56 protein-coding genes (1 of these 56 cut by a window edge) are annotated in these 57,671 nt (G+C 39.0%); 16 read left to right on the forward strand and 40 right to left on the reverse strand.

Annotated elements, in window-relative coordinates; all coding sequences use genetic code 11:
* The 34 genes from SFU91_06060 to rfbB form a co-directional block, all read right to left on the reverse strand.
* On the reverse strand, nucleotides 1-267 hold the 5' end (the start) of the coding sequence (locus SFU91_06060; protein MDX2128582.1) for a glycosyltransferase family 2 protein. 564 nt of this gene lie to the left of the window's left edge; the window shows 267 of its 831 coding nt (coding positions 1-267); the start codon lies at nucleotides 265-267; the stop codon falls past the left edge of the window.
* A 3-nt stretch (nucleotides 268-270) separates the two neighbouring features.
* Nucleotides 271-1,209, reverse strand: a complete 939-nt coding sequence (locus tag SFU91_06065) for a GDP-L-fucose synthase (GenBank protein MDX2128583.1) — start codon at nucleotides 1,207-1,209, stop codon at nucleotides 271-273.
* A 2-nt stretch (nucleotides 1,210-1,211) separates the two neighbouring features.
* The gene (locus tag SFU91_06070; GenBank protein MDX2128584.1) at nucleotides 1,212-2,078 is read right to left on the reverse strand and encodes an FkbM family methyltransferase; all 867 of its coding nucleotides are present in this window, start codon (nucleotides 2,076-2,078) and stop codon (nucleotides 1,212-1,214) included.
* 1 nt (nucleotide 2,079) lies between these two features.
* Nucleotides 2,080-3,138, reverse strand: coding sequence for an NAD-dependent epimerase/dehydratase family protein (locus tag SFU91_06075; protein ID MDX2128585.1), 1,059 nt, complete (start codon nucleotides 3,136-3,138; stop codon nucleotides 2,080-2,082).
* Nucleotides 3,139-3,162: 24 nt separating this feature from the next.
* Nucleotides 3,163-4,263 carry a glycosyltransferase family 1 protein gene (locus tag SFU91_06080; protein ID MDX2128586.1) on the reverse strand — a complete coding sequence of 367 codons (1,101 nt, stop codon included), beginning with the start codon at nucleotides 4,261-4,263 and terminating at the stop codon, nucleotides 3,163-3,165.
* An 11-nt stretch (nucleotides 4,264-4,274) separates the two neighbouring features.
* A complete protein-coding gene (locus tag SFU91_06085; protein ID MDX2128587.1) occupies nucleotides 4,275-5,177 on the reverse strand; it encodes a hypothetical protein in 903 nt (300 codons plus the stop codon).
* Entirely contained in the window at nucleotides 5,174-6,058 is an 885-nt protein-coding gene (locus tag SFU91_06090) for a hypothetical protein (GenBank protein ID MDX2128588.1), read from the reverse strand. Before SFU91_06090 ends, SFU91_06085 begins: the two co-directional genes overlap by 4 nt.
* 1 nt (nucleotide 6,059) lies before the next feature.
* Nucleotides 6,060-6,998, reverse strand: coding sequence for a hypothetical protein (locus tag SFU91_06095; protein ID MDX2128589.1), 939 nt, complete (start codon nucleotides 6,996-6,998; stop codon nucleotides 6,060-6,062).
* 85 nt (nucleotides 6,999-7,083) lie between these two features.
* On the reverse strand, nucleotides 7,084-8,274 hold the full coding sequence (gene kdsA, locus SFU91_06100) for a 3-deoxy-8-phosphooctulonate synthase (protein ID MDX2128590.1): 1,191 nt from the start codon (nucleotides 8,272-8,274) through the stop codon (nucleotides 7,084-7,086).
* A 28-nt stretch (nucleotides 8,275-8,302) separates the two neighbouring features.
* Entirely contained in the window at nucleotides 8,303-8,605 is a 303-nt protein-coding gene (locus tag SFU91_06105) for a GIY-YIG nuclease family protein (protein ID MDX2128591.1), read from the reverse strand.
* Nucleotides 8,606-8,720: 115 nt separating this feature from the next.
* On the reverse strand, nucleotides 8,721-9,014 hold the full coding sequence (locus SFU91_06110; protein MDX2128592.1) for a hypothetical protein: 294 nt from the start codon (nucleotides 9,012-9,014) through the stop codon (nucleotides 8,721-8,723).
* Between the two features lie 44 nt (nucleotides 9,015-9,058).
* Complete coding sequence (locus SFU91_06115) at nucleotides 9,059-10,033, reverse strand: KpsF/GutQ family sugar-phosphate isomerase (protein MDX2128593.1); 975 nt, start codon at nucleotides 10,031-10,033, stop codon at nucleotides 9,059-9,061.
* A gap of 5 nt (nucleotides 10,034-10,038) precedes the next feature.
* Nucleotides 10,039-11,031 carry a glycosyltransferase gene (locus tag SFU91_06120; protein ID MDX2128594.1) on the reverse strand — a complete coding sequence of 331 codons (993 nt, stop codon included), beginning with the start codon at nucleotides 11,029-11,031 and terminating at the stop codon, nucleotides 10,039-10,041.
* 4 nt (nucleotides 11,032-11,035) lie between these two features.
* A complete protein-coding gene (locus SFU91_06125) occupies nucleotides 11,036-12,160 on the reverse strand; it encodes a glycosyltransferase (protein MDX2128595.1) in 1,125 nt (374 codons plus the stop codon).
* Between the two features lie 3 nt (nucleotides 12,161-12,163).
* Nucleotides 12,164-13,126, reverse strand: coding sequence for a class I SAM-dependent methyltransferase (locus SFU91_06130; GenBank protein ID MDX2128596.1), 963 nt, complete (start codon nucleotides 13,124-13,126; stop codon nucleotides 12,164-12,166).
* A gap of 6 nt (nucleotides 13,127-13,132) precedes the next feature.
* Nucleotides 13,133-14,353, reverse strand: a complete 1,221-nt coding sequence (locus SFU91_06135; protein MDX2128597.1) for an ABC transporter ATP-binding protein — start codon at nucleotides 14,351-14,353, stop codon at nucleotides 13,133-13,135.
* A gap of 4 nt (nucleotides 14,354-14,357) precedes the next feature.
* Complete coding sequence (locus SFU91_06140) at nucleotides 14,358-15,056, reverse strand: 6-hydroxymethylpterin diphosphokinase MptE-like protein (protein ID MDX2128598.1); 699 nt, start codon at nucleotides 15,054-15,056, stop codon at nucleotides 14,358-14,360.
* Between the two features lie 111 nt (nucleotides 15,057-15,167).
* Nucleotides 15,168-16,307: a glycosyltransferase gene (locus tag SFU91_06145; GenBank protein MDX2128599.1), complete on the reverse strand. Its 1,140-nt coding sequence runs from the start codon at nucleotides 16,305-16,307 to the stop codon at nucleotides 15,168-15,170.
* Between the two features lie 61 nt (nucleotides 16,308-16,368).
* Nucleotides 16,369-17,652 carry a glycosyltransferase family 4 protein gene (locus SFU91_06150; GenBank protein ID MDX2128600.1) on the reverse strand — a complete coding sequence of 428 codons (1,284 nt, stop codon included), beginning with the start codon at nucleotides 17,650-17,652 and terminating at the stop codon, nucleotides 16,369-16,371.
* Nucleotides 17,653-17,663: 11 nt separating this feature from the next.
* Nucleotides 17,664-18,839 carry a hypothetical protein gene (locus SFU91_06155; GenBank protein MDX2128601.1) on the reverse strand — a complete coding sequence of 392 codons (1,176 nt, stop codon included), beginning with the start codon at nucleotides 18,837-18,839 and terminating at the stop codon, nucleotides 17,664-17,666.
* Complete coding sequence (locus SFU91_06160) at nucleotides 18,832-19,524, reverse strand: hypothetical protein (GenBank protein ID MDX2128602.1); 693 nt, start codon at nucleotides 19,522-19,524, stop codon at nucleotides 18,832-18,834. Before SFU91_06160 ends, SFU91_06155 begins: the two co-directional genes overlap by 8 nt.
* A 192-nt stretch (nucleotides 19,525-19,716) precedes the next feature.
* Nucleotides 19,717-20,673 carry an NAD(P)-dependent oxidoreductase gene (locus SFU91_06165; protein ID MDX2128603.1) on the reverse strand — a complete coding sequence of 319 codons (957 nt, stop codon included), beginning with the start codon at nucleotides 20,671-20,673 and terminating at the stop codon, nucleotides 19,717-19,719.
* A complete protein-coding gene (locus SFU91_06170) occupies nucleotides 20,670-21,464 on the reverse strand; it encodes a 6-hydroxymethylpterin diphosphokinase MptE-like protein (GenBank protein MDX2128604.1) in 795 nt (264 codons plus the stop codon). The genes SFU91_06165 and SFU91_06170 overlap by 4 nt, the downstream gene beginning before the upstream one ends.
* 52 nt (nucleotides 21,465-21,516) lie before the next feature.
* On the reverse strand, nucleotides 21,517-22,284 hold the full coding sequence (locus SFU91_06175; GenBank protein ID MDX2128605.1) for an aldolase/citrate lyase family protein: 768 nt from the start codon (nucleotides 22,282-22,284) through the stop codon (nucleotides 21,517-21,519).
* Between the two features lies 1 nt (nucleotide 22,285).
* Nucleotides 22,286-23,029 (reverse strand): hypothetical protein, encoded by a 744-nt coding sequence (locus SFU91_06180; GenBank protein ID MDX2128606.1) that lies wholly within the window; start codon nucleotides 23,027-23,029, stop codon nucleotides 22,286-22,288.
* 13 nt (nucleotides 23,030-23,042) lie between these two features.
* Nucleotides 23,043-24,092 (reverse strand): glyceraldehyde 3-phosphate dehydrogenase NAD-binding domain-containing protein, encoded by a 1,050-nt coding sequence (locus SFU91_06185; protein MDX2128607.1) that lies wholly within the window; start codon nucleotides 24,090-24,092, stop codon nucleotides 23,043-23,045.
* Complete coding sequence (locus SFU91_06190) at nucleotides 24,093-25,334, reverse strand: ABC transporter ATP-binding protein (protein MDX2128608.1); 1,242 nt, start codon at nucleotides 25,332-25,334, stop codon at nucleotides 24,093-24,095.
* Complete coding sequence (locus tag SFU91_06195) at nucleotides 25,324-25,953, reverse strand: hypothetical protein (GenBank protein MDX2128609.1); 630 nt, start codon at nucleotides 25,951-25,953, stop codon at nucleotides 25,324-25,326. The genes SFU91_06190 and SFU91_06195 overlap by 11 nt, the downstream gene beginning before the upstream one ends.
* Complete coding sequence (locus SFU91_06200) at nucleotides 25,950-26,765, reverse strand: ABC transporter permease (GenBank protein ID MDX2128610.1); 816 nt, start codon at nucleotides 26,763-26,765, stop codon at nucleotides 25,950-25,952. Before SFU91_06200 ends, SFU91_06195 begins: the two co-directional genes overlap by 4 nt.
* Before the next feature lie 2 nt (nucleotides 26,766-26,767).
* Complete coding sequence (locus SFU91_06205; GenBank protein ID MDX2128611.1) at nucleotides 26,768-27,223, reverse strand: winged helix-turn-helix domain-containing protein; 456 nt, start codon at nucleotides 27,221-27,223, stop codon at nucleotides 26,768-26,770.
* A 111-nt stretch (nucleotides 27,224-27,334) separates the two neighbouring features.
* A complete protein-coding gene (locus SFU91_06210; GenBank protein ID MDX2128612.1) occupies nucleotides 27,335-28,150 on the reverse strand; it encodes an ABC transporter permease in 816 nt (271 codons plus the stop codon).
* Between the two features lie 87 nt (nucleotides 28,151-28,237).
* Nucleotides 28,238-29,485, reverse strand: a complete 1,248-nt coding sequence (gene lysA / locus SFU91_06215; protein MDX2128613.1) for a diaminopimelate decarboxylase — start codon at nucleotides 29,483-29,485, stop codon at nucleotides 28,238-28,240.
* Nucleotides 29,486-29,488: 3 nt separating this feature from the next.
* Nucleotides 29,489-30,259, reverse strand: coding sequence for a hypothetical protein (locus tag SFU91_06220; GenBank protein MDX2128614.1), 771 nt, complete (start codon nucleotides 30,257-30,259; stop codon nucleotides 29,489-29,491).
* Between the two features lie 17 nt (nucleotides 30,260-30,276).
* Nucleotides 30,277-31,290, reverse strand: coding sequence for a dTDP-glucose 4,6-dehydratase (gene rfbB, locus SFU91_06225; protein ID MDX2128615.1), 1,014 nt, complete (start codon nucleotides 31,288-31,290; stop codon nucleotides 30,277-30,279).
* Between the two features lie 449 nt (nucleotides 31,291-31,739).
* On the opposite strand from rfbB, the gene SFU91_06230 reads away from it, so the two are divergent.
* The 5 genes from SFU91_06230 to SFU91_06250 all read left to right on the forward strand — a co-directional run bounded on the left by SFU91_06230 (nucleotide 31,740) and on the right by SFU91_06250 (nucleotide 43,507).
* Nucleotides 31,740-33,965 carry a HAMP domain-containing sensor histidine kinase gene (locus SFU91_06230; protein MDX2128616.1) on the forward strand — a complete coding sequence of 742 codons (2,226 nt, stop codon included), beginning with the start codon at nucleotides 31,740-31,742 and terminating at the stop codon, nucleotides 33,963-33,965.
* A 19-nt stretch (nucleotides 33,966-33,984) separates the two neighbouring features.
* Nucleotides 33,985-35,817 carry a FecR domain-containing protein gene (locus tag SFU91_06235; protein MDX2128617.1) on the forward strand — a complete coding sequence of 611 codons (1,833 nt, stop codon included), beginning with the start codon at nucleotides 33,985-33,987 and terminating at the stop codon, nucleotides 35,815-35,817.
* A gap of 112 nt (nucleotides 35,818-35,929) precedes the next feature.
* Complete coding sequence (locus SFU91_06240) at nucleotides 35,930-40,750, forward strand: PKD domain-containing protein (protein ID MDX2128618.1); 4,821 nt, start codon at nucleotides 35,930-35,932, stop codon at nucleotides 40,748-40,750.
* A gap of 87 nt (nucleotides 40,751-40,837) precedes the next feature.
* The gene (locus tag SFU91_06245) at nucleotides 40,838-41,302 is read left to right on the forward strand and encodes a nuclear transport factor 2 family protein (GenBank protein MDX2128619.1); all 465 of its coding nucleotides are present in this window, start codon (nucleotides 40,838-40,840) and stop codon (nucleotides 41,300-41,302) included.
* Nucleotides 41,303-41,350: 48 nt separating this feature from the next.
* Nucleotides 41,351-43,507, forward strand: a complete 2,157-nt coding sequence (locus SFU91_06250) for a CDC48 family AAA ATPase (GenBank protein ID MDX2128620.1) — start codon at nucleotides 41,351-41,353, stop codon at nucleotides 43,505-43,507.
* Between the two features lie 316 nt (nucleotides 43,508-43,823).
* Here the strand turns inward: SFU91_06250 and SFU91_06255 are convergent, their stop codons facing one another.
* Nucleotides 43,824-43,997, reverse strand: coding sequence for a hypothetical protein (locus SFU91_06255; GenBank protein MDX2128621.1), 174 nt, complete (start codon nucleotides 43,995-43,997; stop codon nucleotides 43,824-43,826).
* Between the two features lie 213 nt (nucleotides 43,998-44,210).
* Here SFU91_06255 and SFU91_06260 point away from each other — a divergent pair, with 213 nt between their 5' ends.
* The gene (locus tag SFU91_06260) at nucleotides 44,211-44,411 is read left to right on the forward strand and encodes a hypothetical protein (GenBank protein MDX2128622.1); all 201 of its coding nucleotides are present in this window, start codon (nucleotides 44,211-44,213) and stop codon (nucleotides 44,409-44,411) included.
* Nucleotides 44,412-44,575: 164 nt separating this feature from the next.
* Here SFU91_06260 and SFU91_06265 read toward each other — a convergent pair whose 3' ends face one another.
* The gene (locus SFU91_06265; protein ID MDX2128623.1) at nucleotides 44,576-44,701 is read right to left on the reverse strand and encodes a hypothetical protein; all 126 of its coding nucleotides are present in this window, start codon (nucleotides 44,699-44,701) and stop codon (nucleotides 44,576-44,578) included.
* A 102-nt stretch (nucleotides 44,702-44,803) separates the two neighbouring features.
* Between SFU91_06265 and SFU91_06270 the strand changes: the two genes are divergently transcribed.
* Nucleotides 44,804-45,274, forward strand: coding sequence for a hypothetical protein (locus tag SFU91_06270; protein ID MDX2128624.1), 471 nt, complete (start codon nucleotides 44,804-44,806; stop codon nucleotides 45,272-45,274).
* A 90-nt stretch (nucleotides 45,275-45,364) separates the two neighbouring features.
* Here the strand turns inward: SFU91_06270 and SFU91_06275 are convergent, their stop codons facing one another.
* The 4 genes from SFU91_06275 to SFU91_06290 all read right to left on the reverse strand — a co-directional run bounded on the left by SFU91_06275 (nucleotide 45,365) and on the right by SFU91_06290 (nucleotide 48,539).
* Entirely contained in the window at nucleotides 45,365-45,730 is a 366-nt protein-coding gene (locus SFU91_06275) for a hypothetical protein (protein ID MDX2128625.1), read from the reverse strand.
* Between the two features lie 583 nt (nucleotides 45,731-46,313).
* Nucleotides 46,314-47,993: a DNA methyltransferase gene (locus SFU91_06280; protein ID MDX2128626.1), complete on the reverse strand. Its 1,680-nt coding sequence runs from the start codon at nucleotides 47,991-47,993 to the stop codon at nucleotides 46,314-46,316.
* Nucleotides 47,994-47,997: 4 nt separating this feature from the next.
* Nucleotides 47,998-48,285 (reverse strand): hypothetical protein, encoded by a 288-nt coding sequence (locus SFU91_06285; protein MDX2128627.1) that lies wholly within the window; start codon nucleotides 48,283-48,285, stop codon nucleotides 47,998-48,000.
* Nucleotides 48,286-48,377: 92 nt separating this feature from the next.
* Entirely contained in the window at nucleotides 48,378-48,539 is a 162-nt protein-coding gene (locus SFU91_06290; protein ID MDX2128628.1) for a hypothetical protein, read from the reverse strand.
* Nucleotides 48,540-48,659: 120 nt separating this feature from the next.
* On the opposite strand from SFU91_06290, the gene SFU91_06295 reads away from it, so the two are divergent.
* The 9 genes from SFU91_06295 to SFU91_06335 all read left to right on the forward strand — a co-directional run bounded on the left by SFU91_06295 (nucleotide 48,660) and on the right by SFU91_06335 (nucleotide 57,533).
* Nucleotides 48,660-48,839, forward strand: a complete 180-nt coding sequence (locus SFU91_06295; protein ID MDX2128629.1) for a hypothetical protein — start codon at nucleotides 48,660-48,662, stop codon at nucleotides 48,837-48,839.
* Nucleotides 48,836-49,078, forward strand: a complete 243-nt coding sequence (locus SFU91_06300) for a hypothetical protein (GenBank protein ID MDX2128630.1) — start codon at nucleotides 48,836-48,838, stop codon at nucleotides 49,076-49,078. Before SFU91_06295 ends, SFU91_06300 begins: the two co-directional genes overlap by 4 nt.
* A 184-nt stretch (nucleotides 49,079-49,262) precedes the next feature.
* On the forward strand, nucleotides 49,263-50,642 hold the full coding sequence (locus SFU91_06305) for a GAF domain-containing sensor histidine kinase (protein MDX2128631.1): 1,380 nt from the start codon (nucleotides 49,263-49,265) through the stop codon (nucleotides 50,640-50,642).
* Nucleotides 50,643-50,861: 219 nt separating this feature from the next.
* Nucleotides 50,862-51,941 (forward strand): glycosyltransferase family 1 protein, encoded by a 1,080-nt coding sequence (locus SFU91_06310; protein MDX2128632.1) that lies wholly within the window; start codon nucleotides 50,862-50,864, stop codon nucleotides 51,939-51,941.
* Between the two features lie 6 nt (nucleotides 51,942-51,947).
* Nucleotides 51,948-52,865, forward strand: a complete 918-nt coding sequence (locus SFU91_06315; protein MDX2128633.1) for a diguanylate cyclase — start codon at nucleotides 51,948-51,950, stop codon at nucleotides 52,863-52,865.
* A complete protein-coding gene (locus SFU91_06320) occupies nucleotides 52,866-54,050 on the forward strand; it encodes a glycosyltransferase family 1 protein (protein MDX2128634.1) in 1,185 nt (394 codons plus the stop codon).
* A gap of 14 nt (nucleotides 54,051-54,064) precedes the next feature.
* The gene (locus tag SFU91_06325; protein ID MDX2128635.1) at nucleotides 54,065-55,414 is read left to right on the forward strand and encodes a hypothetical protein; all 1,350 of its coding nucleotides are present in this window, start codon (nucleotides 54,065-54,067) and stop codon (nucleotides 55,412-55,414) included.
* Complete coding sequence (locus tag SFU91_06330) at nucleotides 55,414-56,316, forward strand: glycosyltransferase family A protein (protein ID MDX2128636.1); 903 nt, start codon at nucleotides 55,414-55,416, stop codon at nucleotides 56,314-56,316. Before SFU91_06325 ends, SFU91_06330 begins: the two co-directional genes overlap by 1 nt.
* Nucleotides 56,313-57,533, forward strand: coding sequence for a glycosyltransferase (locus SFU91_06335; protein ID MDX2128637.1), 1,221 nt, complete (start codon nucleotides 56,313-56,315; stop codon nucleotides 57,531-57,533). The genes SFU91_06330 and SFU91_06335 overlap by 4 nt, the downstream gene beginning before the upstream one ends.
* Nucleotides 57,534-57,671: the final 138 nt, after the last annotated feature.

Here is a 57,671-nt window from a genome sequence, read left to right on the forward strand (position 1 = left end):
CACATTCAAAAAACTAATCACCTCGCCCGATGCCATTTGCAAGGTTTTATTCATTGCATCGCTTTGGCCTTTATCTTTTTCTGAGATCCATTTGATATGCGGATACTTTTCAGAAAAGCTCTTGATAATTTCAACCGTGCGATCTTTTGAGCCGCCATCGGCGATGATATGCTCGATATTTCGGCAGCTTTGGGCAATCACATTTTCAAGGCACCCTTGAATGTATTTTTCAGCGTTATAAGTAACGGTTAGTACAGATATTTTCATCGCTCAAGCTTTTTTCAAAACGGTTTCTTCATACCACTTCACCGTTCGCGATATTCCGTCACGCAAACTAACTTTCGGGCTCCATCCCAAACTTTTCAATTTCCCAACATCCAAAAGTTTACGCGGCGTACCATCGGGTTTGGTGGTATCAAATACCAATTCGCCTTGATAACCGGTGATTTCTTTAATAAGCTCCGCCACTTCTTTAATCGAAATATCTTCACCTGTACCAATGTTGATGAATTGATTGCCTGAATAACCTTTCATTAAAAAGACACACGCCTCGGCCATATCATCGACATACAAAAACTCCCGCCGAGGCGAACCCGTGCCCCACACGGTTACATTGGGTTTCTTTTCTTCGCGGGCTTCAATGAATTTTCGAATGAGCGCCGGTAGCACATGCGCATTTTGCAAATCGAAATTGTCATTGACGCCATAAAGATTTGTGGGCATCACCGAGATAAAATCCGTTCCGAATTGGCGATTATACGACTGCGCCATAATGATGCCCGAAATTTTGGCAATTGCATACGGCTCATTCGTTGGCTCCAATTTTCCATCAAGCAAGTATTCTTCTTTGATAGGCTGTGGGGCAAACTTGGGGTAAATACACGAACTCCCAAGGAAACAGAGTTTCTTCACCTTTGAAAGGTAGCTTTGGTGAATCACATTATTTTGAATCACCAAGTTGGAGTAAACAAAATCAGCGGGGTAAGTATTATTGGCGTAAATACCACCTACTTTGGCCGCCGCCAAAAAAACATATTCCGGCTTTTCACTCTCAAAAAACGCCGCGACTTCCGCCTGCTTTTCGAGATCAAGCTCCTTACGGCTTTTCATCAAGATGTTCTTAAATCCTTGCGCTTGAAGCACACGGACAATCGCCGACCCCACAAGGCCACGATGCCCTGCAACAAATATTCGTGAATCTAAATTCATATTTATTTCTTTAGTACAAATAACATATTATCTGTTACACTTTTTGAAAATCTTTTTCCTGAGTTTATCTCATTTAGGACATCTATAGGGCTTATCAAGGAATATCCAAAATCACTAAATCTTTTAATTCTATAATTTATTGCAGCCTCATCCATTCCAGAAAATTCAATAAACACACATTTAATTCTATTTGCCTTTAAAGATTTCTCTGCCCCAATCAACAAAAGGTCTTCTGCACCTTCAATATCTACTTTTAGAAAATCAACGTTCAACAAATTATTTTCTTCCAAAAATTCATCTAAAGTTGTTGTTGGTACTTTTATAGAATTGTATCTTGAATCATATCCAATATGTCCCCAACCGCTGTGATCATGCTCATCGCTTAAAGAAAAAATTACTTCGCCTTTTTTATCAGATATAGCAATATCGTAAAAGTAAATATTATTTTCGAAGTTATTCAAATAAATGTTTTTCTTTAGAACCTGAAACGTATTAGGACTCGCTTCAAAAGAAAATACTTTACCTTTATCACCTATTATTTTAGCAAAATTTAAACTATAGAATCCTACATTTGCACCAACATCAATACAAATATCTCCTTTTTTAATATAATTTTTTACCAATTTCCAACTACGTCGTTCATACACATTAAAATAAATATATTTCTGAATTTCATCTTTTAGGTTAAATTCATACTTTAATCCATTTACACTATCAATAAACTTTTCTGATTTTAGATATTTTTTATTGATTTTAGAAACGAGTATTACTTTACCCTTAAAGTGAATAGACTTTAATAAATTTTGTAATAAAGGAACTCTTTCTATAATAAAAGAGAAAATCGAAAAAAATAAATGAATTATTTTCATATTATTTGCTTAACCTATTATTCCAGCTTTCAACAATTTCAAAAATGGTTTGCTCAACCGACTTGGTAATATCCCAATTGGGATAATGCGCTTTCATCTTGCGCAAATCGCTGAAATAGCAAATGTGATCGCCGATGCGGTTTTGATCGATGTATGAATACACTTGAGCTTTTCCGGTATATTTTTCCGCAATCTTAAAGGCTTCAAGAATCGAAACACTATTCTCTTTTCCGCCTCCAAGATTATAGACTTCCCCAACACGCGGTGCCTTGATAAATTCGTTCATAAAGAGCGCGACATCGAGTGAGTGAATGTTATCACGCACTTGCTTGCCTTTGTAACCAAAAATTTTATACTCACGGCCTTCAAGGTTACATTTCACGAGGTAAGAAAGGAATCCGTGCAATTCTACTCCGGTGTGATTTGGGCCGGTTAAGCAACCGCCGCGAAGCGCACAGGTAGGCATATTGAAGTACCGCCCGTATTCTTGCACCATAACATCGGCGGCAACTTTTGAAGCACCAAAGAGCGAGTGCTTGGATTGATCGATGGTAAAGGTTTCGGCAATGCCGTGGTCGTAGGTGGCGTCATCGTAATCCCAACGCGTTTCTAATTCTTTGAGCTTAATCAGATTTGGGGCATCGCCATAAACTTTATTGGTGGACATGTGAACAAACGGCGCTTCGGGTGCAAACTGGCGAGCGGCTTCAAGGAAATTGAGCGTACCCACGGCATTGGTATCAAAATCATCGAATGGAATGGCTGCGGCTCTATCATGTGAAGGCTGTGCGGCTGTGTGGACAATAACATCGGGTCGGACATTTTTCACGAGATTCAAAACGCCGGCTCGATCGCGAACATCAATTTCGTGATGATGAAAATTTTGTAGCATCTGCTGCAAACGGCCTTGATTCCACCGCGTGTCGCCTTGCGGCCCAAAAAATACCGCGCGTTGATTGTTATCAACTCCGTGAATTTCGTAGCCTTCTTTATCAAAAAACACACACACTTCTGAACCAATCAGACCGGATGAACCGGTAACTAAGATTTTTTTTGGCATTACTTAAACAGATGTTTTACAAAATTATAATGAACGATAAACTTGTACTGTTTCTTTGGCAGCACGCTCCCAACTAAACTCTAAAACTCTTTTTTCACCCTTTTCTCTTAATTCTTTTCGAACGTTTTCATCTTGAACTTTAAGCATTGCCTCAATCAATTCATCTTTTGACTTTGGATCAAAGAGAAGCGCCGCGTTTTCAGCCACTTCCGGTATCGACGAGGCATTCGCCGCAATGATGGGTGCACCGCATGCCATTGCCTCAAGAAGCGGAATTCCAAACCCCTCATAGAGCGAGGGATAAACAAACGCCAACGCATTGGCATACAACGCGGCTAAAACAGAATCGCTTGGATGAACAATCACCTTAATTTGTGCAGCACACGGTAACGCTAGAATTCTTGCTGACTCTGCTTTTGAAAGTGGTGACCCTACAATACAAAAATTCAAAGAACGCTCTTTCTTCCAAACATCATGAAACGCATCAAGCGCTAAATCAAAATTTTTATAGCTGTATCGCGCACCGATGTACAAATAGTACGGCTGATTTCCCATCGGATTTTCACCCGCATCGCCCTTTGATAAACTTGAAGCGTGATAGATGACACTGATTTTAGAAGAGTCGCAAAGATACGACTTTACCAAGTCATTTTTCGTATTCTGCGACACACAAATTATCCGATCGGCTCTGTCAATCGCGCGTTGTTTAAGCGCAATTTTTTCTTTGGCCTCATTCGGGTAAAAGTATTCGTGAATCAGGTCGTGAACGGTTATCACGACAGGGCATTTGTAATGGCGTATATCGGATTCGGTGATGAGCTCGTAATAAGTGGGGTGGGCTATCGTGGGCTTCAAGAGCGCTTCGCGGAGGCGAAGAAAAGATGACTCCGGAAATCGAAAGGCTTTATACCGCTCCAAGCGATGACTCAGCCGACGAGGATAAGCGGGCGGCGCGGCAATCACTTTTAGGTTTGGATGACTCAACCTTTCGCGGCCGTTGATTTTCCGCCCCAAAACGATTGGTGTCTCGGTGTTTGGTAATCGTGAAATAATATTTTCAAAATACCGATTCACGCCGCCCGCTTTCTGATGATGAAAGATGTATCCGTCGTATAAAATTTTCACTTGCTTACGAATTAATTTTTGTATCGAGCTGGGTCGAAATATTTTTCAGGGATATGGTACCCGCCGGCGAAGTGAAGAATATTCACCTCATTGAGGAGCCTATCAATGGTATCAATATAAAGCGGATCGTGTTTGTAGGCTTCGCGTGAAAATCGTTCACCGTAGGCTGTGTTTCTAAAGAGATGATGGAAAAGCTTTCGCGTGAATGTTCGCTTAAGCCCTGCAATGTGGTGATAAAGGTCTGTGCCAAAAAGCGTATAAACAATTTGCGTATTAAACGATTCCGAAAGCGGTTGAAAAAGCCCACGCGTCTGCGATTCATAGGCAATAATGGCCTCGTCGTATTCCGCAACGGCAATTCCCTGTTCTATCAAGGCTTTGCGGCGCTCGATTAATCGATTGTACTTTTCGGAATAATATGATTCTTCAAAAATGACAGCGATTGCTTTAGGTCTAAAAACCCACACTCCGGCATTGATTGAACCTTGAAGTTCAGGGTGGTACTCCAAATTGAGTTTTGAAAAATATTCTGAAAAAGCTTCAAGCTTTTCATCAGGCTTCTTTTTCCATAAACGAATTGATGTTAAGCGATATTTTTCACTTTCGCGTGAGTCTAAAACACCCGAAACCCCACTTAAATCTTGATTCTTAAGGAAAATATCATCTGCTTGTGCCGAAATGATAATATCTAGATCCATTGCACATACCAATTCATAGTCTTTTAATTTCGATGGCAACAATACTTTCTGAATTAAAATATTATGCTTGAAATCACGGTCAAGTGGATTGTCAAAAACAATAAAATCGGCATTGCATCGCTTGGCGTACCACTCAAACATGTGGCGATTTTTGGTAAGCAACTGTTGATATTTTTCACCAATTGCCATTACGGCCAACGCACGACTCCGACTCATTCGGGCAAATTGGGATACAGTGATGGCTGCAAAAATTGATCGGGAATGACATAGCCACCGGCAAAATGAAGAATGGATTCACTTTCTAATCTTGAACTGATATACTGAAGATATTTCGGATGAAATTGATAGGATCTAGGAATAAAATTCTTTTTCAATTCTGAAAAAACCACGACACGGCGCATAATTTTCCGATAAAGCGTATCAATTAATCCCGGAATTTCGTGAAACAACGGTGTTCCAAATAGGTCGAAAATAATTTGATAATTAAATGTTTGGGGAAGCGACTGGAAGATTTTTGAAGATTGGGAATAAAATGCCATCATACATTCTTCATGCCGAAGCGCCAATGGGGTGAGCGAATATTTTTCTGTACAGGTATGATAAAGATTTTGAAGCGACTCACCCACTAATTTTGGCTTCAAAAGATAGGCTCCACCATTTAAGGCAAAGAAATCTTGGGGGTTTATTAAATCTTTTAGACCTGCATTTTCAAAATATTGTGGATGTGTGATATCTTGAATATTTTCTTTTTTCCAAAGTCGTTGCGCTGTTTTCTTAAATCGGTCAGTTCCATAAGGGTCAATACAAGCATAGAGATGGGCATCGTGATGAATAATTTCAAATATATTTTTGGCTTTTGGAGAAATCAGCATATCTAAATCCAAAAGAACGGCCTCGTCGGCATTTGAAACAAAACTTGCAAAAAGCATCTTTTGCATTAAAAGATTATGCTTCATTTTAGGGTCAAGCGGTTTATCAATCACAACAAATTCAGCCTGACACCGCTTGGCATACCATTGAAACATAAATTCAGATTTCTTTAAATGGCTTTGGTATTTTTTCCCAATCGCCATTACTGCAAGTACACGTTTACTCATCCTAACTCATTTTTTTCTTTATATTTTTAATGAAAGGAGGTAATGACCGAGAAATGTTAAATTTAATTTGATTTAATATACTTGGGTAGTACCCGTAATTAATATTTGAAGTAAACCGGTCTGCTTCTAAATTCACATTTAGAGATATGGGGTGGATAATTTTTTCAATTTCAGCTGCCTTATAATTGACATAGGGATTTTCAATATTTTTAGTATGTGTAGCATCACTACCAAATCCAATATTTTCAATTAAATTGACATTGGGAGTAATTGAGCAACCGCCAGCATTCCAAATTGACCAAGTCCATTGATAATCCCAAGTATCAGTCATATTCAAATAAAATTTATCCAAAAAGTTGCTCCACCAAACTTGCTCAAAAGTGGTTGGCCATATTGAATTAATTTTTTCTTCGTGTTTAAATTTTGGATAATCCCTCATATCCACTTGGTAATGCTTCCACGCTCGCCGCCACGAAGCCCACCCCCACACATGTGAATAATTTGACGCGTAATAAGTACCATCCCCGCGCCAATGTCCAAATTGTGGCGAACTCCCACTAATGTGCATCACTTGTTCCGACTCGCGGTATTTTTCAAGCAACGTCTCAGCATAATGAAAAAACGATGCCGAAGGAAGGGTATCATCTTCTAAAATAATTCCTTCTTCAACCTCGCTAAAAAACCAATCAATAGCACTTGAAACGCCCTTACGGCACCCTAGATTTTCATCTAAAAACCGTGTTTTTACCTCACAAGGCCAATCTACCTTTGAAACAATATTTCGGACTTCTTGAATTTTTTCAATTTCTTTTTCTTTGCCATTTCTTGGCCCATCGGCATTGATAAACAGCCTTTCAGGACAGGCTTGTTGAATGGCCCGAAAGACCTTCGCCGTGGTTTCAGGTCGATTATAAACGAGGAGTAAAACAGGACTTTTCAAAAGTGTAGGAATTTATTTCAGAAAATTCAAACAATGACTCACTTGATAATTGGAAAAAACATTAATCATATCTTATTATCATGAATTAATTTTTTGAAATTAGAAAAATTGTTTTCAAGGAGATTAAAATATCTTTAAAGTATCTTAATTCAATCATATTCGGACCATCGCTCGGCGCAGCATCGGGATTATCATGCACTTCCATAAAGAGCGCATCTGCACCTACAGCGAGCGCTGCTTTTGCTAAAAGCGGCGCATATTTTCGTTCCCCACCCGTACGTTCACCCAAACCGCCCGGCATTTGGACACTATGCGTGGCATCAAAGACAACCGGATAACCGAATTTTTGCATCTCCGGAATTGAACGAAAATCCACCACCAAGTTATTGTACCCAAAGCTGGTTCCGCGTTCTGTCAGTAAAATATTCTCATTTCCCGTCGATTCCAATTTTGTGACGATATTTTTCATATCCCACGGTGCAAGAAACTGCCCTTTTTTCACATTCACAACCTTTCCCGTTTTTCCTGCGGCAATGAGCAAATCTGTTTGCCGGCAAAGAAAAGCCGGAATTTGCAGGACATCCACGACTTCCGCCGCGGGCTCTGCTTGATAGGATTCATGAATATCCGTGAGAACCGGAATATGAAATGTTTCCTTTACTTTGCGTAAAATCGCAAGACCTTCTTCCATTCCCCCGCCGCGAAATCCTTTGATCGAAGTCCGGTTTGCCTTATCGAAAGAAGATTTATAAATCAGTTGAACGCCCAAGGGTTTCGTAATCGCAAGCAGCGACTCCGCCATTTTCATTGCATGTTCTTCCGATTCAATCACGCACGGCCCGGCAATAATCACCAATGGCCCGCCGGTTTCGATAGCGCAATCGTTTGTGATTTGGATTTTTTTCATTGGTTTTATTACATGTTTTATTGTCATTTCGAGCGCAGCGAGAAATCTCTGATTCTCTGCACACCGGAGATTTCTCACTCCGCTTCGCTCCGTTCGAAATGACTTCCTCTCTTTTGTTTTGTGCCTTTTATGTTCTGTCATTTCGAGCAAAGCGAGAAATCTCAGACCTACCGCACACCAGAGATTTCTCACTCCGCTTTGCTCCGTTCGAAATGACTTCCTCTCTTTTGTTTTGTGCCTTTTATGTTCTGTCATTTCGAGCAAAGCGAGAAATTTCAGACCTACCGCACACCAGAGATTTCTCACTTCGCTTCGCTCAGTTTGAAATGACTTCCTCTCTTTTGTTTTGTGCCTTTGTTGTTCTGTCATTTCGAGCGCATCGAGAACTTATATTCTTTCAACTTATTGATATGCCAAAATCCCAATTGCTACTTAAATCCTTCCAAGTAGGATTAAAAGCCTTAATTAATTCCAGCTTCTTTTTTCTTGACCAACTTTTGATTTGTTTTTCACGTTTAATTGCTTCTATCGCATCACTATGCATTTCGTAGTAAACCAAATTCACAACATTGTATCGATACTTAAAGCCTTCATTTAACTTATTCTTATGTTCGAACAATCTACGGTTTAAGTTGTTAGTCATTCCAACATAAAGAACCTTGGTTTTACTTGAGAGAATGTAAACAACGAAAGAATTCATATTCTATGTTCAATGAAAGGGGTTCATTTTACATTAGTTGCCTCATTAAAATCTGAGATTTCTCACTTCGCTTCGCTCCGTTCGAAATGACGGCTTTTGTTTTGATTCTTAATACTTAACGCTTCGTCATTTCGAGCGCAGCGAGAAATCTCAGACCTACCGCACACCAGAGATTTCTCACTTCGCTTCGCTCTGTTCGAAATGACTTCCTCTCTTTTAGTTTGTGCCTTTTATGTTCTGTCATTTCGAGCGTAGCAAGAAATCTTTGACTCTCTGCACACCGGAGATTTCTCACTTCGCTTTGCTCCGTTCGTAATGACTTCCTCTCTTTTGTTTTGTGCCTTTTATGTTCTGTCATTTCGAGCAAAGCGAGAAATCTCAGACCTACCGCACACCAGAGATTTCTCACTCCGCTTTGCTCCGTTCGAAATGACCTGTTTACTTACTCATCCCTCAAAGATAACCTCTCACCACATCATGCAAGCGAAGCAGACCAACCGTTTTGCCTGTGGAATCAACAACCGGCAGTACCGAAATCTGTGACGGCCGATTTTCCATCATTTCGAGCGCATCAAACGCAAGAACTTCCGGCGAAGTTGAAATGGGATTTATGGTCATAAAGTCGCTAGCCAAACGAGAGGGAATCGCTTCGGCAAATTTCTCTAATGCTCGTCGAAGATCGCCATCAGTAATAATTCCAAGCATTTTTTGTTCCGAATCCACGACGATGACAGCCCCCAGCGACGGTGAGGTAAGGGCTTGAATCACCGATAAAAATGAAGCGTCCGGGAAGACCATTGGTAAATTTGGGGCTTGATGCATGAGGTCGCGAACTTTAAGTGTGAGTTTTTTTCCCAAAAATCCTGCCGGATGATTTTTCGCAAAGTCTTCTTTTTTGACTTCCGCAAATTTGACAACGGAGAGAACAATTGCATCGCAAAGCGCAAGGGCCAGCGTTGTGCTGCTTGAGGGCAAAAGGCTCAAAGGACATGCCTCTTCATCAATGGCACTGCTTAATACCCATTTCGCCATTTTCGCCAAATAGCCATCTTGATTACCTGTTATGGCAATCACGGCTACACCGCGCTCGTTCAAAATCGGAAGGATTGATTTTAATTCTTCAGCACCACCGCTATGACTAATGGCAATAAAAATATCAGAACCTGAAACGGCACCAAGATCGCCGTGAAGCATTTCAGGAAATGATAAAAAATGCGACTTCCGCCCAACACTCCGAAGTGACGACGCCGCCTTTCGCGCAATAAAAGCCGACTTACCCACTCCTGCGAAATACACCACTCCTTTTGTGCGAATAACCGCTTCAATAATTTCCTTTATCGTTTCGGAATTAAGTCGAGCGGCAGCCTTTTGAATCGCTTGCGACTCCGCTATTAAAACAGATTCAAAAAATGAAATCTCTTTGTTCATTCTGCTTATTCAAAATTAAGAAACCGCGCAAGGCGAATCCAGATGTTATTATCGATACCCGCCAAGCGATAACGGCCGTTGATGATGCCTAATTCAAACGCAAAATCAACAAACAAACGGCGGAATTGAAGTTCAATGGTGTGATTGAACCCTAATTTCAAAAAGGTTTTTAGAATTCGGAAAAAACGGGGAGGATTTCTTTTCAAATCTGGAAGTTTATCAGGGTAAACTTCCGCATTGGTTTTGGCAATCGCAACACTGATTCCATAGTTCAAGCGCGCAAGATAACTTAATGTGGTTCGACGTGAAGGAATTAAATGCCTTAATTTTAAGTCAGGAGAAGACCCTGCGGCAAAACCTTTTGCCGTCATATACCAAATCATTTGGGTGTCTTCATTGGTAACAAGGCTTTTACCATCGCGTCCTTTAATCGTTAGTTTCCCGGAAAATACATCTTCCGCATACGGGCGAAGCATTTCAGGGCGAAAAATCATTCCCATACCAACGGGGTAGGCATTATTCCAAGTATGATTGCAACCGTACTCAAGATATTGAAAATTACGCTCAGTAAATAAGTAATTAAATTGGTGTACCCACTTATCAACAAGGTCTAAAAACTCAACTTGAATTTTACCCGCTCCCCAAATTGCGACATTAGGAAATTTTTCAAATAAGGGAACTGACTGAACCAAATAATCAGGTGAAAGTTCGACATCATCATCTACAAATAAAAAAAATTCGCCTTTAGCTTCTTGTATTGCTCGGCATCGTGCAAAAGCCGTTCCACGCTTTTGTTCAACAATTATTCGAGAATGAGGAAAAGACTTAAGAATTTCCTGTACATAAAAGCGTTCTGAAATTGGCGGAGAACTAAAATTATCAACAATTAATAATTCAAAATTTAATTTATTTAATGTTAATTGGCTTAATGATAACAAACAGCGTTTAAAGTAACGCTCTTCGGGGTTATAAGTGCAAATCGCAATTGTTAAATTCATATTATCAATTTAATATTGCAATCTCTTTGTTTAATTCCTTGATTCTTTTCTTCGAGAAGTTATAAGCATTTTCCCCTAAAATTTTTAATTGATCACGATTCATCCACATTTTGTCTAAAGCCTCATCAAATAATTTGGGAGTAGGTGCATCAGCAAGAAAACCCGTAAAACCTTCTGATACCCATTCTGCATTACCACCAACATCAGTTACAACAGCCGGACGACCAACTGAAAATGCTTCAATCAGTGAAAGCGGAGTGCCTTCTGCTCTTGAAGGCATTAATAATATATGATTCTTTCTCCAAGTATCCTTTATATCGGATACATTCCCATTAAAAAAAATACGATCAGAAATATTATAGAAAACAGCTAATTCTTTTAAATACTCCTCATCCTTTCCACTGCCGTATAAATTTAATATCCATTTCCTTTTTAACCATTTTTCTTTAGAAAGAACACGAAACAAAATATCATGCCCCTTATCTAAAATATCTAACCTTGAAACCATTGAAAAACAAATTAAGTCAAAAGAGGGAAATTGCAACATTTCATTGGATTCAAACGAAGGAAGGTTATATAAAACTTTTGCTCTGGATAAAGAATATGCCAATTGGTGCTCTGCAAGTTTTAAATTATTCTTTGAAACAAAAAACCAAGCCTTACATTTATCATATAAAGAGCGTATCAAACGAATCTCTTTCATATCTAAAATGGTCAATTCAGTATTATACTGAGAAATTAAATAAATAGAAGAATTTGAATTCATTAGAGCATAAAATAGTTCTTTGTGAGAAACAGCCGAAAAGACATGCCCCTGTGACACAATAATTGCATCAGGTGAGTATTTATTAATTAATTCTAAATATTCATTTTTAGCAACAAATAAGTAAGGGAAAAACTTCTTTAATCTCCATAAAATAAAGTTAAATCGATGAGGTTTTAGAACATAACTGATCTTAATCCCTCGGGATTTCAACTCTTGATGCTTTTTTGGAACTGTATCCCAATATGGAGCAATTACTGAAACATTATAGTTATTATTCTTATAAAATAATGCAATTTTGTACCATAACTCTTCACTTCCACCCCAAGGGCGGCCATACATCGCCGAAATAATTAGAAGATTCACAGTTTAAATTTTAGTTAATTTAAGTTCACAATAAATTGACTGACCCCTCAAGGAGTAATATTTATTACTTAATAGAAAACCGGCAATTTTAATAAGTTTGCTAAAAATAAAATCACTTTTTTTATAGATATTTAAAAATGGAATATACCTATTTAGGTATAATGAAATAAGAGTATCAGTCAAATCAACATTGTAAGGCTGGTACTCAAAGTAATTTAAGGTAAAACCATAAAATTCAGCTATTTTTTTTATATTATTTATATTAAAGTAATTGAAATGATGCGGGGGAAGATTTAACGATGTTGCGATTCTATAAAGTTTGTAAGAATCTGGGTTTAGAAAATCTGATATTTTAAGGTATTCATCAACAAAATAAATAGGATTTGAAGAATTTGGTACTGAAAAACAAAACATTCCACCAAGCTTAAGTATTTTCTTTAAATTAAGAAAGAACTCATTAATATTTTTAATATGCTCTAATACTTCAAATGCAAAAATAAAATCATATTTTTGATTCATCTCAAACAATTCTGAAGTTGATTTGGTAGAAGCATTCAAACCCATCGACAAACAATGATTCACCGCCTCATTATTAAAATCTATACCCAAATGGTTAAAATTATGCTTTTTTAATAAATTTAAAAAGCTTCCTTTACCGCATCCAATTTCAAGAATTTTTGAATTAGCATTTAGTTTCTGTAAGACAAAATCATAAAACCATCTTGTATCTACATAATACCAATCATTCTTTGACAGTTCATTATAAAACTGTCCATCACCTTCCTTAAGCTGAGAATCAGCAAAAAGTAACCCAGTTTGATTACACTTATATATTTCTACAAATTCTTTGATCTTATAAAATTCATGCAATTTTACATTTGCAAAATTGTAACCATCAGATATAAATTTATATGAAATCTTATTAACCAGTTTTACGTCATTAGTTAAGTTAATCGGACTAAGCATAATTAATTACTTTAAACTATATTCAGTTGAAATCCAAAAATTTGATAACCTTGGAGGTAAATATCCCGAACCCCAAATATCTTTTGGAATGATATTCAAATATAAAACATTTTGTAGTATATCGTAATCTTGTACATTATCCCCAAACCAAAACGAAAGGCTGTACTTTCCTTCTATTAGATTAATTGCATTCAGCTTCAACACAATCACACCTTTATTTACTGGAAATTGGTAATCTTCAGATGGAATAAATCTATTATTAGAACAGCAGATTGGGTCTCCACTTTCATTATAAATTACATAACCAATTTTTGGACTTTTAATTCCAAGTCTTGAAATAAACTCAATTTTTAATTCTATGTCATCACCATAATATATATTGTTGGTTTCAATATTATTTGAGAAGATTTTTATACTTCTAATAGATAAAGGTAATTCGCCATTTTCTTTAAATTCAATGTAACTTCTGTTATCAATTGTATCATAAAGTGATAGATATTTATGAACAATCTCTGTTGAACTACCAAATGACTCAACTGTTCCCTTGTCCATTAAAATACTTTTCTTACATAATTTTGTTATTGAACTTAAATTATGGCTCACAAAAAGCACGGTTCTCCCTTCCTTTTCGGTCACTTCACCCATTTTACCAAGGCATTTTTTTTGGAATTCGGCATCACCTACCGCAAGCACTTCATCCACAATTAATATTTCCGGCTCAAGGTGGGCGGCCACGGCAAAAGCAAGGCGGACATACATTCCGGAGGAATAGCGTTTGACCGGGGTATCAATGAATTTTTCAATTCCGGAGAAATCTACAATTTCCTCAAATTTCTTTTTTATCTCTGCCTTTTTCATTCCCAAAATGGTACCATTGAGAAAGATATTTTCTCTGCCGGTAAGTTCTGAGTGAAACCCTGTTCCTACTTCTAAAAGGCTTGCAACGCGTCCATTGATAACAATCTCGCCACTTGTTGGCTCAGTAATTCGAGAGAGGATTTTAAGGAGCGTGCTTTTTCCCGCACCATTCTTTCCAATGATTCCAACTGAGTCCCCTTTATTAATATCAAAAGAAACATCTTTAAGAGCCCAAAATTCAGTTTCCGGTTTCTTTGCCTTTTCCTTTGAAAAAACCGAATCATACCAACCCCGAATCGAGGTTGAGTGAGTAGCTCCCAATTGATATTTTTTTGAAAGCGAAGAAACTGAAATTGCGGTGTTTTTCACGAGTTTAGTGCGATTGATGAATCCTTAAAAGAGCTTCTTGATAATCCATTTTTTCAAATATATTGAGATTACCATTTATCGTACAATCGTAAATTTTACGATCATCACGCTCATAAAAAAACTTTGCCAAGCGATAAGCCATTTCAATATAGTCTTTATCGGGCTTCCACCATACTTGACCAGTTTCAAAATAGTTTGGATCAAAATGATTCTTCGGATGTGAATCAGTAATTATTTCTTTAGAAGGTGTATTAGAAACAAAGTGATGATTATGATCAATTCCGAAAAGATAAACTGTTTTGAAACCCATAATATATGCAAATTGTAGAACAACATAAGTTACTGATTGACCATCTGAAACCGTCATAGAGGGAAGAAATTTATTAAATCCCAATACATTTTGGGACCGGTAATAGTAGAAACTAGGTTCCCTTTTATATAAATCTCCTACATTATCAAAATTCAAAAAAAAAGACGAGTCATTTTTATACTTTTGGATTGCATCATAGGATTGTCTGATAACATAAGGATCCAAAAAAAAATGATACGTTGGTCTCCATAGTGTTTTAGGGTAAAGTAAAAAAATCTTATTAACTCCAAAAGTAGTGACAGACTTAAATATATTCATATCAACTTTACTTAGAGAAGGACCGTTACCAATAATTATACATTGCTGATTTTTGTGAAGATTATGAAATTTCATAATTCGAGAGATTTCATAATCCAATATTTTAGTACTTCTACTTTTGGAAAAATCGTGAATAGTTTGTCTAATTTTCGAAAGTAATAGAGTCATTATAAAATCAAAAAATATTTAAATATTAGTAATAACTTCGTCATAAAATGACTTAGAATCTTTGTACAAACCACGTATTGAAATAGAAGCATTTTCTCCCAATTCTCGCCATTGATTAAAAGTAATCCAAGCATTTTCCAGAGCTAAATCAAGATGTTCCTCAGTAGGATATGAAGCAACAAAGCCATTATAACCATTTTTAACAATTTCTGCATTACCACCGGTGTCAGTTACAAGAGCAGGCCTTCCACAGGCCATTGCTTCCAAAAGTGCAAGAGAAGAACCTTCTACTCGAGAAGGTAAGAGCAACAATTGATGAGAGGCCCACACTTTATTGAGATCAGAAGCAAAACCCATTAAATGAACCTTTTCAGATAAGTTAAGATGAGAAATAAGCATTTCTAAGGTCTTAGAATTAATTCCATCACCAAATATAGACAATTTCCATTCTCTCTCCAACCACTTCTTTTTTGAAAGTACTTTTAATAAAATATCAAGCCCTTTTTCATAAATATTCAGTCGAGAAAGAGTTGCAAATTTTGGTATCTCAAAATATGGAAATGGTATAGATATATTAGAAAGGGTTTTTGCAGGATTTAATAAAACTTTATAATTAAAATTATCTAATACTAATTGAGATTTTGCAAGTTCAAGATTTTTCTTTGAGACAAAATAGAAGCACTTTGCCTTACTTACCAAATATCTAACATTCTCAAAATTTTGATCACTTAAATAATAACGTTCATCATTTTGCTGAGAAATAAGAACATAAGGAATATGAGTGTTAATAAGAAAATCCATTAAATCAGGATTTAAAATAGAATCAAACGTTTTACCTTGAGAAACGCAAATCAAATCAACCTTAAGTTTTTCACACACTAAAAAAGGATTAGCTTCTTTGTATAATTTAAGAACTTGAAATAGTCTTTTGACTTTTCTTTGAAAATAATTAAGATTATCCGATAGTTTTGAGTGAAAGAATAATTTTGCACCTCGCTTTTCAAGAAGATAAAATTGTTCAGCGATTATCTGACGCTGCTTTAAAAAAATAAAAACTTCATGCTTATCTTCAAGAGCTTTATTTGCAGCTTCATACCAAAGTTCCTCACTACCATCCCAAGAGTTACCTGAATATTTGCAGATAAAAGCTATTTTCATTTAAATTATCAAAATATAAAATTAAAACAAAACACTTAAATCAAGTTATTTCTAAATGTTATTAAATAAATTCATCATAAAGCAACCGATATAGATGAACCATTCTTTCACGCGAAAACTCATTAATGGAAATTTCTTTATTAAAATGAGAAATTGATTGCATAAGATTAAAATTAGACACTACATCTACAATGAGATTTGAAAGCAATTCCGACTCACCAGTTTTTACAAGTAGGGATTGATTTTTTACAATCTCTCTTAACGCACCTGTGTTGTACCCTACCACAGGAATGCCCAATTTCATTGCAAATGGAACTACAGAACCAAAACTTTCACGAAAGATTGGAGCAACAAACAGGCAAAATTGCTTAAAGTAACTTGGTAAATCATTGTACGAAACATATCCAAAAAAATGAAACTGGTTTGACACACCAGCTTCAATAACTTTATTCATAAAAATATGCTTTAGCTTTCCATCACCAATAATATGAAAAGTATAATCAGGAAGCTTCTTTGCCGCTAAAATTAAAGGATCAATTGATGCATCATTTAATTTATCAAAATCTAGACGATAAACTAATCCAATAACTTTGCTTGATAAATTTGATTCACCAGTAAAAAGGTTAAAATCGGAACCCGGATAAATGACTTGTGAGATACTTCTTGTAGAAAAACCAAAATTGTTCTCAACATACTTACTAACATATATATACCTGTTAACCTTATTTGAGAGATATGGCTGAATTGGTACATTAACATTTTGAATAATAGGGATATTTAAACTACTAATTGAAAGGAAAAAAGAATGATACCAATCCCAATCAACATGTTTTGTCACAACATCTGAAAAAAAGTGAACATGAATTAAATCAACTTTTCTTTTGCGAAAAACACTACTAAAATTAATAGTAGAATTATTATTCGGGAATTCAAAAACTTCTACATTTTGATACATTGGAGGTACGGGTTGGTAGCGAGTAATAACAAAATGATTGTACACATCTGACGTTAACTCAATAATATCGGAGACAAGCTGAGAAGATCCACCGATCCTAAAGTTTGCAATAACATGACAAATTTCAATTTTTTTTATATTTACATTTTTTTTTAACTTTAAAGAGTAAGGTTTTAATTCAGATGTTTTATAAAAATCATCATATTTATGTATTCTTTTTCGATCAAGATCAAAAAAAGCCTTTAATTTATTATTAAAATATGTTAAAATAGGCTTAATAGACTTTTTTAATGAGTTTTCATTAGAAAATTTTTCCTCAGCATTATGTTGAACTTTCTTTTGCAGCTTTGCCAATTCAGCTTCTAAAAATTGCATGTATTCAACAGACATATAAAAAGAAATCACTTAAAGAAATTACAAAAATTCTGAACACTCATTTTTTCTGGTAGAAACATATACTTATTTAATAGATAGCCTGTATAAAGGTAAAGAGAGTTTATATGAATATTTGAAGAGAAATTTAGGTTACTAATTAATTCATCAACATCATTTGACTGAATAGCACAATCCTTATTCCAAAAAACACCACTATGAAGAAGAAATAATTTTTTACCCTTCAATAATACATTCAATTCCAGTTTTGAACCAACAGTAATAACCAAATCTGCCCAATCAATAAGTATATTTGGATCAACATTAAGAATGAAATGGTTAGTTGATATTTGTTCTTCTTGATATTTATTTCTTGTAGGATGTGGCTTAAAAATTAATAAATCATCATTATTTAATCTTTTTGAAATTTCTAATGAAATCTCTAAGCAACTATTAAACCTGTTTAAGTAAGTTTTTTTTGATTTTAAGTAAAAAGGAATACATCCTTGGTCATATTCATTAATCCCTAAAAAAAGAATCTTATTGCCATTTATTTTCTTTCTATAAATTTGATCCAATAACGGAGATTGAAATTTTTGATTATAGATATTGATATCAATGTTGTTTATACTAAATATGCATTCTTTTCCTATATTAGTCAGAATTTGATAATTGTCTTGAATAAGAATATTTAAAGAAGAAGATGCAATGCTTGACTCTCCAGCGTATCCACTTTTATCTAAGATGAAAGAGTCTGGAATGTAGCCCCACTCAATGATAGAAGTTTTAATTTTAAGGATTGAACAAAAATCATAGTAAATACCAAAGTAATAATGATGGTTATTCCAACAGCAAAAATGATTTATTTTTTTTATAGTATAAATTTTATAAAAATTAAGAGTGTGATTGAATATAAAATTTAAGTAATTTGTTTTTAATATTTTTTGAGATTTTATATTAATATACCAATTAAAACCATAAAGAAGTAAAAAGAAAATAAAATAGAATATAAATTTTAATTTATCAAATGCAGTGAGCTTATATCTCTTAACATCTACCTCCCATTGAGATAAAGCTGGATACTTAAATTTATATAAGTGTAAATATGCCTCACCTGAATGATTTAAATTATTAAAAACATCGATTAAAAAGGACAGATGCTTTTCAGTTAATCTTCCACCAATTGAGATAAGTATTTTATTCATTAATTATAAACTGACTCTTATTTTGATACAGTAATTGCGCTAGCTTAAAATCAAATTCCGTATCGATGTCAATTCCCTCGAATGCGGAGGATTCAAATAAATAGGGTTTTGTTGAAATGACATATCTATTTTTAATCATTTCTTTTTTTGTAGATATAAATAGCGAGCCTGTAATTCGATACAATGTTTCTAGGTTTTGGGAATAATCATGCCAAACTCCCCAATTATAATTAAATGGACGTGATTTTTCATTTACCAAAAATTCCTTAAAGGCAGACACTGAAATAAGACCATTGTAACCTTTCGAAAGTTTATCAAAATAAACAGTAACAGCCTTAGAATATGAGTCAAATAACGGTGAAGTTGTATGGCACCAAGCAACATGATCGTTATCACAAATATTTAGCGAATCTACGACATGATGAATAACTTCACTCCAAGGGGTGGTATTATTACAAAACTCTTGGGGTCTTTTAATAAATTTCAGACTATAATTTTTGGCTATCTCCTCGGCTTTTTCAGAATCACTAGAAATATAAATTTCATCAAAAGCTTTTGAATTAATAATTTGTAGTAATTTAAACTCAAAGAGTGATAAATTTTGATCAAATAATCTAAAATTTTTTGATTCTACTCTTTCGGATTTATCCTTCACCGGGATAACACTAATTATTTTATTTTCCATACAAAGAAATAGTGTATTAAATTAAATAATTTTAATTTCTTTAAGTGATAAAATTAAGGAATATCAATAAAGACTGTGTTTCTTTATATTTTTAATTTCATATAATAATTAACATTCTATAATACTTCATCAACTCAATATAAGGGCATAAGTAAAATACTGTTTTCTTCCCTTTTAAAGTAAAATGTCAAACTAAGGTATTGATAAAATATTAAACGGTTTCTTGTTTTCTATTATTCTCAATGCATTTAATGCAGCCTTTGTACGCATTTCATAGTAGGCTTCCTTTGAATAATAAGCTGAATGTGGATTAATTATTAACCTTCCGTCTAGCCAATCTTCCCTATTCCTCCACGCATCAATAAGCTTAGATCTCTTAGGTGGCTCTTCCGGTAACACATCCAAGTAAACAGAGTTCAATTGACCACTCTTCAATGCATCATAGAAAATGTCAATATCTGATACGATCGCACCTCTTGCTGTGTTTACAATTGACGATCCGTGCTTCATTTTTGATATAAAACTCTCATTGATCATCCCTTTTGTATCATTATTAAGGGGTAAATGAATTGAAATTATCTCTGAAATAGATAATAGCTCTTCGAGTTCATCAACCCTCATCGTATTGAGTAGTTTTTCATATCCACGCTCTTTGAAAGGATCATAAATAGCAGTTTTGAATTTTAATGAATTACATTTTAATACTGCATTTCCACCGATTCGACCTGCACCCAAAAAACCAATCGTAGTTTCTGAATTTCTTTTAAGAGATTTTATAGTGTTTTCTTGCCAAGAATCTTCTCGAAATGTTCTTGCTAAATTGTCATATCGATAAATGCCTCTTGCAATTCCAGTGATCATAGAAACAGCTGTATCACTCACTTCATCTGTACCATAGTCTGGTGTATTACAAGCTATAATTTTATTTTTAGCTAAGTAATTAAGATCTAATGAATCATAACCTACGCCGTATCTTACAACACCTTTAAGATTCGGAAAACGTTTACAATAATCTTGATTGATTATCTCATGCCAAACCAAAAGTACTTCAACATCAACACTTGGTTGATTGGTTAAAATATTTCCTAATATTTTTGACTCCAAATCAGGAGTTTGAATGTAGTCGGTAATGAATACTTTCCCATTCATCTTATTATCTCTCCAGTAAAGTTTATGTCTAAATTTGGTGTATTTTTCTTTAAGCACTCATTAAAGGCTTCATCGAGCGAGATTTTATGAAATATTTCTAATTTCGAATTTTCAGTAGCGTTTTTAATTGATCGATTAGAAGCCTCGTAATAGTATTTTGTGAGTGTTAGAGCGGCTTCTGTCTGCTTTTTATCAGGTGGCAACCAAATTTCATCTTTAAAGTATGAAGGCAGAAAATGATTTGGATCATTTCCTATCATTAATTCAGGAATAGTTTGTGTGCCTTTATATGTATAATTATGATCTACTCCAACTAAGAAAACGCGTTTAAACCCCATATAATAAGCAATTTGAAGTGCCGCATTTGTCACAGTGCCTAATCCCATTTCTTCAGAAATATCAAAACCTCCAAATGAAATTGTGTCATTTACATGAAAGATGTATCTATTCTCTCTCTTGCTTAGCTTTGGGTAAACTTCTTTATAAAAAAATTTTTTAACACTTTTAGTCGTTCCAATAAAAGAAGATGTGGTAATTTTATCGATGTCACTTACCCCTTGTTTCACAACTAAATGATCATAAGCAATATAATATGTAGGTCTCCATTCGATTTTATCAAAAATTAAATAGATTTTATTCGTAGCAAATGTATAGTAATCATTAAAGATATTCAAATCAACATTCTTTAAGCTTGGTCCATTTCCAATAATAAAACAATCTTGGCCAAGGTGCTTATTTTTTAACTTACGTATATTAATCCTATTTTCATCAAATTCTTTTGATGATTTCAATCGAGTTGAAAGGTGGATTTTATACTTCAACTTTCGTAGCAGTTCAACCATATTAAAGATTAAATTTAGAAAATACATTTTCATAAGAACTTTTGAGCATCTCGCAGTCAACAAGATACACGATATATTTAATACCTAAGTCAGAAAATGAATTCAATTTATCAATACTAGTAGCAATTGTTCCTGTATATTTTCCAGAATTATTAATTTTCCGTGTGATATTTTTTAGCATACTTTGTACCTCAGGATGATCAACTTCGCCCGGCATTCCAAGCGATTTAGAGAGATCAAAAAGACCGATAAAAATTATATCTAATTCTTTTAATTGCAGGATATCATCAATTTTATCAAAAGCTTCTTTACCTTCAATGTTTATCGCGATAAGAGTATTGTGATTTGCTATTTCGGTAAGTGTTTTTGAATTATGAATTGAATAATTTCCAGCTCGTGTAAAAGGTGAGAATCCACGATTACCTATTGGTGGATATTTTGAAAGTTGAATGATTTTTTCAATGTCAGACTTAGAACTAACATTTGGAATTTGAATACAATGAACCCCAATATCAAGTGCTTTTAAGATATCGGGCTCATGAATCCCTCCCACTCTCATAACGGGTGAAACATTTCTCGACTCGGCAGCAATCGCCATTTGCTGAGCGGTTTCGAAACTAATCGGTCCGTGTTCGGCGTCTATGATAATAAAATCAAGTCCGGTGCTTGAAATAATGTCAGCTGTGATCGCAGATGGAATCGTGCACCAAGTACCGAGCACCGTTCTTCCTGATTGTAATTTATCCTTCAAAAAATTCTTTTTAAGCATATTATTTTTTCCAAGGAGTTTCTGTTTCTGTGAAACCGTGCTTTTTTAACCAAAATTCAATAACAGGAACTTGCCACTCGGCGTCAATATCAAAACCAAAATCAGTGACAATAGCTTTTGATCTTTTTCCTTGCCACTTAAATGGTAATCGGCCTTCGTTCATTTTATCAAAACAAACAGGTTTCATAACCTGAATTGATAAATCACAATAAAAAACAGATCCGGAAGAATCTCTTATAGAGGAAACATTTCCAAGGAGAGAAAGATCAATAAACGGTTGAATTTCTCCATTTTCATCTATTTTTCTTGCACGAGCAGGTGAAAACATATCATATTTTGCAACTGAAAAGCAAGAATCAAATTCATTTGAATTTTGAAGTGATTGGATAGCTTCATTAAGTAGAAGAACATCAATCGCCGGATTATTTGCAAATAATAGAGAAATTGAAGAAATATTTGTATGAGGATTATCCATTTTAATTTCATTCCACGCATGAAGTAAAGCATCCTCGGTTAGTGCATCTGGTGTTGCTAATTCGGGAGGCCTTTCGATATGAATCGCACCGTATTTTTTTCCAATATTGGCAATTTCCTCTGAGTCAGTTGAAACATATACCTTATCAATCATCGAAGAAATTGCGGCAATAAATGCATATTCAACTGCAGGTCGGCCCAAAATGATACGGATGTTTTTTCCGGGAGACCCCATACTTTTTTTCTTCCCGATTACCAATCCAATATTCATATTCCTACTATAATTAAATTTTAGATTCAATAAACTTGATTTGATCAACAACGCGAGTGCTGTAACCCCATTCATTGTCATACCATAGAACGAGTTTAACCATATTATTTCCAACAACTTCGGTAAATCGATGATCAATTGTTGCAGAAAATGCAGATTTTTTGAAATCAAGTGAAACTAAAGGTTGCCAATTATTATCAATAATATCCCACTGCTGTGAGTTTGCATATTCTTCATATAAAGACAGTATATCCCGTTTTGTAACAGAGGATTTTGTAATCAAAGTTATGTCAGCACAACCAACAATTGCAGTTGGGGTTCTAAATGAAAACGAGCCGATAAAATCTTCTGATAATCCTTTAACAACTTTACATGTTGCCTGAATTGCAGAGGTAGGTTTTGGTATCATATTCCCAATCGAAGATCTCCCAAGAGCATAGTGATGGTGAATATCACCGGGAACAGACCAAGAACTTGCCGGGCCATCCATCAGATTTTGATAGTTCAACCAAGGATGAAGCGTAGTCACATAGGCTTTATCAATTCCAAAGTGATTATATGCTAATTTCATCACTGGGGCTATGGCTGTTGCATCACAAATTGAAGAAGCAATGACTTTATGAATTTGATGGTTAAATTCGTCATGATTTGCACCAAGAACCATCGTAAAATCAACTCCTAAATTTGGCGAATGAGTTACGATTACACGTTTTGCTTGAAAAGTTTCAATCAGATTTCTTGAACGAATTACATTATCAAGGATTCCAGAGGCGTCGATAACATAATCCACTTCTTGAGATTTCCAATCAACCTCGTCGATGTGTTTTTGATGAAAAATTTTTATATTATGATTTGAATCATAAATAAATTTTTTTTCCTTTTCGAATTTGAAAAGTTCAGGAAGCCTGTCATACAATGAATCGTAATTTAAGGTGTAAGTTAAATTACCAATATCTGGATTAATATCATTAATTGCAACAACTTTGAAGGATTGACTTTCTAAGTTTGACCTAAAAATCGCTCTGCCAATCCGACCAAAACCGTTAATACCTATTCTAAGCATTTAATATATCTTTTTTGTTTTCCAATCTAATTTTGTAAAAATTTCACCTACCCGATTTTTCGCATAAGAATGTAAAAAATCACGTTTCTCATCTTGATGAACTTCAAACCTTAAAATATTTCTTTCTACATGTAGTTCTGTTTCATCAATACCTACAATACCAATTTTGTTAAAAATGTATTCGCCAGCCTTTTTTGGATTAACGAGTGTAACATAAGATGTATAAATTCCCGGAGCCCTTTCTTTTGGAGAATAATCTCCAGTATCAGTATCATAAGAACGATATAAAATCGTTCCATTTCTCTCTAAATCGAATAATAATCTTGAAAATAAAAATTTTTCTCTCAAAATATATTCTATTTTCAAAGTTATCGGTTCAAATACATCGAAATTTATCGAAGGAACTTGAACTTGACTAAGTAGTGAGATTTTTAACATTTGAGCTTTCTTACTCTCATCGATACTAAAATTTATTTCCGGGAATGCACTATCAATGTATCCTCTTTGAACATAATGATTTATTGTATCATCAATATTACCATCAAAAACCAAACGACCTGATTCCAAAAGAAAACCCCTACGCGTCAAAGCTTGCATTAAACTAATTCTATGGCCAACAAACAACACAGTTTTACCTTCAGTAAGTGTAATTTCTTTTAGTTTGGCCTTACATTTTCTTTGGAATTCCGCATCCCCAACAGCCAAAACTTCGTCAATAATAAAAATTTCGGGATCAAGATGAACGGCAACGGAAAAAGCAAGCCGAACATACATTCCTGAAGAATAGCGCTTAACCGGTGTATCTATAAACTTTTCAACTCCCGAAAAATCAACAATTTGATCAAAGCGTTTCTCTAGCTCAGGTTTTGACATCCCTAGAATTGAGCCATTTAAGAAAATGTTTTCCCGACCCGTCAACTCATTATGAAAACCGGTACCAACTTCTAATAACGAAATCAATTTTCCCTTAATTGAAAATTTACCGGTTGTTGGTCTCAAAATTCTTGATAGAATTTTGAGGAGGGTACTTTTACCGGATCCATTCTTACCGATTAAAGCAACCGATTCACCTTGCTTAATCGAAAAATTTATGTCTTTTAATGCCCAAAATTCTTCTTTCGTTGATTTTGAACTTTTTAAAGAAAAAAGATTTGACCAAGCCTCTCTTAAGCTTCTCGAATTCGATTTTCCAATAAGAAACTTTTTGGAAATATTTTCAACCTCAATCGTATTAACACTCATTTGGAAATTCTGTCCAATCTTGAAAATAGGTAATATTTTTTTCGGTTACATAACTTTTCCAATCTTTAACCTGTGTATAACCGAACATGAATAGAAAATTAAAATTAAAGTGATTAGCAACCTCGTAGTCAAGTTTACTATCACCAATATACAAAGTTGGACCCTTCAAGTTCAATCTGTCAAGATGATCGTATTTGGAATTTGGACCTCCGCAAATTTCATTAAACTGGCGAAATATATTCTTATGAGCCAACACCGAGATTAATTCGGTTTCTGCTCCACCTGAAAGAACAATTTTTGTACCCTTAAAATGAAAAAGAACATTTTCGTAAAAAGAATGAAATCCTTTAGTTAATTCGGAATTCATAAGCGAACTTGCATTTAAATCAGAATAATTCTTTAGTACCTCCTCTGAAGTAGGTGGATTAAAAAACTTTCTAATTTTTACTTCCCGTGTGATACCGTTATTTCCTACAAAATAGTCAATAAACTCATTTAGACTTTCTTTATCTAAATAGTTTTTTACTACTGACTTTATATTTGATTCCTTCAAGGCGTTACTATCTAAAATTACTCCATCGCAATCTAATATGATATTTTTGTATTGACTTAATCTCATAATAATTCACTTAAAGTATCTTCTGTGGCTCTAAAGAAAACTTGAACCAAAAAAAACAAGGGGATAAAGCAAAGGAGCAAGTAAAAAAGAGACATTAAGTTAAACTCCCCGCCAACAAAACACCACCGAAAACCTTCTGTAATCGTGACCATCGGATTTAGCGAGTAAATCCATAAATATTCTGCGGGAAAAATTTTTGCCGGGTAGGCGACAGGTGTCGCATAAAGCCCAATCTGAACCAAAAAAGGAATTAAAATTTGTAAATCTCTAAACCGAATGCTTATTGCACTTAAAAATATGCTAAGCGTGAAGGAAATAAAGAATAGTGAAAAAAATAAAAGAGGGAAAAAAATAATATTTTTTGAAATAGGGAATCCTGTAAATATTATATATAACAGTAGAAATCCAAATACAATAAAGAAGTCAACCAATCCAACAAATGACTTCGATAGAAGCAAAATAATTCGAGGGAAATAAATTTTATTTACTAGTTGAATATTTGATGTAATTGCATTTGAAACTTGATTTATCATGAATGCAAAGTATGTCCAAGCAAGCAATCCTGAAAGTGTAAATATTGGGTAAGGGGTTGAACCCGTATTAATTTTGATCGCTTTATTAAAAATTAAAATCAAAATAATTAATGTAATCAAAGGTTGAAAGATTGCCCATAAAAACCCAAGAGAGGTTTGTGCATACCGAACTTTTATATCTCTTTGAGAAAAAGTAAAAAGTAAATTCCTATAACCCCAAACTTGTCGCCAATCAATTAATAAATTTGACCGTTTTGAAATATCAACCGTAAATTCCATAGCTAATTCACCTCATTCCATAAAACCAAAGCTTTTTCAAGCTTTAGAGTGATTTTTAACTTAACAAACTCCTCATCTGTTAAAATTAATATTCTTATTTTTCGACTGATAATTTTCTCGGTTTTTTCAACCAACTCGTTTAAATAATTTTTATTAATATTTCCAACAATGGTCAAATCAATAATTCCCGAATCTATTCCTTTTGCATAATCTCCTGAAATAAAAGCAAACTTTACATCTCCAAGTTTTGACAAAACACGATCAATGACTTGATCGATTCCTAAATATTTTTTTACAAGGCTATTCAATTCAGGAAATAATGCATGTTTTGTATTGGCTTGGTACAATTTCGTTCGGCCATCATCTTTCACTGTTAAAAAACCTGCCTCTGTTAGGCGGTTTAATTCAACCCGCACTGCATTTGTCGATTCCCCAAATTCCTCAGAAAGACCGCGCAAATATGCCTGCGTCTCTTGATTGAGAAAAAACTTCAAAAGAAGCTTTATGCGCGTTTTAGAAGTAACGAGATAATCAAGCACAATATTTTCTTTTTTGTGAGGTTCTTTTCGTCAAATGATATCAGCCAGTTGTCTTTCAGTCGTTCGGAAGAAATACAAGCCAGAAATAAACATTAAAATAATTATCCAAAATGAATAAAAGGCGTAGATTTCAGGTGGTGCTCCACCTAATATAGACCACCGAAATCCCTCGATAACCCCGGCCATTGGATTTAAATAATAAAACGAAAGGTATTGAGAAGGTATCATTGCACTAGGGTAACCCACTGGAGAGGCGTATAGTCCAATTTGCACTAAAAAAGGGATAATAATTTGCAAATCACGAAATCGTATCACCAAGGCATTGAGCCAAAGTGAAATTGCAAATCCGGTAAAAATGATAAGGAAGAAAAAAAACGGCAACCAAATTATATTATGTGAAGGCATGACTCCCATAAATGCCATCATGATCAGCAAAAAGATAAAAGTGACCGCAAAATCAACTAAACCGACAAGTAATTTTGAGAGCGGAAGAATTAAACGGGGGAAATAAATTTTCGTCACCAACTGTTGTGACCCTAAAATTGAATTTCCGGCTTGTGTGATAATAAATGAAAAATAGGCCCACGCACACATTCCACTTAATGCAAATAATGAATAAGGAACGGAAGCGGTATTCACTTTAGCAGCTTTACCGAATACGATAATAAAAATAAGAAGTGTGAGTATTGGCTGAATTAATACCCAAAGCAACCCAAGTGAAGTCTGAGCATACCGAATTTTAAGGTCTCTTTGAGCCAATACGATGAGTAACTCTCGATACTCCCAAATCTCGCGAAAATTTATCGATAAGCGGGATTTTTTTGGATTAATAACAATCTGATGCATTCTTAAATCTCAAATTCAGCACAAAACGTGATGATAAAACGGATAGATTAAGAGTAAAAAAATTACTCAATTAAATCTACGATTTAATTACTCATTTTGCAAGTGCTGCTCCAAAGTTTCTCTTTTTCGAATCATCGTTTGGCTTTTACCTGAAACCAACACCTCCGCAGGCTTCAACCTCGCGTTGTAATTGCTTGCCATTACAAGCCCATAAGCACCAGCAGAAAGTATGGCCAAAAATTCCCCTTCCTTTACAGCACCAATCTGACGCTCTTTCGCAAAAAAATCACCCGATTCGCATACAGGACCAACAATATCCGCAATTTCCTTTTTTCCGGACTTTTTAACCTCAACAATATCGTGATGCGAGCCGTACAGCGCCGGGCGAATTAATTCCGACATCGCCGCATCGACAATGATAAATTGTTTCTTTTTGTGATTCGACTTCCGATACAAGACCTTCGTGACTAAAACCGAAGCATTGGCCACAAGATATCTTCCGGGTTCAAAGAGAATTGCAGCACCGGCATTCTTAAGAAGTGGAGATAACACCTTTGAAAATTCACGTATTGGTGTTGCCGGTTTCTCTGATGTGTAAGTGACAGGAAAACCACCACCAATATCAATGTAGCGGATCGAATACCCCATTGATTCGGCTAACGACTTCACACCCAAGAGTTTTAATGTGGCGTCATGATACGCTTCCGGGTCAAATATCTGTGACCCTATGTGCATCTCAAGCCCAATGATATCAATATTTTTCAGCTTCTTCGCAATTCGAAGCGATTCATCAGCAATGGCTTCATCGATGCCAAATTTTTTATCGCTGTTTCCGGTGGTGATATAAGGGTGCGTTTCTGCGGTGATGTTTGGCGTAATTCGAAGGGCAAGCGGAGCACGCTTTTTCAACCGTTTTGCGACCTTGTCAATTAATTGGATTTCCGAAATCGATTCCGCTTTTAGAAGTAGAATTCCGGCTTCAAGAGCAAATTCAATTTCATCAACGGTTTTGCCCACACCGGCCATTATGATTTTTGAAGGCGATGCGCCTGCTTTAAGCGCACGGGCAAGCTCACCGCCCGAATTCACATCAAGTCCGCTGCCTGCCTCGAGTAGCACACGAATCACACCAATTGTATAATTCGCCTTTACCGAGTAACACGTCAGATGAGGCAATTCATCAAAGGCCTTCTCAAACTGATCATATTGATGAAGAATCGCGCTTTTACTTGTCACAAACAAAGGGGTTGCATGCGATTTGGCAAGCTTTTCTATAGAAACATTTTCAACGAACAAACTCCCGTTTTTGTAACGGAAAAAATCATCAAGAGGCACGGATTATTCTTCGTTAAAATTTTTCAAAATTGAAGCGAGTTCTATGATTCCAGCATCCGAGAGTTCAATATCTTTCTTTGAACCGGTATCTAAAAAGTACTCATGCGCTCTTGCGATGTTCGAAGGAAAATTTGAATCGTAAATTCCTAAATCCTTACAGTCTTGCCGAATTCGCTTGAGAGACATCCGAAAATCCCCGGTTTCAATTGCTCCAGCCAAACATCCAAGCAGCGCCGCTTTGATTTGCGCTCGGGTTCGCACATTTGTTCCGAGTGAGGTATAGACTCGAAGGGTAGCTGAATCTCCAACGGCAAAGAACGCTCTGACGGCATAATCATTCAACTTGAATTCATTAAGAAATGCACGAACATTTTCAATTGAAGGCTTTACTTTTGAGCCGCCCCGATTTCGATCATTCGACGTTTTTGAGAGCGTATCCGATAGGTCAGAGTCATCATCCTCTAAAACTTGAGCATTTTCCTCTTCTTCTTCATGTTCATCGTGAAATTCAAAATCACTTTCCGAATCCGCTTCATCAATGTCCTCAGATTCTTCGACGAACTCGTTTAAATCGGTTTCTTCCTCATCAGTTTCTACCTCATCATTTTCTTCAAATTCCTCTTCCACCAACTCATATTCAATGTCGTCATCAGCAGTGGATAAAGCGTCTTCAATTAAAATGCGCAACACCATTTCCTTTTCATCTCCCTCAAATTCCGCCACAATTTGTTTGATTGCATCAAGATGAGGCAAAAGCTTCGAATAATCTTTCATATTTTTTTTGAAATGAATTAACGGTTAGCGTATTGAAGTTCGTAGTACTTTTGATATTCGCCGCTTAAGATTCGCTCCCACCACGGGCGATGTTGAAGATACCAATCGACAGTTTTTTTAATTCCGGTTTCAAAAGTTTCCTCGGGTTTCCAACCTAACTCTCGCTCAATTTTTGAAGCATCGATAGCATACCGGCGGTCGTGACCCGGTCTATCTGTTACAAAAGTAATGAGCGACTCAGGCTTTCCAAGCATTTGAAGAATTAAACGAACGATATCAATATTCTTCTTTTCATTGTGCCCGCCAATATTATAAACCTCACCGATTTTTCCTTTCGAAAGCACCAGCTCGATTGCACGGCAATGGTCTTCCACATATAGCCAATCTCGAACATTAAGCCCGTCTCCGTAAACCGGCAAATTTTTATCGGCCAAGGCATTGGCAATCATTAAAGGAATCAACTTTTCAGGGAAGTGATAAGGACCGTAATTATTGGAACAGCGAGTGGTTAAAACCGGTAAATGAAAGGTTTCGAAATATGCTCTCACCATCATATCGCCACCGGCTTTGCTTGCTGAATAAGGTGAATTCGGAGCGAGCGGCGTTTCCTCTGTAAAATATCCTGTTTCTCCTAGAGAACCATACACTTCATCGGTCGAAACTTGCAAATAACGCTCAACTTCATATTTTTTTGAAACTTCAAGTAAGGTTTGTGTCCCTAAAACATTGGCTTCAACAAATATTTTTGCCCCCAAAATGCTTCGATCGACATGAGACTCCGCAGCAAAATTCACCACATGCGATATCTTCTTCTTAGTAAAAATATCTTCTAACAAAGATTGATCGCAGATATCGCCTTTAATAAATTCGTAATTCTCTTTTCCTTCAATATCGGTAAGGTTTTCAAGATTTCCGGCGTAGGTCAGTTTATCAAAATTGATCACCAAATCATTTGGATTTTTTTTCAGGTGATAACGAACATAATTGCTTCCGATAAAACCAGCACCACCCGTAACAAATACATGTCTCATGAATCTTTTAGGTAACATTGAGATGAAGATGAACTCAAAATTAGTGAATTTCCGTTGATAATACTTAAAAATTCAATTAATAGGCGTTTTCTACCCTTTTTTAATATCAAAATATCGCTTGATTTATCTCCTTTTAACCCCGATTTCAATTAAATCTGGGGCAAACATTTCAAAAGCAAGGGACTTCTTTCATCTTTGGATTCACCACCATCCTTTGAACATCGTGATCTTACGCCAACATATTCAAATGGGAAATCCAAAGCAAGAGTTCAATAATTTTAGGTTATATAAATTCAAGAATCACCTCCAAGTAAACCATTTCAAAACAAAAAACGACCTTATCACAGTAATTTAGTTCAAGCCGTTGTATATTAATCATAATATTGATTTATACTCCAATTCAATGAATATCAAGATTTCAAGCCTTTTTAACTTTTTTTAAGCAACCTTTGAGTTACAAATCGCTTTCACTCAGCGCGAGAATCTTTTTGCTTGTTAGCATCTTGCTATTCTCCTCATTATTCCTCATTTGGTTTTTTGTTCGTCCTTCTTACGATGCCTCTTTGGTTGATGAACGAATGACGGTTATTTCTCAACAGCAGCGTTATGCGCAAGAAACGGTCGATCGGCAGGTTTCTCAATGGATTGAGGTGTCACGGTTTTTAGGTACTTTATTTAACGAGCAACCCGTTTATTTTGAACGCGCCTTAAAGCAACAAATCGAGATGAGAAGCGAGCTTGCGCTTGTGAGGATTATCTCTCAAACAAGCCGAGATGAACTTGAGGGCAGAAATACTTCATATCCTGATTTAAATTTAACCATCTCTGATTCCTTGTGGCAAAAATGCCCGACCGACGACCTTACCGAAGTCGCTTGGGTTCGAACTGAAGTTCCAATTTTAAATCCAAACATTACCGAAGTCCAACCTTTTGATAGTACTGCCACAACCGCAAATTCTGAAGTAAAAACTCAAACCACAGCATTCTTGGTTTTTAGGCGATATTCCCTATTTAAAAATGATACCTATACCATTCTAACCTACTTCGACGCAACCAATATCCGCCGACTTCTCATCAATTTGCCAATTGGTGATGGTACTGCCGTGCGAATTGACGGAGCTAGTAAGACACTTGATTCCACAGAAACCACTGCACCCTTTACATCGATTCCGATTCGATCAAAGTATGCTCAGGTTGAACGCGTTTCTTCAAATCTTGGTCATTGGCGAATTACTTCTTCGGGATTTGAAACCTTGCCCTTTGCGATACGGATTGCGGTTCCTGAAGATTTAATTTTACGCCCCGCTCATGAATTGATGATCTATTCACTTTTTGTAATTGGCTTTTTAGCCGCAGTTGTACTTCTTGTCGGTTGGCTTGCCTCACGCGAACTCACCCAACCTGTAAAAGAATTGCAAGAAGACATTGAACCCCTTACCAAGCTTGAATTTGACCGACCCGTTCGGCCGTCAAGACTGCCGGAACTGAGTGCAATTTCAGAGACGATAGAATCAATGCGCCTTTCGCTCGACCGCTATCAACAGCTCAATGTCGATAAAATTATTTTTGAAGAATGGAAGAATCGATTCTTAATGACCTACTCTCAAGATATGATTGGGATTTGTGACAGCAGTGGCAAATTCTCATTTATCAATACACGATTAAGCGAAATATTCACTCAATTAAAACTCGATTCAGACTGCACCAAAGATCGACTCCTCGCCTTTACTTCTGCTTCGACATCAAATGAAAAACGCCGACGCGACACCGTTTCAGGCTATAATATCGAAACCGTTCAAGTTGATATTTCTTTTCGATTCGATCGCACGGATAATCATTTTCATTATTTCAGTTTGCAGGATATCTCAATACGAACAAGTTCTGGTGAACTTTGGGGTTCGATGATTATTCTTCGCGATCAAACCACGGAACGAGAACTTGAACAAGTCAAAAATGAAACCTTAGGTATTATCGTTCACGAAATTCGCAGTCCACTCAATGGAATAACCGGTTTTGCGGATTTGCTTAAAATGACTGATGGGCTTACCGAAGAAACCAAAGAATATGTTGATTTGATTTCAGACAGTGCCTTGCGCATTTCAAAACTTGTCAATCGATTCTTGGATGTGATGCGTTTAGAATCAGGTTCAATGATATTAAATCGTGCGCCGGTTTCGCTTGAAGAAATTATTCACGGGCTGATGCTTTCATTGAAAGGGCTTGCTTTCCAAAAAAATCTTCGATTTAACTTTGTTTCCGAACCTTCCATCACCCCAATCAACGCCTCAAAAGATTTAATGACAGAAGCTATTCAAAATCTAATGACCAATGCCATTAAGTACGGCGGAAAAGATCGGACAATTGATATGAATCTTAGCCAAACGCCAACCCATTTAATTTTCTCGATCACTGACTATGGATATGGGATTCCAAAAGAATTTCAGGATAAACTATTCACGAAATTTTATCGGATTCAAAGCGAGAACAATAAGACTGAAATCGGAACAGGATTAGGGCTTGCCTATGTCCGCGAAATCGTAACCCGGCACGAAGGGCAAATTACTTTAGAGTCGCGCCCGGAATTCGGCAGCCGATTTACAATCAAGCTACCAATAAAAAAATCGTCTGAATTTGGCAAAGATTCACTGAGTGAATTCAAACCGGCATCACTCTAAACTAAAACAAGTTTATTACATGATATTTGATTGTCTTCCTCCGATTGCGGCATCTCAAAAACTTATTGCACGATTATTTCTAGTATTCGCGTGTTTAACAAATTTTTCTTCTTCAATCTTAGCTCAGCAAAAGCCTTTTTCATTTCCGGCGAGCCAATTGTATTCCATTTCAGAAAAAATTGCCGGAGATTCGTTGGCTTGGCCGGTGGTTGTTAGCTTAGCTTCAAGAAAACCTGAAACAAACGAGTTTTTCTTAACTCCTACAGCCCAAACAACCCTTCGCGATTTTTCAGTTCTTGCAAAGCGAATTCGACTCGCAAGGGTTGATCTGAGCCGATTTATCAAAGGCGGTGCTCGAATATTTGCCGAGTCAGAATTGCTCGCGACCGAACGGGCTTTGCAAGAGTATGACCGTGCCGTGAATTCAGGAAATCTTAAAACCTCGAAAGCCTTTGGCGATTCGTTTTTAGCCAATCTGATTATTCTTGGAAAGGCACTTGCAGCAAGAAGAATGGAATCGGTTGAGGCAAAACTGACTCAAAAAAATGGTTTGGTTGAGCGGCGAAAGGGGCTTCTTGGCTCGTGGCAAAAGGCAAGTATCGGCGATTTCTTCTCTGAAGCCGATGGGCTTCGAACAGGAGCAGAAAGTGTGGCAGTTCTTTCTCTTGTGGATGGCAGTAATGTGGTGATTGAACAAAATACCACCGCAATTATTCGTACTGCACGTGTTGATAAACTCAATGGTTCCGTGAAAACCGATATGACACTCGTTCGCGGCAGTTTGCTTGCGCAGCTTTCGGCCAATGCGCAAGAAGGAGAAAACTTTAACTTTTCTGCCGGAAATACAAGTGCTGTTGTTCGCTCAGGAAAATTCTGGGCGAGCTCTGCTGTTAAAGGCTCAAGCGGCGAAACCCGCCTTTCAAATTATGACGGAACGCTTGATGTTCGCTCAGGCAAAGCGGTGGTCACGCTTAAGAAAAATCAAGGTACGGTTGTGCTGGTTGGAAAAGAACCAATGCCACCCGTTGAGCTCTTGCCTTCTCCTCGCTTAAACTGGAAAGATCTTGATACCGTGATTTATCAAGATAAAATGACGTTGGAATGGAATAGTGTCCAAAACACAGTTCAGTATCAAATTGAAATCAGCGATTCTCGAACTTTTGAAAACATTATTCAAACTTACCGAACCCCGTCACTTTCATTAGCGATTTCGGTAGCCGGTTCGGTCTATTTCTTAAGGTTGCAATCCATTGATAAACTTGGGCTTCGCGGGGCGGATAGCCCGATTTACCGAATCTTAAGAAATGCCGACCGTGAACCGCCCTCCATTACCGTGCAGGATTGGCCAACCGATTTGAATGGGGTTGGGATTCGGTATACCACCCGAAGCGCTGTAGATGTTGAAGGTGAAACCGAACCGGGCGCAACCTTAAAGAGAAATGGTTCGGTGGTGCCCCTCTCAGAAAATGGGCAGTTTCGATTTACGGTTCCCGTTGACCAAACCGAAAGTTTTATCACCTTAAAAGCCTTTGATAAATCCGGCAATGAACTCACCCGCCTTTTAAAGGTTGTACCGGTAAAATCGAAAAAAGTGGCTGAAATGAATTGGAATGTGCAGCAATCGGGCGATACACTTTATACCGTTGGGACAAAAATTCAAGCAACTGGGATTTCTTACCCGAATCTTCGATTGATTTTCAAACAAGGCGAAAAATCAGAAGCAGTGCAATCGGATGCGCAAGGGCAGTGGAAAATCTCGCTTTTGCCCAATCGTAACGAGGAGATCTCAGTTTATTTTGAATCTCCGGATACCGGCGAGCTTGTTTCAGTAAAGAAATTTTTTGTTCGATAAGTTCGCGTGATTAAAAATTAAGAATAGAAGTAACTTTAGATTTATGAGGTCATTGCTAAAAAAACGTTTAGACTTTTTGCCTTTAGGGTCTAATCAAATTCAACTGTGTCGAATGCTACGATCATCACTTTTTGTATCCCCCATAAAGAATCGTTTGCTTTTACTGCTGCTGGCTCTTCAATTTTTTGGAGTTCATGCGGCGGCACAAGAAGTGTTTATGTCGATTTCAGGCACTACCGCTTCGACCATCAGCGGCGTTGATGAACGGCAGTATGATTATTGGTTTAAGCCTTCGCAAACGGCAAACAATGCAACCATCCGCATTTTCGATGCCGGAATCTCTAAAAATTCGTTTGATGTGATTTATGGTGCAATGGATACCCGCACCACCTTCTCTTTGTATCGCTTTTCCGATTTATATGAAATTACCCCCGAAGGTGTTCGCCCGAAACCCGATTCGCTTGTAAAAGCTTCACCTTTGAAAGTATTAACTGTTGCCGATGAACAACAATATCGAAACCGATGGGCTGAATTTTCACGAATTTCCAAAGGCGATTCTCCCGAGGGTTTCATTGTTCGTGCCTCCACGAAAGATGGGGGAAATGATGTCAACGCCTTTCGAATTATTTCAACAGAAGCAAACAGCCTTTCTGCTCAAAGCCCAAATTGGAGATTAGTTACCATCAATCTTTCTGTGGCTTTAATCGAACTTCCCAATACCTTTGAAGCCCAATTTCTCCCCTATACCGAAGGGTATTCTGAATACCCAAAGCCGACAACCTTTGCGGTGGTTGGTGAAGAAGGCGCGATTGTAACACTCAAGGATGAATTTGGAAAAAATGCTTCACCAAAAAATCCGGGTGATTTCTGGATCCCTGAAGTTTCGGGCGAAAAGAACCGCTGGGGGCTTTCAATATCTAAATCAAAAGTCAATAATCACCTTTCAATTTTAAGCACCTCCGGCTTTCCAATGCTTTGGGAATTCACGCCAAAGCTTTTTAAGGTACAAAGTGAACCGCCTCTCCGTGTTATAGAATTGCCGGGGAAAGAATGTAATGAAGTTCGATTTCAAATTGCGCCGGAAACTAAACGCGGTATCGGAAATGCCGTCCCGATTTGGGTTTTTGATGCTGAAAAACGCACCGGCGATTCCACTGAATTTTCCTTTAAAGAGTCTGGAGATTATAATGTGAGCATATGGATTCCCTCATCAGGAATTTATTTCCCTAAGTATTGGGTTCGCAAGTTTACCACGCATGTCAATGCACCTCCGAAATCAGTCATCAGCGTTTCTAAAAACATTTTATCTCCAAATGAATCGTTGCTTTTTACTTCCGAACGCTCCTATGACCCCGAAGGAAAGCCGCTCCGTTTTATTTGGACAGTTGATGGCGTGCCTCGTGGCAACAGCTCTGAATTCCGTTTTCAAACATCCATCCCCGGGAAATATGCAATTGGATTAACCGTTGTCGATGATGCCAAAAATTCTTCGTGTATTACCAACACCTCTACTGCCGAGGTCGTTGTTAACTCTCAGCCCTTTACTGAAATTGAATTTCCGGCAGAATTCGCACGAAAGGAAACGCAAACCTTTTCTGCTAAAAATGCCTATGACCCTGATAATCATCCGCTCAATTATTTGTGGAGCGGTAAAGGGGTTGACCCGCAAAACAATAGCTCTTCGCAAGCCGATGTTTATCATGAAGAGCACGGCTATTATGACGCCGCCCTCACCGTTGATGATGGTACAGGAACACTGAATGCAACTTATACAAAATCGGTTCGATACCGTGTCAATGCCGAGCCGTTACCCAAGTTCACTCTTACCGAGCTTGCTGCACCGAATGATAAAATTGTGATTTCCGCTTCGGCCACCACCGATGCCGATGACCGCAATCTCATCTACACTTGGGAAGTCTCCGACGGGCGAGATTTTGAAGGCCGTGACATTTCGCTCACCTTTACAAGCCCCGGCGATTATACCGTTGAGCTTTCTGTTGATGATGGTCATAATGTCTCAAATTCAATTCAATCCCTCACCAAAAATATTCATATTAACTTTCCGCCTGTTCCGGTGATTACGGCTGAATCTCAATCAACTTCCGCCAAGCAAGAATTCTCTGCCTCTGAAACTGTAGATAAAGATGATGAAACACTCCGCTACACTTGGGATTTTGGCGATGGGACGCGCGGCGAAGGAATGGATGTCACGCATTTATACCAGCGCAACGGCACTTTCAAGGTCACGCTGACCGTTGACGACGGCCGCAGACAAACCAACAGCGTGCAACGCATTTCACATGAAATCGAAATCCTTCGATACCCGATTGCAGAATTTACGATTCCTGATTTTGGCGAGCCCGGCAAACCCGTTCAAGTGGATGCAAGCCGAAGCTACGCACCAAGCGGGGATATTGAATCCATTACTTGGTATATCGATGGCGTTCAAGTGGCTGATGGAAAAACCGCCTTACTCACCATCACCGAACCCGGCGATCATACGATCACGGTTGTGGTAAAGGATAACACCGGTTTTGAAGATGCCAAAAGCTCAAAAAGCAAAATGGTGCACATCAACTATCCACCCACGCCTGAATTCACGGTGTCTTCTGAAGTATTTGCACCAAAAGACTTGATTTCATTTGATGCCTCTTCTTCAAGCGATAATGAAGGTCGCATCAAAGCCTATATGTGGCGGTTTTCCGATGGCACGGTGCTTAATGGCCCAAAAGTGAAAAAATCGTTCAACAAAAGCGGAATCGTAGAATTCACTTTAACGGTGGATGATGGAAGTGGCTTCAATAATAGCATTCAACAAAAATCGGGAAGGGTGCTTGTCAATAGTACCCCAATCTTAGTGAGTCAATCGTATATCAAAACCAATTCAAGCCGCATCTTGCTTGATGCCTCGCGAAGTTATGATATTGATAACCACGCCATTAATTTTGAATGGGTATTGCCAAACGGCGAAAAACGCAGTGGTGCCTCGTTCTTTTGGGATGCTCCTTCCGGCGGCGTTCATTTTGTTTCTTTAAACATTGATGACGGTCAAGGCCTTTCCAATAGCCGTGTTCGCGAAACCATTAAAATTGTGATCAATCGCCCGCCCGTAGCCATTGTCGATTCCCTTGTCACCGCTTGTACAGGCCAAACAATTCTCTTCAGCGGCTCTCGCTGTTTTGACCCAGATGCCGACGCGTTGAAACTTACTTGGGATTTTGGTGATGGCACACAATCTTCCGAAACCAATCCTGCAAAAACATACAAGTTACCCGGGCAATATTCTGTCAAAATTTTCATTTCAGATGGCTTTGCAGACCAACCAACCTTGGCCGTGATTCCCGTGAAAATCGGTGGTTCACCCATTGCCATTCAACGCTTTACCGATACCACCGTTTGTGTTCAAAGCTTGATTACTTTTGATGGAAGCCTCAGTTTTTACCCCGGAGGCACAATCGGCTCTTATGCGTGGGATTTCGGCGACGGTGAAACGGCGCTCGGCAAAACCGTTCAACATCTTTATTCAAAACCCGGAAAGTATAGTGTGGTGCTTACAGTCATTGGGGAAAATGCGCTCACCGGCACAAGCCGTTGCAGCCGCATCAGCCAAACCAATGCCACGGTTTATGTGGTTTCTGGTCCTGTAGCAGAGATTGCAATAAATTCGTGGGTTGCACCCGGCGATACACTGATGATGGATTCTAGCCCCTCGCAATCGGGTGATGGAAAAATTGTTAGTATAGAATGGATTATCGGGGCAGATACCAATTCAACAGCGTATGATTCCCTCGCCACGGCTCCTATCAAAAAGCAAGGTGAAAAAATTGAGCATATTTTTAAAAAACCGGGCATTTACCCTGTAACTTTGTTTATTGCTTCAAACGCGACAACCAATTGCAGAACTTCAAGCATTACCAAATATGTAAGGGTGAATTATGCGCCTGTGATTGTTTGGCGTTTACCGAAATCGATACCGCTTGGAGAGCCGCTCATTTTAGATGCGAGCCAATCAAAAGACCCCGACGGCATCATTATGGGTTTTGAATGGAAATTAGATGGGCGTGTCATTGGCACAACCCCCATTTTGCAGTACACCATTACCGCTCCGGGCAATCATACCATTGAATTGAAAGTCTATGACGATTCGCCCACCCGCTCAAAATCAAGTGTGGTGTCGAATACAATTTATGTCAATGCCCCTTCTCGACCCGAGATGATTGTTCCTTCGCCCATTTATGCGCAAGAAACCGTGCCGTTACGAATTAAAACAAGCACTCGGCAAAAAGCCACGTCTTACGCTTGGCTTGTCAATAATACACCCGTGACCGATAGCACTTACCAATTCCCTGCCGGGCGGCATATCATCACTTTAATTTCTGATGATGGCCTTGGTCTTTCCAATTCAATCGATTCTGTTCGTCAGGAAGTGTTTGTCACACCTGCGCCTCTGCTTGAAGCGTCATTGCCGCGCTATCTTAATAAAGGCGCGAAGCTTTCATTCAAAAAGTATTCACGCGAACGCTTTTCAGGCTTTGTGAATGACGATAAACTTGACTCGGTTTACATTGCCAAAGAAGTTGGCGAAGTTTCCATCACCTTAGGTTGGAAACCCAAAACCGAAATTTTAGCCACTCGCGTTTATTCAGCAACGGTGTTCGATTCACTTTCATTCACCGAATCACCTGAAACGCTTGTTCTCACTTGGAACCCAGCGAATCCATCAACGCTTGTTTCCGCACCAAAAATCAACCGCGTTGGCAATTGGAATGTGAGTTACAAGTGGTTTAATTCTGCCAAAAAACTTGTGGGATATGGCAAAATGGCCGAAGTACCGCTGCTGAAAGGCCTAAACACATTTACTGTTGAAGCCACTGAACAAGGCGTTTTTGGAAGTGTGAAATCGCGCGCGGTTGTGAAAGTAAAAACTGAATAATTCGCTGACATCAAAAGTTAAGATTCCATATTTTTGGCGGCGAAAGTCACCACTATTTTTAATGGGTAGATTTAATAGGTAGATGAAATGAAACCAACTTGCACATTCACCGCTTATTCCCTGTTCGTGGCAATTATTTGTGGCTTCGCTCTCAGCAGCTGCACCAATCCGCCCCAATCTCAGGAAACCATAAAAGCAGAGATTAAAAAGGCTGAAAATAACTTTCGCGATGAGATGCGAATTTTGGGTGCTGCCGGCGCATTCTTTAAGTACGCTGCGCCTGATGCCGTGATTAAACGCGAAAACGACACACTCATTCGCGGCGCAGAATCTATTAAAGCCTATTATTCACAACCATTTTATCACAATGCAACGGCCGATTGGGAACCCGAGTTCATTGAGGTATCTCCCGATGGAAATCTCGCTTATACCTATGGTCGTTATGAATGGACCGTCAAGCGCGATTCCCTCCCAACCCTTCAATTCAATGGCGTTTTTCATACCGTGTGGCGCAGAATGCCAAACGGCGAATGGAAATATGTGTGGGATTAATTGCTTAGACATATTTAACCGGATTTAAAGATTCATCATTAAACATTTATGACAAACGACAACCTCATTTCTCCGCCTGCAACTCTGAGTTTAAAGATTAAAGAAGGATTACAAAAAGATGTTGGTCGTTCAATTGCGAGGCTCGACCCCGCCGATATGAATTCACTTGGACTTGTGGGAGGCGACATCATTGAAATATTAGGCAAATCAAAAGCACTTGCGAAAGTGATGCCCGTTTATGCCGATGACCGCGGCAAATCCATCATTCAACTTGATGGCATCTTGCGCGAAAACTGCGGCGCCGGACTTGATGAAAAAGTGAAAATCTCCAAAGCCGCGATTCAACCGGCAGAGATGATTTTGCTCGAACCGCTCAGCGGCACGCTTCGTACCGAAAATGACATTCGCTACATTTCTTCGCTCTTGGATTCCATCCCCGCCATTAAAGGCAATCGGCTTCGCACCGTATTCTTTGGTGTAAAACCTTCAGAATTTCGTGTGCTTGATACCGAACCGAAGGGCGCGGTGATTATTTCTTCCTCGACACAATTCAAACTTTCACAATCCAGTTCACCTGCTGCAAGTGAGCGAAGCCAAGGCATTACTTATGAAGATATTGGCGGCTTGGGCAATCAAATTCAGCGCATACGCGAAATGATTGAACTCCCGCTTCGCTACCCCGAACTCTTTGAACGCTTAGGGATTCGTGCGCCAAAGGGCGTGTTACTTTTCGGGCCACCCGGTACAGGGAAAACCCTCATTGCTCGTGCCGTTGCCAACGAAACTTCCGCATTCTTCACAAGCATTTCAGGCCCTGAAATTATGGGCAAACTTTATGGCGAATCGGAACAAAAACTTCGCGCGGTATTTGAAGAAGCCGGGCGAAAGGCACCAAGCATCATCTTCATTGATGAAATTGATTCGATTGCGCCAAAGCGCGAAGATATGGGCAGCGAAAAGCAAGTGGAAAAACGCGTTGTGGCGCAGCTTTTGGCCTTAATGGATGGGCTTGCTTCACGCGGACAAGTGATTGTGATTGGTGCAACCAATTTGCCCAATGCCATCGACCCCGCGCTTCGTCGCCCGGGCCGATTCGATCGTGAAATCTCCATTCCCATTCCCGATCAGCGCGGCAGACTTGAAATCTTGGGCATTCATACTCGTGGAATGCCGCTTTCTCAAGAGGTTTCGCTTGAACGCCTTTCGGAAATCACGCACGGCTTTGTCGGTGCCGACCTTGAAGCGCTTGGCCGCGAAGCCGCAATGGCTGCAATACGCGGCATCTTGCCTGAAATTGATTTTGCCAAAAAGGAAATTCCTTTTGAAACCCTTGCGAATCTCTCGGTCACGATGGATCACTTTCGCGATGCCTTGCGTGATGTAGAGCCTTCGGCGATTCGTGAGTTTTTTGTGGAAGTGCCGAATGTCCATTGGGAGGATGTCGGTGGGCTTGAGACGGTTAAGCAAGAATTGGTGGAAGCGATTGAATATCCCACGCGCTTTAAGGAAGTCTTTCAGTCGATTGGTGCAAAACCGCCAAAAGGCATTTTACTTTCCGGCCCACCGGGCACAGGGAAAACCTTGCTTGCAAAGGCCGCAGCAAGCCAATCGGGCATTAATTTTATTTCTGTGAAAGCGGCGGAATTGCTTTCACGCTTTTTGGGTGAGCCGGAGCGAAGCCTTCGCGAAATCTTCAAAACGGCGAAGCATGCCGCGCCTTGCCTCATCTTCTTCGACGAAATCGACGCGCTTTTGCCCAAACGCAGTGGCAGCGATAACAGCACGAGCGATCGGCTTGTGGCGCAATTTTTAACCGAAATGGATGGCATTGAGGAACTTGTGGGCGTGGTGGTACTCGCCGCGACAAACCGCCCCGATATGCTCGATGTTGCCGTGCTTCGCAGCGGGCGCTTTGATCTCTCGCTTGAACTGTCGCTTCCCACAGAAAAAGATCGGGAACAGATTTTTGATATTCACCTTCGCGGCAAAACACTCGGCAAAAGCCTGCTAACCGAAAACACATTCCTTTTGAAAGACTTGGCGAAGAAAACCGAAGGATTCACAGGCGCAGATATTGAATTCATTTGCCGCAAAGCCACAATGCTCGCCGTGCGCGAATGCTTGGCAGAAAACCATCCCACCGCCACTTTGGAAGAACGCCATCTCCATCAAGCAATTGCAGAAAAGCAACGCGGAAAGAATTAAGAGAAAAAAGATGTCATTCCCGCAAGTCGCTTCAGCGACGCGTCGGGAATCCTGCACGCCACAAAATTTGGTGGTTGAGCCTGTCGAAACCACCGTGTCGTGAACCTTAAAAACTAAAGGAGTCATTTCGAGCGCAGCGAGAAATCTCAGACCCTCCGTACGCTACACCTTGAGGTGGCCACGACCTGTCGAAACTACTGTCTGAACTATGATTTATGGGATTAAAATGATTAACAGGATTAAGACTGTCATTCCGGCAAGCGAAGCGCGTCCGGAATCCTGCACGCCCTTTATTTGAATGAGTCATTTCGAGGCTTTAATGATGCTCGTCAAGCTCGCGGAGAGAAATCTCAGACCTTCCGCACACCAGAGATTTCTCCCTCCGCTTCGCTTCGTTCGAAATGACCAAAAACGGGACAATATAAAAGGTGGTTGAGCCTGCGCCGTACTGAGCTTGTCGAAGTGTCGAAACCACCGTGTCGTGAACCACACATTAACTGCATGTCATTTCGAGGCGTTAGTTTGCTCGTCAAGCTCGCAGCGAGAAATCTCAGACCTTCCGTATGCTACACCTTGAGGTGGCACTTCCTGCGCTGAACTGAAATTTACGGAGCGTGAAGGATTCAAATCATTGAGCCTCTTGAAGTCTTGTATAAAAAACATAAATTCTAAAAGAATACACAATCAAATTTACCGGACGCTTATGCTACAGCCGCAATTCACTTTAAAAGAAAAAATCATTCAAGCCCTTTCTGCACTGCCTGCTGATATGACATCAGACGAAGCTATTGAACAGATCCTTTTGATTGATAAAATTGAAAAGGGATTAAAAGCCAAAGCGGAAGGAAAAACAACAAGTCATTCTGAAGCCAAAGACCGCGTTTTGAATCAATGGCAACAATAAAATGGACAGAACCTTCTCTGAACTAATTACGACACTTTCCACTACTTTTTTGAAACCCTTTCATCCTTTGTGCACTTTGCGGATTTTCTCCGTGTTCTCTGTGTTTTGGAATTACAAACACAAAAGGCACTAAGAAAGAACACAAAGGACACAGAGAAATAAAATCAATAGGTCATTCCGGCAAGCGAAGCGCGCCCGGAATCCTGCACATGATAAATGAGATTGTTGAGCATATCGCAACCACCGTCTGAACTATGATTTATAGGATTTAAAGATTGATTATGATTCAAAATGGGTTATTAATGAGGCAAATAATTCCAATAAATTATTTAACAGGGTGTTTGATAATGAAATATTTAGTATTTTATTATTTATAAAAATCAATTAAATGTATGTCAATACTCAAATATCTCTTCATGAATGTAAAGAAAACAATCACTTTACAACTAAAAGATATTTATCCTTGTGACTTATTTTCTAATGAAAATGAGCTTGTCAAAATAATACCTTCAGAATATAAAAATAAAACAGTCGGAAACTCGGGCATAATTATTGACCTCACAAAAAATTCCTTATTTTTTTATTTTGATAATTTTATTTACTCATCTTCCATTAATGACATCAAAATGTTGAGCATTTTATTAACCGGAAATGACCCTGACCGAGGGAACAGATGCACTTTTAGCAAATTAATTCTTTATAAAAATAATGACAGTTATTTAGAATTGTTCTCGGGCGCACTTGAATTTGATTATAGATTGTCTGAACTAAAAAATATTCTAAATACTTGCGACATTCAGTTAAAAATTGAGGATAACCCAAGCGATACTGATTATTTAATTCATGATCAAGGTATGGTTTAATCCAAATTAATTCTATTAAAATTCAAAAACCGCCACAACTCGGCGGTTTTTTTATTTAATTATCCTCTTTGCATGAAAGAACAAATCAATTTACTCCGCTTTTTTGGTGCTGCGTGCCGGGCGTTTCCGCTCCGATTTCTTTTTGAGCCCTACCGCCTGCACTTCATTGGAATTTGCCCCGTACTGCGCCACGATTTGCTGCCGCATACCCAAAATGGCATCGTAAAAAGCCCATTCGCGCTGCACGGCATTGTCGCGGGCGGTGTCGAAGGCGGCTTTCGCTTGCGTTTCGGCGGCTTCGGCGGCAATCATGTCGTCGTAGGCGCGTTGCAAGGCGCTCATTTCGAACGCGGGATTCGCGGGTTTATAACCCGTGATGGCTTTTAGCGCATTGAAGGCTTCTTTGGATGTTGCAAGTTGATCAACAGCAGGACGACTTCTTGTTCTCGTAATCATTTGTGGTATTTGATTATAATTATTTGAAAGTTAAGCGAGAGTTGGTGATTGCTCTCATTACAAGAAACAAAGCAAATTGAAAATTGTCAAGCGCGAATCGCCAAACACTCACAAATCATCGCTAAACACTCAAATTTCATCGCCAAACGCTCTATTTTCTCCGATTTTATGCTTTATAAATGGTGTTTATTGAGTGATTACGCTTTTTAATCGAATTCAAGTGTCGTTCTTCCTTTTTTGAGTGTTTGCTTTGCTAAGGTGTAGCCACTTTTTAGTTATTTGAGGCAGTAAAATCAAAAAGTAGTGCTGTGCTTTTGATTAGCAGCGAGGTGCTTTCGATGAGCGGAGCATAAATATCGAAAAGCGGCGCAGTGCTTTTGATTAGCAGTTTGGTGCTTTCGTAAAGCGGAGTGAATCTTTCAAATAGCAGTGCAGTGCTTTTAATTAGCTGCGCGGTGATTTTGATTAGCAGTGAAGTGCTTTCGATTAGCTGTGCTAATCATTCAAAAAGCAGCAGAATGCTATTAAAGGACAATAGAATGTTTTCGAGGTTTATTAAGAAAATTATAAATTTCAGTTTGAATTATTCTTTTGTCACCACCCCATTAACTTTCAATCGAATCACTTCAAGGCTTTCAAGCCCATCGTTATCGAACGCTTTCACAGCAACAATATGACTGCCAGCCTTAAATTTTGCCGTCTGAACGCCTTCTTTATCCATTAACACTTCGGGCTTAAAGTGGTTTTTTTCGCTATCGAAATTCCAATCCCACGCATAAAATTCGATGCCGGATTCTGAATTGGCAACGGCGCGAAATTCGATTTCCCGAAGCCCCTTTTTATCGGCGCCTTTATCTTCAAACGATACTTGCAAGGTTGGTTTTTTGGCGATAGGAATAATCTCGCTAACAGATACCAATTTAATTATTGCATTTTCATCATTTTTAATCCGCGCCGCTTCTTGAATGGCGCCTTTGCCAAAACTAAACGCGATGATATAACCAACAGGTTTTCTTTCATGAATATTTCTCTCGAAAGCAACTTTATCGTATTGCTTTGCCGAAACAAAGAAATTTTTAATCACATTCACCCCAATATCATCAGAGCGTTTGACTTGAATCGGCGCATTGTCTTTGCTTTTTCCATCGATGCCTTTATCGCCGCCTTTTTTTGCATTGGGCGTACCGCCAAATTGGGTAATAATCCAACTTTCAAATTCAAAGGCATCTTTATACCGAAGTGTATCGTAGTCGTATTTATGCAGTTGAATGGCGTAGGGTTTTGAGAATAAATCTTGTTGATTGGCTAAGCGCAATTCCGTTACTTTTATGGCGGCTACCGATTGGTCTATTCCTATCCAATGTCGGTTTAATTTATCGGCAACAACCACCGTTGTACCCCCACCGACAAAAGGGTCAAGCACGGTATCGCCCTCGTTGCTTGCCATTTGAATAATGCGCTCTAATAATTTTATGGGTTTTTGGGTAGGGTAGCCGATTCTTTCAAAAGATTGAAATTGAACATTTGGTATATCTGTCCAAACATCTCCCACCAGCGTCCCTTTATCTTCATCTAAATATCTCTTAAATGCTAATCTTCCATTTTTATCGACTGGAAACCATATTAAACCATTTTCATCCCATTCTTTCATTTTTTCAATTGTACAGCGCCATCCGTTTTTTGGCGGTTTGTATCCTTTGTATTCATACAATCCGTTTTTATTTACCCTACTCGGGTTTGCTAAATTATCTAATCGAAATCTTCCTTTATCATCATATTTATTGTAGGCCTTTTCTAAATACTCAATATTATAATCACCATAAATTGGGTTATAATTAAAATTTGAAGTTTTAGAGTAAAACCATATAGTATCTTTAAGGACTGGAAGTTTCTTTTTCGCATCGTTATGAGTAGTTGTTCGTTGCCAAATTACTTCACCTCTAAAATTCTCTTCCTTAAAAATTCTATTCATTATAAAAATTTTTATTTCTGCATTTGCATGCCAATCGCAATGGAGGAAGATGGAGCCGGTGGGTTTGAGCAGGCGGTGCATTTCCTCGACGCGTTCTTTCAGCCACGCGATGTATTGGTCAATGCCGCCGCTCCAACGGTCTTGGAAACTGCGGACTTCCCCTTCATCGCCCCAAATAATTTCATAGTTTCGGTTTGAGAAGAAGGGAGGGTCTAAGTAAATCAGGTCGATGCTGTTTGAAGGTAGTTTTTTCAAGACTTCAAGGCAGTCGCCGAGGATGAGTTGGTTCATTGGGTTATATTTTTCGATTTAAAAATTCAGGTATATGATAATAAACGGTCAGCAATTCTTCAATAAGTTCATTTGAAAACAAATTAAACTCCAGTTCATTTCTTAATACATTTTGGTGAACTAAGGTATTATATCTATTTGAATGATCAATAAAAGAATAAAATGTATCCCAATCAGATGGATGTAAACGATTCACCCTTTTTTTCCATAGTGTTGGAGCATTCAGAAACTCATCAAATTTTTTTCTTGCAGATGGAAGTAATTTTGATCTGTACTTTAAATTCTTTCTCATACTTTTTTAGTGCATAAGCTCTACATATTAATTCAGTTTAATTGATCAATAAAGGGTATTGCTTTTCATTTCAATTCGAATAGTTGCATAAATTATTGAATATGGAGGTTTTCTCGCTTTAGCCACGTGGTTTCGACAGCCCGTGGCCACCTCATTGTGTTGTTTGCGGAGAGTCTGAGATTTCTCGCTGCGCTCGAAATGACTTCTTCAGGTTTTGTGGGATGCGACGCGGTGGTTTCGACAAGCTCAACCACCTTTTATATTGTCCCATTTTTGGTCATTTCGAACGAAGCGAAGCGGAGTGAGAAATCTCTGATGTGCGGAGTGTCTGAGATTTCTCGCTGCGAGCTTGACGAGCAAACTAATGCCTCGAAATGACTTCTTCAGGTTTTGTGGGAAGCGACGCGGTGGTTTCGACAAGCTCAACCACCTTTTATATTGTCCCATTTTTGGTCATTTCGAACGAAGCGAAGCGGAGTGAGAAATCTCTGGTGTGCGGAGTGTCTGAGATTTTTCGCTGCGAGCTTGACGAGCAAACTAACGCCTCGAAATGACTTCTTCAGGTTTTGTGGGAAGCGACGCGGTGGTTTCGACAAGCTCAACCACCTTATTTTGTTCCGTGCAGGATTCCGGACAAGCCGGTATGACATGCCTTTATTTGGTGCGTGCGGAGAGTCTGAGATTTCTCGCTACGCTCGAAATGACATATTCAATTGATGGGATTGCAACACGGTGGTTTCGACAAGCTCAACCACCTCAATTTGGTGCGTGCAGGATTCCGCAGCGAGCTTGACGAGCCTATTACCGCTTCGAAATGACAAAAGAGGGAGTCATTCCAACGAAAAATAATTTCCTTTTGAACCCAAGATGTTCTAATTTCTTACAAGTCTCTCTCACACCCATTGAAAAAGGAAATAAAAACGAGCGACGAGAAGCTTTACGAAAGCTGGATTTCTAATCATTTATTTTGATTTCCGATGAGTAAACCGTACGAATTTTCGGCTGAGCTGCAGCTTTATAAAAAACAGTACGATTCCCTGCTTGAACTTTCGCGTTCACCCGCGATTGATAGCGGCGACTCCGAACTCGCCTTCCGCGAAATTGTTTGGACTGCCGCCGCAACCTTGCAATGCGAGCGCGCTTCCATTTGGCTCTACAACGATTCGCGCGATGCCATCACGTGCGTTTGCCTTTACTCACGAAAACAAAAAGAATTTTCATTCGGCGAAATTTTGCATGCTGCCGATTTCCCCGCCTATTTTCAATATCTCAACGAAGAACGCTTCCTTTCCGCCTCCGATACCTATAACGACCCCGCGACATTGGAATTCAAAAACGGGTATTTGGAAGAGCATGACATCCGCTCAATGCTTGACGCCCCGATTCGGCTTGATGGGAATATGATTGGCGTGCTGTGTCATGAACACTGCGGGGAAATACGGGAGTGGTCGATTGTTGAGCAAAGCTATGCCGGCGTGCTTTCGGAAATGGTTTCGCGGGCTATCCAAGCCAAGAATCGCGAAAAGGCGCAGCGCGAGCTTAAGATTGTCAATGAAAATCTTGAACGCATCATTCACAATAAAACCAACCACTTAGAGGCCGCTCTGCAAAGCTCGGAAGAAAAGCTGATTCGGCTTCAGCAGTTGAACCGCGATAAAAATCAAATGATGGGAATGGTGGTGCATGACTTGAAAAATCCGCTCACGGCCGTCACACTTTACGCCGATTCCATTTTAATGAGCAACCCCACCCGCGAGCAAGCTCAGTATGCGCATTTGATTCAAGATATCGTCACCCGAATGACGAAAACCATTGAAGGCTTTCTTCAAAGTATGGAAAGTGATTCGGGTAGAATCTCTCTGAGAAAGCGACCGATTGATATGGCGCAGCTGATTATGCTGGTTGTTTCGATGAATGAAGAACAGGCCAAGCGCAAGGAACAATCAATATCGCTTGAATTGGAAGATGGATGCCTTGCCAATGTGGATGAAGATAAAATGTGCGAAGTGCTGGATAATCTGGTTTCCAACGCCATAAAATATTCGGAGCGAGGCAAAGAGATTCGAATCGTGGTGAAGCGTGTGGAGTATCCTAATCCAAAGCCGCAATTTCTTTCAAGCGTGGTTGTGGCAGTATCGGATAAAGGTCAAGGGTTTTCGGAAGATGATAAACACAATCTTTTTGGATCATTTCAACGGCTTTCTTCAACCCCGACGGCCGGAGAGAGCGCTTCGGGCTTGGGGCTTTCAATTGCAAAGCAATTGGTAGAATTGCATGAGGGGAAAATATGGGTTCACTCCGATGGCAAAGATAAGGGCGCAACTTTTTATGTGGAACTGCCGGCGGCTGAGAATTAAAGTATTCATAAGCAGTATTGATAAAGCATATCCTCCTTTCATCCTGCCAAAAGAAATCATCAACAGGCTGCTTCTGAGCATCCCCTTTCAATCTTATTCAGTTTCAATCGTACCTTTTCATCGTTTCATCGAGTAATAAGGCGTGTTTATCGAAGCGGCTCAGCTTGGCGCGCCGATTGATTCTAAGTTTGCATACTTATTTAATCAACTTAGAATTCGATGAATTTCAATCACATTTCATGCCAATCCTTTCACTCCGGCATCGGTCGATACAGTTTTGAATTGGCATTGGCTTTAAGAGAAAAGAATGAAGATACTTTCCTCTATAAACTGAAATCGTTACCCGACCCGCTCGCTGCGTTTGATTGGGTGCGAAGCATCCCGTTCCGTTCGTTTCGCAATCTGCATCCTTATCTCTTGCCGCTCTTTATCGAACGCGGCATCGCACAGGCGCAAGGGCTTTTGCATGCGCATTGGTTTCTTTCGGGGCTCTCGATTCTTAATCGCAAAGCGCCAAAGGTGGTAACGATGCACGATGTCTCGCTCCTTCATATTCCTGAGAAAAACAAGCTGTTTGAATCTTATTACCGAAGCGCGTTAGAGGCGTTTCGGCGAAAGCAAATCCCGCTCATTGTGGTATCAGAATCGGCTAAGCGCGATACGCTTAAATTTGCGCGTTACCCTGAGCATTTGGTTCACGCGGTTCATAATGGAATTAATCATCACCAATTTTATCCGATTGAAAATAGCCGCGCCAATCGTGAGGCAAGCGGGAAATTCACCCTGATTTATTCCGGTGGATTGGGTGTGAGGAAAAATCTTGGACAGTTGTTACGTGCCTTTTTTCATATTGAAAAGGAATTCCCCGAAGCACGGCTGAAAATTGCCGGTGCCTTCCCTGAACGGACAGACTACCCACGCCTTGCGATGTCGCTTGGGCTCAAGAATGTTGAGTTTACGGGCTACATCCCCGAGTCAGAAATGAATGCCTTCTATAACAGCGGCGATCTCTTTGTTTATCCGTCACTTTATGAAGGCTTTGGCTTTGCGCCTCTTGAAGCAATGGCGGCCGGCGTTCCGGTACTCTCTTCCTTTAAGGGGGCACTCAGCGAAACACTTGAACACGCCGCATTCCCGCTCGGACAAAGCGTTGAGGACGCCGTCGATAAAATGACCTTTTTGATTCAGAACCCGTCATTCAGGCAAACACTCACCGAAAGGGGCTTGGCAAGAGCTAAGGAATTCAGTTGGGAAAAAACCGCACAAGAAACAATGAAAGTTTATTCACAAACCTATTAAAGACTTATGAAAATTCTCTTAGTTGATGATGATCAATTTGCAATCAGCTTGTTTAAGAAGTTCCTCGAAAAGGAATCATTTGAAGTGGTAACTGCATTTTCATCAAAGGATGCACTTGACATATTGGCAATCGAAGAAATCGATGTGGTTATTACGGATTGGATGATGCCCGAAATGGATGGATACGAACTAACGAAAGCCATTCGGGAGCAACAAGCGAATCGATATGTTTTCATCATTATGATTAGTGCACGAGGCGGTAAATGGCGCTACATCGAAGCGATGGAATCGGGCGTCGATGATTTTATTTCAAAACCGCTTGATGGGGATGAAGTGCTTGCCAAGTTAAGAACGGCCAAGCGAATGCTGGCTTATCAATCAGTTCTTTATGAGCGATCGATTACCGATAAGCTCACCGGACTTTCGAACCGATCCAAATTTTACGAATTCTTTCAGAAAGAATGGCGAAGGCTTGCAAGAAACGCGTCCCCACTTTCGCTCTTGATGATTGATGTGGATCATTTCAAAAAGTATAATGATACCTACGGTCATCTTGCTGGTGATAAAGCGCTGCAAGAAGTTTCTTCGGTCTTAAAGCACGCCAGCCAACGCGTAACCGACCTTGCGGCACGGCTGGGCGGAGAGGAATTTGCAATCATTTACTCGAACACCGATTTGAACACCGCGCATCGATATGCCGAAAGTATTCGTACGGCGGTATCAAATTTAAGGATAAGGAATGAAGGCGTTTCGCCCGATCACTACTTGAGTGTCAGTATCGGGATTTTCAGTTTAAGCGTTACGCCATCTGAATCTATGGATACTTTCATTGAATTTGCTGATAAAGCACTGTATCAAGCAAAGTCTCGCGGGCGAAATCAAATATGCCTTTATCCCAATCTTGTTCAGGAGGGGCTTGTTTAAATGCCAATCGAATTGATTTCTTGCCAACATCGCTCGTGTGGAATCGGCAGATATAGCGAGGAGCTTTCACAAGCTTTTATCAGAATTGGGGCTTCATTAACCTTAAGCCGCAAAGGAAAAGGCGATACCAATCACATTCGAAACTACCGTTATCGCTCGTTTGGCGGGCTTCGGCACTATATCGCTCCGTATTACTTGGCGGCAGATATTGCGAAACGAAAGCATCACTTGAACTTGAATGAAACGGTGTATCATGCCGACTATGTCGATGCGGCATTTGCATACAGTATCGCGGGAGTGAAGAATGCGCCGCTCATCACCACTGTTCACGATGCGATTCCCTTCATTTACTCAAGCTCGCAAGCGGCTTTCTATAACTATTTGATACAATTGAAGCGTGCTGCGACGATTTCAAAAAAATTGATTGTGGTTTCGGAGCAATCGCGGGAAGATTTGATTCGCTTAGCAAAAATTCCGGTGGAGAAAATCGCTGTGATTCCGAATGGAATCAACCATAATCAATTTTTTCCTGATGCAGTTAAAACGGCGAATGAACGCTTTACGGTGCGTTACATCGGCGGGCTTTCGAAGCATAAGAATGTTGACTTGGTTCTAAAAACAGCGAAGGTGATTGAATCGCGTGGGCTTGAGATTGACTTTGAAATTGGCGGCGGTTTCCCCGAAAAAACAAACCTTCCGAGCCTTGCGCATCACATCGGTCTCAAGCGGCTTCGCTTTACCGGGTATATCTCTGATGGTGAACTTCGCAATTTCTATGCAAAAGCTGATGTCTTCATTTTCCCAAGTTTATATGAGGGGTTTGGGTTTCCGCCCTTAGAAGCGATGGCATCGGGAACGGCGGTGATATCGAGTAACCGCGGGTCGCTCAATGAAATCTTAAAAGGCGGGGCAATCGTAACTGAGCCAAATGAGTTCATTTTTGCGGATCGGATTGAAGAGCTTTATCGAAATAAGCCGCTCCGCGAAAAGCTGCGCCAAAAAGGGATTCAACGCGCAAAAGCATTCACTTGGGAAAAATGTGCGGAAGAAACGCAATCCATTTACCAAGACATCATTCCGAGCTTCGCCCGATATCAAACCCCATTCAACGAGCAAAAGACCGCACTTATCGATAAAACGGCTTCGTACGCGAATTCAGAACCGATATTTGAAAAATTCGATTAAACAATTAAAGTTCTGTGAACATACCATTTCGCAATATCCTTTGGGCAATCTTTAACAATGCTTTCGAAATCATCTTAGGTTTTGGAACGCTGGCTTTTGTGACTCAACATTACACAGCCTCTGAATCGGGCTCGTGGGTCGTGTTTACAGCGCTTACTTTTTTAATCACAAAAATTCGAGAAGGCATGCTTAGCCCCTCGCTTATTCGTGATTCAGCCGAAAATCGACTTGAAAAGGAAAACAGACTGCCTCTTTATCGCCTATTCATTGTGCTATTTGAATTGGCCCTGACTGGCCTCATGCTTTTGGGTTCGATTTTTGTTAAAGATGCCGCACTAAAATCGCTCATGCAATGGTATGGCGTTTTAGGACCGCTTGCTGCGTTTTTCAGATTTCGGATTCAGTTATTTCAATTGAAAAAGCAGTTTGATTGGGTTTTTGTGACGAATGTATCCTTTATCGTTCTTTATGCCGGTGGGCTTTTTCTTATATCAACTCAGCCTCGCGCGCTTTATCATTTGCTCTTCATTCACTCGGCTTCACTCCTGTTAAGCCTTGGCGGTTTCGCGGTTTTCAATGGATATCAATCGAAAGTAAGAGAAAAGCATAAAGCCAAATCAGTATCAATTTGGGAAATGCTTGTGGCTATGAGGCAAATCATAAGTTTTGGAAAAGAAGGTGCGTTGAAAGAGATTTCAGGCACACTTGCCAATCGGATTGGCGTATTTTTATCGGCATCGATTCTCACCCTTGCGGAAACAGCGTTGATTGGTCTATCGCAGCGATATGTTCAGTTGGTTCAATTTCCAAACTCTGCTCTACAAACGATTGTGCTTTCTGAGCTTCTGGAAACAATGAAATCAGGCCGTTCCATTCAATTGTCACTTCATTTATGGATCAGCCGAATCACGGCCGTGAATCTCATTGCCCTTCCCTTTTTCATCGTGTCCATTGCCCTTGCAGTTCCCTTGATTCACGGGTCTGCATTTTCAGGCGCTATTCCACTTGTCATCGGTGGTTCAATTTTAGCGGGCGTTATAAGCCCAATCGGGAATGCGTTTGGCAGCGCGATGATGCTTCTTGGAAAGCCTGAAGAAGCGGCAAGATTGGTTTATCAAAGCAGCGCTTTCACAATCCTCTTCTCTTTAATCGGGATGTTGTTTTTCGGGATGTATGGGGTTCTCTTGGGCGCATTTCTTGCGGAGATAATTGGCCTTATACACATGAGAAAAATTTTCATTCAAGAGCTCTCTTTGAAACTTGAAGATGCTGCAATTGAGAGCATCGTTTCACTGAAAGAATTACTTCCCTTAGTTCAAAAGAAACTTACAACCAATTTTATTAAACCTGATTTCAGACTGTGATGAAACCGATTATTTCCGTCGTGATTCCAACTTACAACCGCGCCGAGTCTTTATTAGACTTGCTACAAACGCTGCAAGGTCAATCGTTACCAAATTCCGATTATGAAGTAATTGTCGTTAGTGATGGCAGTACCGATGGTACGGCGCGGGTTGTCAGGGCGATGCAGCGCATTATGACGAACCTTGCATTTTTTGAGCAAGCCAATTCCGGCCCTGCCGCAGCAAGAAATAACGGCGTCTTGCAGGCGAAAGGAAAGTTTATCGCTTTTACTGATGACGACTGTTTAGCCTCGAGAGATTGGCTCAAGGAAATTGTTAAAACCTTAGAAACAAAACCCATTATCGGTATCCAAGGGAAAACGACAACCTACAAAGAAGAAAAGACGCCGCTCACTCATCAAATTGAAAATCACTTTGGGCATCCTGCGCTTCCCACTTGCAATGCGGCATTTCATAAATGGGCATTTCAAGCTGTTGGTGGGTTTGATACCTCGTTTCCTTTTGCTCACAATGAAGATGCGGATCTTGCGTGGCGAATTCAAGCCTTAGGGGAAATTTCATTTGAGCCGAGTGTTCACATTATTCATCCTCCTCGCAAAGAAGCGTTTTCAAAATTGGCAAAGCGGATGCGGATTTTAGAAAGTGAATTTTTGCTCTTCTATAAAAATCAAAAGTTGTATCAAACGCATCGAACCAGTAGTCCGTGGGTAACGATTTATAAAGAGGTTTTCTTGATTCATTTGTTCAGACATTTGAAATCGCACTTCAAATACGTTGCTCGTCCAAGACTATTTTTTCAAGGCGTGGCTTTAAATGTGGTTTGGTGGATTTCGCTGATCAAGTTATTTCCAAAGTTTCGAAAGGCAGAACTGAAATATCAATCTCATTACAAATCATCATGAAAACACCGATTGTCATGCACGCCTTACCGCGTTGGGACGGGCCTTATGCCTCCACAAGTTGTCAAATGGCGAAAGTCCTTTCGCAAGATCGATTGGTGTTTTATGTCGATAATCCCTTTACGCTAAAAGACCGACTGAAGCAGAACGCTCAGATAAAACGCCGTTTGAAAATATGGAAAGGCGAGGCTCCGCCATTCTTGACTCCCTTTCCGGAATTCAAAAACTTTATTGCCATTTCGCCGCCCGTGATTTTTCCAATTAATGCATTGCCAAGCGGATTGATTTATAATGCAATGCGCACCTTTTATGAAAAAGCCATTTGGCGCGTGATTGATGAGACCTTAGAACACTATCAAGTTGAACAGTTTCATTATGTCAATTCCTTTCTTCCTCAATTTTCACACATCCATAGCACTAAACAAGTCGTGCGAAAATTTTATCACTGTGTTGATTTGATTGAAGGAGAAAACTATATCGCCCGACACGGTGTAAAGGCAGAGGCGGATTTTGCATGTGTTGCCGATGCCACCATTTCAACCTCACGTGCCCTACAAGAGCGAATGAGCAGATATAATAAGCATTCATGCTTTGTGCCAAATGCCGCCGATTTTTCACTTTTCTCAAAAACCACATCAACAGCAATTCCGGAAGATTTGGAATCGATAAAAGGCGTGAAAATTATTTATTCAGGGAATATCGGTCTTCGGCTTGACTATGCAATGATCTACGAAGCCGCAACCCTTGAACCGACTTGGAATTTCGTTTTTATTGGCCCCATTGATCAAGCGAAGTTTTCCGGAGAAAAATTATACACACTTTCCAATGTCCATTTTCTTGGTTCAAAACCTTATGAGGCGCTCCCTACGTATCTCTCCCACGCCGATGTTTGCTTGATTCCTTTTGAAAAAAGTGAATTGACGAAATACATCTACCCCTTAAAAATCAATGAGTATTTGGCCACAGGAAAGCCTGTAGTTAGCACTTCATTTGCCAATCTCAGCGACTTTGAGTCGGTGATTTATCAAGCGAATTCAGCAACGGAATTGATTAAAGCTGTATCTAATGCCTTAAGTGAAAATTCAAATGAGAAAATTGAGGCAAGAAAAAAAGTCGCTGAAAGTAATACTTGGGAAGAACGCGCAAAAGCCTTTGACGCCATACTTGATATGCCAAAAGCACATTTTTCAAAAGCAGTGCTGAACTCTACTACTTTATAATTCTCTCTCCCTTCTACTCTTCATTCGTTTCGTTTATCTCCCGCATCATCCGTTTCATCGACATTTATCGCCCCTTCATCGTTCTCTTCCCCTTTCGCCTCAAAGGATGGTATAGTTTTGTGTCAACTAAACTTATCA

This window comes from Chloroherpetonaceae bacterium, from assembly GCA_033763895.1.
GTDB lineage: Bacteria > Bacteroidota > Chlorobiia > Chlorobiales > Thermochlorobacteraceae > JANRJQ01.

Coding starts and splice junctions, on each gene's coding strand:
- SFU91_06330 (MDX2128636.1), top strand. CDS start 55,414: ATGAAACCGATTATTTCCGTCGTGATTCCAACTTACAACCGCGCCGAG.
- SFU91_06185 (MDX2128607.1), bottom strand. CDS start 24,092: ATGCTTAGAATAGGTATTAACGGTTTTGGTCGGATTGGCAGAGCGATT.
- SFU91_06200 (MDX2128610.1), bottom strand. CDS start 26,765: ATGGAATTTACGGTTGATATTTCAAAACGGTCAAATTTATTAATTGAT.
- rfbB (MDX2128615.1), bottom strand. CDS start 31,290: ATGAGACATGTATTTGTTACGGGTGGTGCTGGTTTTATCGGAAGCAAT.
- SFU91_06220 (MDX2128614.1), bottom strand. CDS start 30,259: ATGAAAGATTATTCGAAGCTTTTGCCTCATCTTGATGCAATCAAACAA.
- SFU91_06165 (MDX2128603.1), bottom strand. CDS start 20,673: ATGAATGGGAAAGTATTCATTACCGACTACATTCAAACTCCTGATTTG.
- SFU91_06130 (MDX2128596.1), bottom strand. CDS start 13,126: ATGCTTAGTCCGATTAACTTAACTAATGACGTAAAACTGGTTAATAAG.
- SFU91_06190 (MDX2128608.1), bottom strand. CDS start 25,334: ATGAGTGTTAATACGATTGAGGTTGAAAATATTTCCAAAAAGTTTCTT.
- SFU91_06175 (MDX2128605.1), bottom strand. CDS start 22,284: ATGCTTAAAAAGAATTTTTTGAAGGATAAATTACAATCAGGAAGAACG.
- SFU91_06260 (MDX2128622.1), top strand. CDS start 44,211: ATGCTACAGCCGCAATTCACTTTAAAAGAAAAAATCATTCAAGCCCTT.
- SFU91_06210 (MDX2128612.1), bottom strand. CDS start 28,150: ATGCATCAGATTGTTATTAATCCAAAAAAATCCCGCTTATCGATAAAT.
- SFU91_06140 (MDX2128598.1), bottom strand. CDS start 15,056: ATGAAATTTCATAATCTTCACAAAAATCAGCAATGTATAATTATTGGT.
- SFU91_06235 (MDX2128617.1), top strand. CDS start 33,985: ATGATATTTGATTGTCTTCCTCCGATTGCGGCATCTCAAAAACTTATT.
- SFU91_06245 (MDX2128619.1), top strand. CDS start 40,838: ATGAAACCAACTTGCACATTCACCGCTTATTCCCTGTTCGTGGCAATT.
- SFU91_06320 (MDX2128634.1), top strand. CDS start 52,866: ATGCCAATCGAATTGATTTCTTGCCAACATCGCTCGTGTGGAATCGGC.
- SFU91_06105 (MDX2128591.1), bottom strand. CDS start 8,605: ATGAATTCTTTCGTTGTTTACATTCTCTCAAGTAAAACCAAGGTTCTT.
- SFU91_06305 (MDX2128631.1), top strand. CDS start 49,263: ATGAGTAAACCGTACGAATTTTCGGCTGAGCTGCAGCTTTATAAAAAA.
- SFU91_06075 (MDX2128585.1), bottom strand. CDS start 3,138: ATGCCAAAAAAAATCTTAGTTACCGGTTCATCCGGTCTGATTGGTTCA.
- SFU91_06285 (MDX2128627.1), bottom strand. CDS start 48,285: ATGAGAAAGAATTTAAAGTACAGATCAAAATTACTTCCATCTGCAAGA.
- SFU91_06280 (MDX2128626.1), bottom strand. CDS start 47,993: ATGAACCAACTCATCCTCGGCGACTGCCTTGAAGTCTTGAAAAAACTA.
- SFU91_06250 (MDX2128620.1), top strand. CDS start 41,351: ATGACAAACGACAACCTCATTTCTCCGCCTGCAACTCTGAGTTTAAAG.
- SFU91_06145 (MDX2128599.1), bottom strand. CDS start 16,307: ATGAAAATAGCTTTTATCTGCAAATATTCAGGTAACTCTTGGGATGGT.
- SFU91_06120 (MDX2128594.1), bottom strand. CDS start 11,031: ATGAATTTAACAATTGCGATTTGCACTTATAACCCCGAAGAGCGTTAC.
- SFU91_06065 (MDX2128583.1), bottom strand. CDS start 1,209: ATGAATTTAGATTCACGAATATTTGTTGCAGGGCATCGTGGCCTTGTG.
- SFU91_06115 (MDX2128593.1), bottom strand. CDS start 10,033: ATGAACAAAGAGATTTCATTTTTTGAATCTGTTTTAATAGCGGAGTCG.
- SFU91_06195 (MDX2128609.1), bottom strand. CDS start 25,953: ATGAGATTAAGTCAATACAAAAATATCATATTAGATTGCGATGGAGTA.
- SFU91_06160 (MDX2128602.1), bottom strand. CDS start 19,524: ATGGAAAATAAAATAATTAGTGTTATCCCGGTGAAGGATAAATCCGAA.
- SFU91_06070 (MDX2128584.1), bottom strand. CDS start 2,078: ATGAAAATAATTCATTTATTTTTTTCGATTTTCTCTTTTATTATAGAA.
- SFU91_06085 (MDX2128587.1), bottom strand. CDS start 5,177: ATGAGTCGGAGTCGTGCGTTGGCCGTAATGGCAATTGGTGAAAAATAT.
- SFU91_06300 (MDX2128630.1), top strand. CDS start 48,836: ATGACTTCTTCAGGTTTTGTGGGAAGCGACGCGGTGGTTTCGACAAGC.
- SFU91_06335 (MDX2128637.1), top strand. CDS start 56,313: ATGAAAACACCGATTGTCATGCACGCCTTACCGCGTTGGGACGGGCCT.
- SFU91_06150 (MDX2128600.1), bottom strand. CDS start 17,652: ATGTCTGTTGAATACATGCAATTTTTAGAAGCTGAATTGGCAAAGCTG.
- SFU91_06270 (MDX2128624.1), top strand. CDS start 44,804: ATGTCAATACTCAAATATCTCTTCATGAATGTAAAGAAAACAATCACT.
- SFU91_06310 (MDX2128632.1), top strand. CDS start 50,862: ATGAATTTCAATCACATTTCATGCCAATCCTTTCACTCCGGCATCGGT.
- kdsA (MDX2128590.1), bottom strand. CDS start 8,274: ATGACAGAACAACAAAGGCACAAAACAAAAGAGAGGAAGTCATTTCAA.
- SFU91_06275 (MDX2128625.1), bottom strand. CDS start 45,730: ATGATTACGAGAACAAGAAGTCGTCCTGCTGTTGATCAACTTGCAACA.
- SFU91_06090 (MDX2128588.1), bottom strand. CDS start 6,058: ATGAGTAAACGTGTACTTGCAGTAATGGCGATTGGGAAAAAATACCAA.
- SFU91_06180 (MDX2128606.1), bottom strand. CDS start 23,029: ATGAATATTGGATTGGTAATCGGGAAGAAAAAAAGTATGGGGTCTCCC.
- SFU91_06295 (MDX2128629.1), top strand. CDS start 48,660: ATGACTTCTTCAGGTTTTGTGGGAAGCGACGCGGTGGTTTCGACAAGC.
- SFU91_06155 (MDX2128601.1), bottom strand. CDS start 18,839: ATGAATAAAATACTTATCTCAATTGGTGGAAGATTAACTGAAAAGCAT.
- SFU91_06240 (MDX2128618.1), top strand. CDS start 35,930: ATGCTACGATCATCACTTTTTGTATCCCCCATAAAGAATCGTTTGCTT.
- SFU91_06315 (MDX2128633.1), top strand. CDS start 51,948: ATGAAAATTCTCTTAGTTGATGATGATCAATTTGCAATCAGCTTGTTT.